The following is a 57,671-nucleotide window of genomic DNA, read 5'->3' on the forward strand; positions in this document are numbered from 1 at the left end:
GTTAGGTGATACCATCAAAATTTAGAGTCTCAATACATAGTAAGCAAGATCAAAAGCCGTCAGTTTTTGAAAAACATGAAAACTGACGACTTTTTTGAAAGGTATGAATAATTCAGGATTAATCCGTTTGATTCAACACATCAGGCACCGCCGCTTGGACCATCGTCACGACCTCCTGGCTGGTGCTGGCTGAGTTTAAGACCGTCTCAACGAGAGATTGGAGTTCCTTGGCGTTTAGCTGGCTGATCAGCTGTCGTGTCTTTAGGATCGACCCCGCGCCCATGGAAAACTCGTCTAAGCCCATCCCCAATAGCAGGGGCACCGCAATCGGGTCGCCGGCCATTTCACCGCACATCGCCACAGGAATCCCCGCCGCGTGACCGGCAGTGATGATCCGGTCGACCAACCGCAAAATCGCAGGATGGTACGGCTGGTACAGGTACCCCACGTCTTGGTTCGTGCGATCCGCGGCCATCGTGTAGCCAATCAGGTCGTTGGTCCCAATGCTCATGAAGTCGACCTCTTGGGCAAACCGGTCCGCCAGCATTGCCGCCGCGGGGACCTCGACCATCATGCCCACTTTCACTTTCCCCATGGGCACCTTGGCCGCGGTCAGTTTGGTCCGCTCATCATCATAAATGGCCTTGGCTTGGCGCAACTCGTCTAGCGTGGCAATCATTGGAAACATGATCCGCAGATTCCCAAAAGCCGAGGCCCGCAACAAGGCCCGTAACTGACTACGGAAGATGTTTTGGTGCGCCAAGCTCTGCCGAATCGCCCGGGCTCCCAAGAAGGGGTTGGCTTCCGGCTTTTGCTTCAGATACGGCAACGGCTTATCGCCCCCGATATCGAGCGTCCGAATCACCACCGGTCGCGGCGCTAAGGATTGAACGACCTGGCGATAAGCCACGAACTGTTCATCTTCCGTGGGGAGCTGATCGCTGTCCATGTAGAGAAACTCCGTGCGCATGAGGCCAATTGCCTCCGCCCCATTCTGTAAAATATTGGGGAGATCATTGACCGTGCCGACGTTAGCCGCCAACACCACCCCCATGCCATCTTGACTGGTCGTGGTGTGATGCCGCAACGTCGCGAGCCGTTTCATATTCGCGGTACGGTCCTGCATGGCTTGTTTAGCCATCGCCAGTTCCGGCTTGGTTGGTTCACTGATGACCGTGCCGCGCGAGCCGTTAACGATGACCGTCGCCCCCTCCTGTAACTCAGTCGTCGCCGATTGGGTCCCCACGACTGCGGGGATATTCAACGACCGCGCTAAGATCGATGAGTGGGACGTCCGACCACCCAGGTCCGTGACGAACCCCAGGATGTACTTGGCATCGACTGAAACCGTGTCGCTGGGAATCAAGTCATGGGTGACCACGACCACGGGTTCCTTCAGTAACGCCAGGTCAGGCAAGCGCACCCCGAGCAAATGGGCCGTGAGTCGCTTAGTCACGTCATGCAAATCACTGACACGTTCTTGCATGTACGTACTGGTCAGGGCCTTTAATTTGGTCTCGTAAGTCGCCGCTACACCGGCCAACGCCACTTCGGCATTGATGTGTTCGGTCTTGATCTGGGTTTCAATGGCCCCAATGAATTCCGGGTCCTGGAGCATCTCAATGTGGGCACTAAAAACCTGGGCACTATCAGCGCCCAGGTTTTTAGTTGCTCGAGTTTTAATCGTCTCGACTTCTGAGACGGCTGCTTCAAGGGCCTGATGGAATCGATTTAATTCGTAATCAAGATTAGTGATTGACCGTCTTTTAACGCGCAGGTCTGGTTCAACAAACCGGTAAACCCGGCCGCAAGCCACCCCATCACTGGCGGCAATTCCCTTGAGCATCGCTCTCATTAGTCAGATAAACCCTCTTTTTTCAACGTTTCAGCCACTGCCTTCATGGCATCTGCTTCATCGTCGCCGTCAGTCGTGATGGTGATGCTGGCGTTTTGGCCAACACCTAAGGACATAACGCCCATGATGGACTTCAAGTTAACGGACTTGTCTTGGTATTGTAAGCTAACTTCTGAGTTGAACTTGCTAGCAGCCTGTACTAATAACGTTGCTGGACGGGCGTGGATACCAGTTTCTGCAGTGACACGAAATTCGCGTTTTTCCATAATTGATCGATCTCCTTTAAGCTTAGGTTGATTTCTTGCCGAACGTGACTCACCTCGACCTTGCGCATGGGTCAAACAACCATTTTGTGAGTTACGCCTACCTTCTAAGAATATCAATCTCAACCCCAAATTACAAGCATTCATGAACCGCTTACATCAAATAATCATGATTCAGCGTCATTTTGACCGCCATCATCGTAACGGTAGATGAGCTTGCCCCCCTTGTGGGCTTGACCCACGACCCGTTTCCGGGTTTCAAAGGCCATGAAGGCTTTTTGAAAGGCGGGAAATTCTTCCGGGGTCACTTCAAATTCATCCAGTTCCTTATTCTTGAGCTGATTCATCAGCGCGGTAAAATCTTTTGCCAATTTTTTCTGCCTCCTCTTTAGCATCATCTGAAAATAGCCAACATGGGCTCAAGCGACCATCTGGACGTTCGTCGGCTGACCGCCCTCACTCCGCTGACCTAAGACTTCCAGTATACCCGGTTCTACCCGGTCATACCACTCTTTCATCTTAGCACCACTGAAAGGTGAAAGACGAAAATCAACTGGAACTATGATGGTCATGCGACTCATGGCGTCAAAAGTAGTCGTTTTCAGCCTCACAACACGACCTGGCTGCCTACCGTTCGCCAATTTTAGGTGTCAGAAAACCATTGTTATTGCAACCAACGCATTAATTGTAGGTTCAACTTCTAGTTAACACCGTTAGTAAGGTCGCCAACCCTTAAACCATTCAGCCGCAACGCTATCGGCTGCCCCAAGGTTGGTGGCCGTCCCAAAAAGTACCCCGTTTTGCAAGATTTGGCCGTTTTCAAGTGGTGATTTTAGCATTCTACCTAGGAGAGTGCTAGAATGAAAATGTTCGCTGGAGATGCCCCACTTTGCACCGCTTATGCCCCGAAACAAATTACTTGCACGGGGACGCGAACGCGGTATAATGTGGTCAATGGTCAAGAAAGGTCAAACCCTTTCGAACGGACCTGCGTGGGGAGCTCCCACGAGAATTCCAGGCAAGAAAGGAGACGACAAGATGCTATGTCAAAATTGCCACCGCAATGAAGCAACGATTCACCTGTACATGAGCGTGAACGGGCAGCGGCAACAAGTTGACCTATGCCAAAATTGTTACCAACTGCTTAAGCAGCAACAAAACGATTCTGGAAATGGAGGTGGCCGTATGGCACAAGATCCATTCGGCTTTGGCAACCTGGATGATATTTTCCGGGCAATGCAAGGCGGCAACGGCAATGAACAAGCTGACTACCGGCAATCCGGTGCGCAGCCTGGTCAACCGACCCAACCGACCGGCAACAACGGCGGTAAGGGCAATGGCCTACTCAGTCAGTACGGCTTGAACCTGACCCAGCTGGCAAAAGACGGTAAGGTTGATCCCGTCATTGGTCGGGACAAGGAGACGGCTCAAGTCATCGAAATTCTCAACCGCCGGACCAAGAACAACCCCGTTTTGATTGGGGAAGCCGGTGTTGGGAAGACGGCCGTCATCGAAGGCCTTGCGGAACGCATTGTTGAAGGCAACGTTCCTGAAAAATTAGCCAACAAGCAAATTATTCGGTTGGACGTGGTCTCTTTGGTTCAAGGAACCGGGATCCGCGGGCAATTTGAACAACGGATGCAACAACTGATGAAGGAAGTCCAGAGCAATCCGGACATCATCCTCTTCATTGACGAAATCCATGAAATCATGGGTGCCGGCAACGCTGAAGGTGGTATGGACGCAGGTAACGTCTTGAAGCCCGCTTTGGCACGGGGTGACTTCCAACTCATCGGGGCCACGACTTTAAATGAATACAGAGATATTGAAAAGGACCAAGCCCTCGCCCGGCGGTTCCAACCGGTCACGGTCGACGAACCGAGCGCTGATGAAGCCATCAAGATTTTACAAGGCATCCAAAAGAAGTACGAAGATTACCACCACGTTCACTACACGGATGACGCCATTGAGGCGGCCGTGCGGTTGTCCGATCGTTACATCCAAGACCGGTTCTTACCTGACAAGGCCATTGACCTGTTGGATGAAGCCGGCTCACGGAAGAATTTGACGATCAACGTGGCTGATCCTAAGGCCATTGATGAAAAGATCAAGAGTGCTGAGGACCAAAAGCAGGCCGCTTTGAAGCAGGAAGACTACGAAAAAGCCGCCTACTACCGTGATCAAGTCAACAAGTTAGAGAAATCTAAGGAAGACGCCAAGAACGCTGATCAAAACCAGTCGGCAACGGTCACCGTTAAAGACATGCAAGACATCGTCGAAGAAAAGACGTCTATCCCAGTTGGGGAACTGGCAGCCAAGGAACAACATCAACTGCAAAGCCTCCCAACAGATTTGGAAAAGCACGTCATCGGTCAAAACGAGGCCGTGGACAAGGTTGCCCGGGCCATTCGCCGGAACCGCATTGGGTTAAACGGCACGGGTCGGCCAATCGGGTCCTTCCTCTTCGTTGGTCCTACTGGTGTCGGGAAGACGGAATTAGCCAAGCAATTGGCCAACGAACTCTTCGGCTCCCAAGAGGCTATGATTCGCTTTGACATGTCTGAATACATGGAACCACATTCCATTTCTAAGTTGATCGGGTCACCACCTGGCTATGTCGGCTATGAAGAAGCTGGCCAATTGACGGAACAAGTTCGTCGCCACCCATACACCTTGGTTCTGCTGGACGAAATTGAAAAGGCCCACCCCGACGTCATGAATATGTTCTTACAAATTCTGGACGACGGTCGTCTGACCGATTCTCAAGGACGGACAGTTTCCTTCAAGGATACACTGATCATCATGACCAGTAACGCCGGGACCGGTGACGCCGAAGCCAACGTTGGGTTCGGGGCTGCCGCTGAAGGCAAGACGCACTCTGTTCTGGGTAACTTAACCAACTACTTCAAGCCAGAATTCTTAAACCGGTTTGACGATATCATCGAATTCAATGCCTTGAGCAAGGAAAACTTGATGCACATCGTTGACTTAATGATTGGTGACGTCAACCAGATGTTAGCCGCTCAAGGGCTGCACATCCACGTCACAGAACCAGTTGAGGAACAGCTTGTGACTAAGGGCTACAATCCAGCCATGGGGGCTCGGCCATTACGGCGGGTCATCCAAGAAGAGATTGAAGATCGGATTGCCGACTTCTACCTGGATCACGCGGACGTCAAGAATCTCGTAGCCAAGATCGAAGACGGTAAGATCGTCTTAGCTGCTGACAACGAAGCCAACCAGGCCGACGCTGCCGCATACAAGACGGACGATACCGATCCGAAATAAGCGTGATGAAACGGCAGCTGCCTGTGGGCGGTTGCCGTTTTTGTTTGCCTCTGACTTTGGTAGGAGCTGGCCGCCTTACTGTTCGCTAGAGATGCGTTGGAACGCTGAGGGCGGACGGGTCAGACCAGCCGCGCCCCTGTTCTCAACAATTTTTTTACCTGTCATGGAAGCGTTTTGCAATTAGGGTCTGCAATCGGGCTGCAGAATGCGGTATACTGGTTTTAACGAAACTTCTGGAGGTGAAAGGACATGGCTTTTTTTGACTGGTTACGGCGGGTGATCGAACCGGCGCGACCGCCGAAACATCGACCGCGGCACGCACAACGCCGGGCGGCCCCGGTGACGCCGCCTGACGCACCCGTGACGCCGCCGACCCCCCCGGCGCCTTTGACCCCCACGCCGCAACCCGTGTCCCCGACACCTCAGTCGACACCGGCAATGACCACCCAGCCGCCAGTTGCCGCCACCTTAGTGGTTCGGCTAGTCGATGACCAAGACCGACCGTTACAACCAGCACTGGTGCTTACCGGTCAGCTCCATCATACCGTGCGTTTTCGCTTTCCGGAGATCCCGGGGTATGCTTTACGCGACGTCCACGGCTTCACGCAGACCTATCTCAGCGAATACGGCCTGACGACTTTGGTCTACGTGCGCCACTGGGGCCAACCCATCATCAGCTACCTGGTGGATTACGATACCGGTCGGCTCTTACAGCTACCTTCGATTTTACGAGGACGCTTAGGAACGCCCTTTTCACTGACCCCACCGCCCGTGACCAACTACCACATTTTCCAGGCACAAGGTCAGCAACGTGGCACTTTTACCGACCAACCTGGCCAAGTGGTCTACTACTACCGGCGCGATTCCTGGCAAACGGTTCAGCGCGTTCATCAGTTTGTCTTCTTGCAAAGTGACCACCAAGTCTACGACGAACCCAACGGTCGGGCGTATGGCTACCAATTTCCAACCGACTCACTCTGGCGCCTGTTCATGGTCATCACTCTGACCAACGGCGATGAGTGGTACAACCTCGGTGGTGAACAGTGGCTCCGGGCCCAAGAGACCGTCCGCCGCGACCACCAATTCATTGACCTGCATTTGCCAGCACCTGCCAAATGGCACCCTCAAGCCTTTGCCCGCATCGGTACGGTGGATTACATCCCCCATCAAGCGGTGTCCATCTATCGTGAACCATACGGCGAAACGGCTGGCCAGCTGAAACACGGTGAAGCCTTGGATATCCGCGGTCGCGTCGTGGATGACCAGCAGCTGGTCTGGTACCAGATTGGCCCGGCTGCCTACATCAATGCGCGTTACGTACGGTTGGCGCCCATTGCTTACGCCTAACTGAAGGTTGGACCTAAAATTGGTGAAACCAGACGCCTGCGTCAGCCAGGGTTCCACCTGCTCTGGGGAACACCTCCAGTCTGAGAAGCGGTCTTCCGGTTCGCTTGAAAGCCTGGCAAAAATCGCCAGTCTCTCAAGTCGTCCCGCGCTGTAGGCTGAGACAAAACCTCAGCCAACACCGCCGACACAGCTGGCTCCACCCTGACTGCCTCCGGCAAGGTTGACGTCTATCAGCAGCACTGTGATAACCAAAGACTAGTCGTCAATGTAGCTACCACCTGGGATTAAGGCAACTGTCACTAGCATGCACTACCTTAGCCGAGAGTTCGCATTGTGAGGCTGAAAACAACTATTTTTGACGTCATGAGTCGCATGCTAACAATAGCTCCAGCTGATTTCCGTCTTTCAACTTTCAACACCTAAATCAACCCATACAAAAACGGTGTCTCCCACCTCGGGACGACACCGTTTTTTTTGATAACCGTTCACTTTGCTAGCCCTAGTCAGTTTCTACTAGCCAATTTTGCGTGTCACGCCGCTGCCAGCGCTTGGCAATTTCCAAGACCAGCGTCGGTAAGAACATCGCCGGAATCACGATCAGCCAAGCCACTGCTGGTAAGCTCACGAGGCCAAACATTCCCTGCAGGCCCGGTACCGTGGCAATCGCCAGGACCAAGGCAATCGCGAGTAACATGGAAACGTTCAGCGTCGGATTCCGCCGTAAACTTTGCCGTGTCAACGGTTGACGGTCCTTGATGGCGTAAATGTCGATCATCGACCCCACCGCCAGCACCAAGAAGACCATCGTCATGCCTAGTGTGGCTTGCCCATTAGATAAGCCGAAGCGTCCCAGCGCATAGATACCCAGCGTCAGTACGGTAAAGGTCACGGCCCGCACAGCCAAACGGCCACCGAGTCCCCGGGCAAACAGGCTTTCGTCGTTGGCCACCGGGGGTTGGGCCATGGCTTCTTTTTCGCCCGGCTCGCGGGAAATGTAGAAGCCTGGAATGCCGTCAGCTAGCACGTTGATCAATAGGAGCTGCTCCGCCAGTAACGGGGCGCCCCAGCCCATGAGCACGGCGCCGACCATCAGGAAGATTTGAGCGAAGTTGACCCCCACCAGAAATTCCACGGCCTTTAAGATGTTTTGGTACACCGTCCGGCCTTCACGCACCGCCGCAATGATCGTGGCAAAATTGTCGTCTGTCAAGACCATGTCGGCCGCCCCCTTGGAGACTTCCGTACCGGTGATACCCATCGCAATGCCCACGTCAGCCGCCTTTAGGGCCGGCGCATCGTTGACCCCGTCACCCGTCATCGCCACCGTCTTGCCGGCGCGTTGCCAGGCCTGGACGATGCGGATCTTGTCCGTCGGTGACACCCGAGCGTAGACCGCAATGTCGGCGATCTGGTCGTCGAGCTGGGCATCCGTCAGCGTCCGTAATTCGTCACCCGACATGACCAACTGTCCCGGCGTCAACAGGCCAATTTCCTTAGCAATGGCCTCGGCCGTCACCATGTGGTCTCCCGTGATCATGACGGGTTTGATCCCGGCACGTTTCGCCTCACGAATGGCCGGAATTACTTCTGGCCGCGGTGGGTCAATGATGCCGACCAGCCCCGCAAATTTCAGCCCTTGCGTCAGTTCCGCCCAGTCGTGCGTCTGCGTAGCTGGCATGACCCGGTAGCCCACCGATAGGACCCGCAAGGCTTGTTGGCCGAAACTGTCGTGCATGGCCTGTGCTTGGGCCAACTGACCCGTTTCCCAGGCAATTGGTAGTCGGTCAAAGGCCCCCTTCACGATGACCAACTGCTGGCCATCGGAGAGCCGGTGAATCGTCGCCATGGTCTTTTTGGTAGAGTCGAAAGGATCTTCGGCCAACCGAGGCGCTTGTTTTTCAAATGCTTGCCGGCTCCGGTCGTGTTGCTTGAGCCAACGCACGATGGCCAGTTCCGTGGGGTCACCCATCGTTTCTTCTTGACCATCAATCAGTTGGATCTCCGCATTAGTGGCCAATCCCAGGTAGCGCATCAGCTGCTCACCCGCCGGCGACAAGTCTTCGGCCGCCAAGGCATTTTGCGTGTTGGGGGTCCAGTAACGCGTGATGGTCATCTGGTTTTGCGTCAACGTCCCCGTCTTGTCGGAAGCAATCACGTCCACGCCGCCAATGGTTTCTACCGCATTGACCCGTCGCATGATGGCATTGCGCTTAGCCATGCGCTTCACGCCGTGGGCCAAACTAATGGTCACGATGATTGGCAACGTTTCCGGCACCGCCGCCACGGCCAGGGAAATCCCAATCATGAGGCTGTCGGCTAGGCCTTGATTTTGCATCCAAATGCTCAGGGCAAAAATCACCAGGCCGCCGAGCACGGCAAAGGCCGTCAGCCAACCGGATAGGCGGTTCAACCGCCCTTGGAGTGGCGTGGCCCGTTTCTTAGTCTTGTTCAACAGCCCCGCGATTTGGCCCAATTCTGTAGCCATTCCGGTCGTCACGACCTGGATGATTGCCGTCCCGCCCGTTACCGCCGTTCCGGAGAAGACCTGTTGTGTTTCTGCCGCAGCCGTGGGGTCCGTCAGTTTTTCCTTAGCCACCGGCACACTTTCCCCCGTCAAAACGGCTTCGTCGACGGTCAAATTGGTGCTCTGGAGCACAACCCCATCGGCCGGCACCTGGTCCCCCGCCTTTAAGAGCACCAGGTCACCTGGCACCACGTCTTTAGCGGGTAGTGTCTGCGCAATATCGTCCCGGCGCACCGTCGTCGTGGGTAGGCTCATGGATTGTAAGGCAGCCAAAGCCTTTTCCGCCGAGGCTTCTTGGTACAACCCAATGATCACGTTGATGACCAGGATGGACCCGATCACAATCGTCTTGGTCCAGCCGCCCCCTTGAAACAGGGCCATGTAACTGGCCAGCCCCACCGCAAACAGTAAAACCAATGAGGACACGTCGCTTAAATGCCGCACCACTTGCCGCCACAACGCCGGTTTCTTCGCAGCCACCAGTTGGTTCGCGCCAAACTGGTCCAGACGTTCCTGCGCCTGGCGAGCCGTCAAGCCCTGCTGCGCTGTTAAGTGAATTTTCGTCATCTCTTTTCTCTTCATGTTATTTTCCTCCGTTATATAAATGAGTCATCGTATTGATTACCGTATACTTATTATTACGAAAAGTTTTGTATAGAATTTGGGCAATTTGTGAAGATTTCTGGAGACTTGCAGAGGTCCATACCAAAAAGCGCTACCGTTCGGCCATCGTGGCTTCGCAGTAGCGCTAAATTTATTTGATTAAACGAGTTGTTCTTGGCGACACTGCCCGTACTGGCACCTTGCCGTTCACTGGCGGTAGTCATCACTTACTAAAGGATAACCGCAGCCAGTGACCACTAGTAGCAATTTGCGCCAACTTTCTGACAACGGTCTCCGGTTCACTTTGAAAGCTAGCCAAGCTTGGCCAGTCCATGCTGTTGGTTGAACCGAAATTTCCGCAACACTGTCATACAATTGGCCGGCCACAACAATCGTTTTGACCGCCACCACCGGAGCCGATAGTTCGGCAAGGCGGTCAGGCTTCACTATGCCGCAGGCGACGAGCCCCCACCATCAGTACTGACTACAGGTTCTTGTCCATGTTGAAGGTCAGGCGAGACAGCGTCAACCCCTTTTCAATCAGGTCGTTGGTCAGTTGCGTGGTGACCTTGCGCATGTCGGCGACGACTTGGTGATTTTGCTTCGTCAAGAAGGCCGTCAGCTCATCGCCGGACAAAGACTTGGCCTGTGCCAGTGTTTGTGCCACGTGAGCACGTAGGCTTTGCTTGGTCGCCGTGAGGTAGTCCGTGTCCTGTTCAATGAACTGAACGTAGTGGGATTCTACGATCATGGACAGCTTGCGGTACATCCAGTAAGCACTGACGTCATCCAAGTGGACCGGCGTTTGGCTGTATGAGGGATCAGTATCCGTGGCGTTAGCAAAGAACGGCACGTACGGACTGAAGGCTGGTACCCCGAAGTTCAACCAGAAAATGGCGGAGCTTTCGACGGGCACGTCGTTGCGTAATTGCAGCACGTGTGAGTTTTGCGTCCGGTTCATGGAAATTGGCCGGAATTTCAGCTTATCCGCGTCATCCCCAGGGCCTAACGGATCGTACTTGGTTTCATTGTAGTGGGAGCTCAAAATGTATTCGACGTCTTCCACGCTGATCTTGTGACTGGTCCGGCAAATGAAAGGCAGGTCACTGGATTGGGGATCCTGTTCGATTTCTGGATTGAGCACGTGTTGGCCGAACCAGACCCGTGGCGTGTTGTAGTGCCGGTCTTTTTCGTTGTCGGTCCCAAAGATGTGCCGGAAGTTCCAACCGTCTTGGTCCGGATTCAAGTGGTTGTCGGCCACGAATTCTTGAATGCCCTCGGAGAACATGAAGTTATCGGGATCATCAAAGCTGACCTGTTGGATGGCCACTTGGTTGGCGGTCACGGCATAGGCGTCATCGGGAATGCGTTGGGCAACCCAGTGATGGCCAGTGACGATTTCCATGTACCACACCTCATCGTGATCCGAGAAGAGCACGCCGTTACCTTCGGGTGAACCGTATTGCTTGATCAAATTGCCCAGGTAACGCACCCCATCACGTGCGGAGTTGATGTACGGCAGGACCATGGTCTGCAGTGAATCTTCGGCTAACCCATTTTCCACCAGAGGATCCAAGGCCAGCGGTGCGGGATTGCCGTAAACACTTTCGGTGGCACTCATGGCCACGTTCTTTTCGTTAAAGCCGCTTTCGGCATAGACCCCTTCCTTGTCGACTTCGACGTTAGGCGTTGCCAAGTAGCGGTAGCCGTCACTCGGAATCGGCGCGGTGAAGCCGTTTTGATTGGAGACCCAGGTCCGCTCCGGTTGGTCGTGTTCGGCCGGGTGAACGTAGAACCGTTGTGGGGTCAGGGGTAAGAAGGTGTCATCGTTTCTGGCGATGAGTGTGGAGCCATCGACCGTGGCGTCCTTGCCGACTAAGACGGACGTGCAAGCCGAGAGATGCTTTGCGAATTTCATAATTAGTGGTCACTCCTTAATTTTTTCTATGACTCATATTTTACCGCTTTTCCCTACGCAAGACTAGTTTCGGCCCGAATCCGCGTGCATGACAAAATGGTAACACTTTCAAAAAAATGTTGACATTTCAGATGAGTTGTCTAAAATAGAGTTGTATTCAATTGATAGGGATTTCACATAGACTAGCTTGTGAAGTACCCTTCAAAAATCTTGTTTTGGGAGGCACCATCATGAAAGTCACAGTTGTTGGTTGTACACATGCAGGCACCTTTGCCATTAAGCAGATCTTAGCGGAACACCCCGATGCAGAAGTTACCGTCTACGAAAAGAACGATAACATCTCCTTCTTATCCTGTGGGATTGCTTTGTATCTCGGTGGAAAGGTTGCGGACCCCCAAGGTTTATTCTATTCCAGTCCTGAAGAGCTCCAGAGTCTAGGTGCCAATGTCCAAATGAATCACAATGTCTTGGACATTGACCCTGACCAAAAGACGGTCACCGTTGAGGACCTGAACACCCATGAGCAAACGACGGCCGCTTACGACAAGCTGGTCATGACCTCTGGTTCTTGGCCGATTGTTCCCAAGATTCCGGGCATCGACGGCGACCACGTCAAGCTGTGCAAGAACTGGAACCACGCCCAAACATTAATTGAAGAAGCCAAATCAGCTAAGCACATCACTGTGATTGGTGCCGGCTACATTGGTGCTGAACTGGCTGAAGCTTACTCCACCACCGGCCACGACGTCACGTTGATCGACGCGATGGACCGCGTGATGCCGAAGTACTTTGACCCAGAATTCACGGACGTCATCGAACAAGACTACCGCGACAACAACGTCCAGTTAGCCTTAGGTGAGACTGTGCAAAGCTTCACCGATACAGGCGATGGGGTCACCATTAAGACGGATAAAGGCAGCTACGACACCAACCTGGCCATCTTATGCATCGGCTTCCGGCCAAACACGGGCCTCTTAAAGGGCAAGGTCGACATGGCCCAAAACGGCGCCATCATTACCGATGACTACATGCGCTCCTCTAACCCCGACATTTTCGCTGCCGGTGACAGTGCCGCCGTGCACTACAACCCAACGCACCAAAATGCCTACATTCCGCTGGCCACCAATGCCGTTCGTCAAGGCATCTTAGTGGGCAAGAACCTGGTCAAGCCAACCGTCAAGTACATGGGCACACAATCTTCTTCTGGGTTAGCCCTCTACGACCGGACCATCGTCTCAACTGGGTTGACCTTAGCCGCTGCTAAGCAACAAGGCATCAACGCTGAACAGGTTATCGTCAAGGACAACTACCGGCCAGAATTCATGCCAACGACCGAACCCGTCTTGATGTCACTGGTCTTCGACCCAGACAGTCGGCGGATCTTAGGTGGCGCATTGATGAGTCACTACGACGTTTCTCAATCCGCTAACACCCTATCCGTCTGCATCCAAAACGAAAACACGATCGATGATTTGGCCATGGTCGACATGCTCTTCCAGCCAAACTTCGACCGGCCGTTCAACTACTTGAACATCTTGGCCCAAGCGGCGCAAGCCAAGGTCGCTAAGCTCCAACCGGCTGACTAAGCGATTGGTCTCATGTGGTGGTTACCAGCCGCCTTACCGTTCGCTAGAGATGGGTTGGAACGCTGAGGGCGGACGGGCCGAGCCAAGGACCGGTCTCGTCGCCTCGCTTTGAGCCGAAGTACCCGTCTCAAAGTCGCCAGTTGAATCTTCGAGACCAGTATACTGATGCTACCCTCGCGGAAGACAGCTAGCACGACGTTTTAGCAGGCGGAACGCCTAGCTGACGCAGACAACTGATTTAGTCAACTTTTCAATGAACGCATTCATGCCAGTCAAAAAGGTTTCGTGCATCCCCTTCCGGATGGACGAAACCTTTTTAGCTTGCATTGGGACTGCCCCTTCACTAAGACCTAAGGGACATCGTTTAACAGCCACGTCACTGTACTGCTGTACTCACTGGCCAGTGCCGAACTGTTGACCTCGAGCAACAGGCCACTCTCGTCGTCCCAGTCATCGACCACATTGGTGACCACGTCTGCGTCTTGCGCCTCGCCTCGACTGATGGTGATGGGCGTCGTGCCAATCGGCGTCCGGTCGGTCCCTTCATGGTAGCTCAACGTCCCGGCCAGTGGTTGCCCGTCTTGATTGATAAACGGCGTACTGGTCACCTGGAGCGTCCATTTAGCCCCAGCCTCTCGGGTATCCAAGATTTCAACCTGCCAGTCCAACATCCGCTTGACCCGTTGGTGCGCGCCGGTCAGGGTAGTCTCTTCAAATGAGCTCCGGTCCGCGACCGTCTGGAACACTAACTGGCGACTAACGGTGATCGTAAATTTCACTTCATTGGACACGTTGCCGTAAGGATCCGACACGGTGGTGATCAGCGTGTTTTGACCGCTTTGGAGGTCGGCTGCCGCGACGGTCACGTCAAAGCGCCCACTCGATGGGTCATCGCCGGCGGTCATTTGAAAATCTGGTCGCCGCTTGCCATTCAAGGTGGTGTGGACCGTCATGTCCGCATTCGTCAGGTCGACCCCCTCCGGTACCACGACCAGCCCTTTCATGACCGCGTCTTCATTTGCTTCAAGCTGCACACTACTGCCAGACAACGAGGCCGCGTACAATTCTAGCGTCGGGTTCAAGGTAAATGCTGGCGTATCCGCGGTCACAACACCATTGACGGCACTGAAGGTACTGGCCGCCGAATCCACGGTGACGGGGGCCTTCAAATTATTCGCCGTTCCCGTCAGACTAATGGTCGCCGTCGCGTTGGTCGCGGACAGTGCTCGGGCCAACTTGACCGTGACCTGATTATCCGTCATCCCCGCCAAGTCGACCGTCGCCGTGCTCCCATCCGCATAGGTGATCTTTCCCGCGTCGACCGTCAGTTGGTCTGGAATTTGAAGGTGGGCCTGCACGTCTTGCCAGTCTTGCTTACCACTCAAATAAGCCAATTGATACTCCAGCTTAAACGCATCTTGCCCCTTGAGCCGATCACCGTCTTGAATGACCTGATTCGTCGTGGTATCCGTCAGCCGGGTGGTTGCCCGCGCATCGACCAAGCCAGGCACCTCTTCGATAACCACTAAGTTATTTTCGTAGCTATCGCCGGTGGCCCCGGTAAAGCCCCACCGGACCTGGCCGGTATTTTGCGGATCAATCTGGTTCAAGTCCAGCTTGGCGGTCGCCTGCATGCCGGATTGGGCCGTCCCCGACACCGGATCCTTGTCATCAAAGGTATACGTCATCTTCTGCGTGCTCGCCTGCCAATCCAGGCTTAAATGATGCCATGCGCCGTTAGCGAGCAGGGTGTAGTCCCCCTGCAACAGCCCCTCATGCGTTTGCGTCGCGTAGTAGCCCACACTGTAGATGGGCAGAAGCGTCGACGTCCGTACCATTTGGTAGCTACTCGTCGCGGCCGGATAATTATTCGCGATGTGCGGACCGGCAATGCCAACGTCAAAGGAGTCCGCATCCCCGGTATTGCCGTAGTTCGTCGAAGTGTTCAGGTGCGTGTCAAATTCCAACGCCCAACTATTTTGAATCGCCATGGTGGCCAACTTATCAGGCGTCGTTTGTTTCTTATCCGTGTCGACGCCCCAAACGCCCAAAGTCTCGCCGGACACGTTCTTGCCAAATGTCGGCGTAGCTGCTAAACCGTTTTCATCATTGTGCATCACAAAGGCCATGCCATCTGCCGCCTTCTTGCCGGTGTTCCCGAAGTACAGCCACATCGAAGCCGACTGATCTTTGGTCAAATCAAAAACATTGTCCGCCGTCGACCAGATCGCCCCAAATTGCTTTTTACCATTGTTGACCTTGGCCGCCTGCGTCCCTGTAACGGCGGGATTCGTCGTGCCAACAACCGCTGCTTGATTATTGCTGGTGGTGCCTGGGACAAAGATGTTATCGAGGGAGATGCCCTGCGGCGCGGTCCGCAATGCTTGATCATAATCCGCATCCGCTCGTCCCACGACACCGCCAATCAGCAAGACCCCCAAGCCAACGACCCACCCTAACCAATTCTTTCGTTTCATCGCAACCGCTCCTCTCTGTCCCCAAACGGTTGTGGGACTAAATCTCTATCTGCCATGACTATTTCGTTTATAGTGTAACAGAAATGGCTTTTCGCTGATAGTCCGAAGCGAATTTCGAAGAAAAGGCTTCGAAATTTGACTTTCATGGACCAAGATTGATTTAAGGCGCCCCACCCCATCCGCCGGAATCATCCCGCTGCCACCCGTAGGCACTGCTTTCTCGGCGGCCATTACACTCACTTTTCCAAAATCGCCCACACAAAAACCGCCGCAACGACTAGCTCCGAGGAGCAGCGTTGCGGCGGTTCAAAATGATTGGTTCTGCGATTACTCGTGGAGCCAATCATTTTTTTATTATTTGCCGGCCGTTCGATAGTCGTGCGCGCCAAAATACCGAAGCCCCGGCAAGGCCTGATTATCCAGCAACTGACTGACCGTCACTAGCTTGTAGCCCTTGGCCTTCAAGCGTTTAATGATGGTCGGCACCGCGACGACCGATAAGGAAGTTGGACCCATGATGTACGACTTAGCGGTCGTCTTCATCCTCTTCTTGTGGATCTTAAACGCCGATTAATCCTAATTAAAATAAGCGTGCTGACCATCGCCTTCATGGGATGTCAGCACACTTTTTACTTTATCCGCACCCACTCTTGATAGACGGCCGGTTGTAGTACCGCCGCCATAATCATGGTCGTGACGGTAGCCAATTCCGCCGGCGTATCCGCATACAAGCCGGCGCGAACCCCTTGGGCAAAGTGAAATACCGGTCGCGTGAGAAAGTACCGGTGGAAATTTAAGTCAACCGACCGCAATATCTGCCGTTCTACGCCCGTACGTAACAACCGCTGAATCTGTTGATTGGCTGGGTCGTTGGACTTCATCGACAATTTAGCCTTCAGCTGCCCATCATCCAGTAACAACTGAATCACCGTCACGAATTCCGGTTGGTCCAGCGCAAACCGATAGATTCCCTGAATACTGGCCGTAAGCTGATCAATCACCGCCATCTCTGTTTTTAATGACGCTGTAGCCGCCACGCTTTCTGCGTGAACCGCCAACCGAAAAACCGCCAGCAAGAGTGCCTGCTTATTTTTAAAATAAATATAGAGATTTGATTGCGGAATTCCCGCTTGCTTAGCAACTTTGGTGGTTGAAAATCCCGCCAATCCAACCGTAGCCAACACGTGAACCGCTGCCTGTAAAAGCCGATCGTACTTCTGCTCATCTTTAACCTTCATCTATTGCAACCTCCCCGTGTCTTTTTATTCAGTTTACCAGTTGACAAAGTATAAGTCTATCTCTTATAATGAACTCGCTTAAAAAGATAGACTTATACTTTATGAAAGAAGATCAGCACATGAAAATTATCTTAACTGGTTCGCTGGGCCACATTAGCCGTCCATTGGCGCAAAAATTAATTGCCACCGGTCACACCGTTACCGTCATTAGTCACAACGCCGCGCGAGCCGACGAAATCACCGCACTCGGCGCCACTCCAGCAATTGGTCGTATCGATGATCTGGACTTTCTGACCGCGACATTTACTGGGGCAGATGCTGTCTACCTTATGATTACCAATGCTACCGGCGGACAAGGTGACCTCTTTACAGCTGGAAAGCGTCAAGCCACCACCTACGCCAACGCCGTAAAAGCGGCTGGTGTCCAGCGCGTCGTTAATCTCAGCAGCGTCGGCGCCAACCTCGGTCCTGAAGTAGGGGCGCTACACATCTACAACGTGATTGAAGGGGTCTTGACCCAGGAGCTCCCAGGAGTCAACCTCACTTTTCTCCGACCAACCGGTATGTTCTACAATCTCTTCGGTAGTCTTCAGAGCATCAAGCGCGATCACGTCATTTATACCAACAACAGCTTAACCAAGCGTGGGTCATGGGTCGCTCCCGCTGACATTGTCCCCATTGCGACACAAGCACTAACTGCCCCACAACCTGGCGTGACTAGCCAATATATTGCCAGCGATGAGCGAAGTTATACCGAAATTGCTAGTATTTTAGGTCAGGCACTGGCGCTCCCCGACTTGAAGGCCGTTCAGATTGACGATGCCACCATGACCCGCAACCTAATTGCCGGTGGCATGCCAGCAGCCTTCACGACGCAGTATGTCAAAATGCTGGCTTACCAGCGGGAACATGATTTTTATGCCGACTATCGCGCACACCACCCTCAACTGGGACCAACTAAATTAACCGATTTTGCGGTAACCTTTGCCCAGGCTTATCGCCAAGCCTAGCTGATCACCGGCTAGGCCGTAACCAACGATCTTTCATCCCCAATCTAAAAAAAACCGCCGCAACGACCAGCTCCGAGGAGCAGCGTTGCGGCGGTTCAATTATCAGCTGAAGGTGAAAATAGAATTGACTCGTTGATTGTCGTAAAGACGGTGTTCTGACACTTAAAATTGGTGAAACCAGGCGCCTGCGTCAGCCAGGGTTCCACCTGATCTGGGGAACGCCTCCAGCCTGAGGAGCGGTCTTCCGGCTCGCTTGAAAGCCTGGCAAAAATCGCCAGGCTCTCAAGTCGTCCCGCGCTGTAGGCTGAGACAAAACCTCAGCCAACACCGCCGACACAGCTGGCTCCACCCTGGCTGCCTCCGGCAAGGTTGACGGCTGTCAGTAACACTGTGTTAATGACAGACCAGTGTCAATGGAACTAACGCCTGGGGCTAAGACGATAGTTACTAACATGTACCAGCGTAGCCGAGAGTTCGCCAAATATGGGTTCAGCCGTGGGAGTTGCCTTAGCGGCGCGGTTCATGCCGCTTAGGCAACTGGCGTCTTTGAGACGTGACTTGCGGCTCAAAGCGAGGCGTCGAGACCGCCCTTTGGCTCGACCCGTCCGCCCCAGCGTTCCAACCCATATTTGGTGAACGGTAGGCGACCAGTTCACATTATGTGGCTGTAAACGACTATTTTGAGAGTCGCATGATAACAACTGTTTCAGCTGATTTTCATCTTTCAACCAATTATCCTTACAGTTTAGACGTCAATTCGACATCCGGGTACTTGTCCTTGAACCAACGTTCAGCGAACTGGTTTTCAAACAAGAACAGCGGCTCGCCGTGATTGTCCTTGACCAACAGGTTCCGGGATGAGGACATCCGTTCATCCAGTTGATCCGGATTGATCCAACGGGCGGTCTTCTTGCCCATCGGTTCCATGACAACTTCGGAATTGTATTCGTTTTGCATCCGGAATTGGAAGACTTCAAATTGCAGTTGCCCCACGGCTCCCAAAATGTAGTCGCCCGTCGAATACGACGTGTACAGTTGGACGGCCCCTTCTTGGACCAGTTGGTTGATCCCCTTGTGGAACGACTTTTGCTTCATGACGTTCTTTGCGGAGACCCGCACAAAGAGTTCCGGGGTAAATTGCGGCAATTTTTCAAATTTAATCTTGTTCTTCCCGGTGTAAATGGCATCGCCGATCTGGAAGTTCCCGGTATCGTACAGCCCGATAATGTCGCCGGCCACGGCCGTTTCCACGTTTTCGCGGGTGTCGGCCATGAATTCGGTCACGTTAGATAACCGTAGCTTCTTACCGGTCCGTTCCTGGATGACGTCCATACCCCGGTCGAATTCACCCGAGCAGATCCGGACAAAGGCGATCCGGTCACGGTGATGCGGGTTCATGTTGGCCTGAATCTTGAAGACGAACCCAGAGAATTCGGGATCAGTCGGGGCCACATCGGTATCCTCTTCGGTGTGGTGACTCGCCGGTTTCGGTGCGTATTCCAGGTACGTTTCCAAGAAGGTCTTGACCCCAAAGTCGGCCAAGGCAGACCCGAAGAAGACCGGCGTTTGGTCCCCACTGGCGATTTTTGCTTCGTCAAATTGGTTCCCGGCCTCACTGATCAATGCCATGTTGTCCTTGGCGTCTTGGTACCAGCCGTCTTCTTCCAAGGCGTTGGGTTCAGCCAATTCACCGTCATCTTTTAACGGCAAATACTGATGAGCGTCATCGTCTGGCCGGAACAAAGCCACACGGTGGTGGTAACGGTCATACAGACCCTTCAGTTCCTTACCCATCCCAATCGGCCAGTTCATCGGATAACCTTCGATGCCCAAGACATCTTCCAGTTCGGCGATCAGGTCCATGGGGTCCCGGCCATCCCGGTCGAGCTTGTTCATGAACGTGAAAATGGGAATGCCCCGCATCTTACAGATCTTGAACAGCTTCTTGGTCTGGGGTTCGATCCCCTTGGCGGAGTCAATGACCATGACTGCGGAGTCCACCGCCATCAACGTCCGGTAAGTATCTTCGGAGAAATCTTCATGTCCAGGGGTATCCAAGATGTTGATGCGCTTGCCCTGGTAGTCAAATTGCATCACGGAACTGGTCACGGAAATGCCCCGCTTTTGTTCAATTTCCATCCAGTCAGACTTGGCGAAGTTGCCACTCTTTCTGGCCTTAACGGTACCGGCCTCGCGGACCACGCCCCCGAATAACAGCAGCTGTTCGGTGATCGTCGTCTTCCCAGCATCGGGGTGAGAGATGATGGCAAACGTTCGGCGCTTGTTCACCGCTGACGCTAAAGTTTTTTCACTCATATTTTTTCCTCACAAATTTTTTTATTTTCTCTATTTAGAGTCTCATTTAAGTTTAAAGGTCACAGCTAGTAATTTTAACACATTTAGCGGGTGGTTGAAAGCTATCGACCGCCGACGGACCGCTTCTGACTTAGACAATTGTCCACCCCCGTCACGGTTTTTCGAGTCGATTCGCCGGTGCCGGGGATTTCGTGGTATGATAAGACAATGACCTTTAATCTTTAGAAACGGGTGAAATTATGTCGGCGTCTACTGAAGCCTTACTCATTGAAATCGTCTTTGGCGTGGGGGCCCTGGTGGTACTGGGCGGCCTCGCGGGATTACTCATCGCGCGGGCCAAGCACCAACCTTTACGCCCCACCATGTCCGTCATCCTTTGCGGGGCGGGCTTGGCGGTGATTGCCCTTCTGCTCAACAATCTGTTATTTCGGTCCTATGACCACGTCCAATTAAAAAAGAATCAATATTACGAGGTTACCAGTCTGACCGCTAACATGAAGCAGTCCCTGGCTAGCAGCCGCACGGCCAATCAACCGGTCAGCCCCCAGGCCAAAAAGGCCAGCAAGAATGTCACGTATCTGGTCAAGAACCTCAAGCAGCCGCACCACGCGCTCACCTTGGCTAAAGCGGCACAGCACCAGCTCACCTCGGTCAAGCACCCCGACGTTCAGCTGGTCCGGCGCAACTATCGCGTCATCTTACGCACGTACTTCAAGCAGACCGGCATTACGACGGAGCAGGTCGACCAATTGACCGCCCACGCTTACCGGCAAGCCACTAGCTACCAACGTTAGTGATGGTTGTGGATAGCGACATAGATGGGGCTGGCCACCTTACCGTTCGCCAAATATGGGTTGGAACGCGGTGGGCGGACCGGACCGAGCCTGAGAAACGGTCTCGGCCTCGCTTTGAGCCGAAGTTCACGTCTCAAAGACGCCAGTTCTCTAAGCGCCGTGAACCTTGGCGCTAAGAGAACTCCCACGGCTGAACCCATATTTGGCGAACTCCCGGCTACAAGCGTGCTAATCATCAACGGCGACCTAATCCCAGGCGGTGACTAACCTGACAGCTGGTCATTAACGCTTAGCTAATGCCAGGTTATCAATCGTCGGTTAACCACCGACTCCGACTGACACAGACTACACCACATGGAAGATGAAGCATTTCGTCGTCACCATCTCCGCAGTCCGACTCATCGCGACAACTCATAACAAACAATTAAAAACTGCAGGTTCCCACGTCAGCGTGAGCACCTGCAGTTTTTGTTATTTTAAAATTGACTTTCCGATGCTTAAAGAACTGGCGTCTTTGAAACGTGTTCTTCGGCTCAAAGCGAGGCGGCGAGACCGCCTCTTGGCTCGGCCCGTCCGCCCTCAGCGTTCCAACTCATCTCTAGCGAACGGTAAGGCGGCCAGCTCCGCATAGTCTCGTCAGCCAGCTTAAACGTTCTTTTCAATCTGTTGGACCACGTAGTTGACGATCTTCAAGGAACTCAGCCCGTCGTCGATGGCACAGAAGCGTCGGTAGAAGTCCATGAACTTCTGGTCGCCGCTCATGTCTGGTGTCTGGAGCTTTTCGCCGATCATGTCCAACAATTGCGTTTCATTATGGGCAATCTCACCCGGCAAGTCCTTTTCGTAGTCAAGGTAAAAGCCCCGGAGTTCGTCCTTGTACATGTGGTAATCGTACGGGTAGAACAGAATCGGCCGCTTCAGGTAAGCGAAATCAAAGAAGACGGACGAGTAGTCGGTGATCAACATGTCAGAGATCAGGTACAGCTCGGAGATGTCTGGATGGTTGGACAGGTCAAAGACGACCCCTTCGTAGCCACTGATGTCCAGCGCGTTAGAAATCAAATAGTGCATCCGCAGCACTAAGACCGCGTCTTTACCAAATTTCTCGCGGAAATCATCCAGTGAAAATGGCAGTTCGAAGGTGTACTTACCCTTTTCAGCGAACTGGTTGTCCCGGTAAGTCGGCGCGTACAAGACGACCTTCTTGTCCAGTGGAATCCCTAGCCGTTGCTTCAAGGCAACCACATCTTCGGGCGTACTGTTGATCAGTTCGTCGTTTCGGGGGTACCCGACCTTTAAGATCTGGTTGTTAAAGCCAAAGGCCGACCGGAAGATCCGCGTAGAATAGTCGTTGGGCGAAACCAACGCATCCCAGCGGTTGGCTTCCCGAACGAAGTTGGCGTGGTACTTGGCCGTCGTGGTGCCAGGCATCGACACGTTTTCAATGTCCAAGCCCAACTTCTTCAACGGCGTCCCGTGCCAAGTCTGGATGTAAGTCACGTAATTGGGCTTACGGACCCAGGCCGGGAAGCGCGCATTACTGATCCAGAAGCTGGCCTTTTCCAGCGTCCGCACCCACTTGGCCGTCCGCCGCACGACAAACGGGATTTGATTTTCCCGGCAGAACTTCTTTTGCGACTTGTCAATCGACCAGACGAAGTTAAACCCAGGGTACAGTTGCACGAACAAGCGATAAATGGCGTACGGCGAATCACTGACTTGCCGCCCACCAAAGCTTTCGAAGATCAGGGTTGGCTGCTCAAATGGCCGGTGACCGCGCTTGAATAACCGCCGCATGTAGGCCAGGTTGACCTTGTCCATCAACAGGGACAGTAACTTGGTCGCCCCACCGATTTTGCTAGGCACGTGGGCCAAGCGTTGGGGCAAGGTTGGCGCCGCCATTTCCTGAATTCGAATCCCATTGTCAAAGCGCTTTTGCACCAAGATCAAGCGGTGGTTCGGGGTAATGGCTTGGGTGACCTGCCCGGCTAATGACTTGGCCAAGACGACCCGTTGTTCCAGGTCTGTGCCCGCTACCGTGGAGCGGATGAAGAGCTGTTGGGTGCTGTCTTGGGGCAAATCAGACAACGGAATAGCGCCCGTGAACAGGCCGTGCAGGTTCATGTGGGTGATGGGCCACTCCGCGGAACTATCCTGCTTTTCGTTCTTCAAGACTAATCGCTGGTTCTCGATGGCTTGGCCGTTGAGGCGGCTGCGCCCGATGACCTGGAGCTGGTCGTCTTGTAAGTTGATGGCACTAATGGTGAATTCAGTTTCGGACTGTTGGGTGTGCAGGTTGAACAACGCCATCCCCTCAGCATCACTGTTGACCTGGTAAAAACTGGTCAACGTCAATTGGTGCCGGTCACTGAGGTATTCACTTTCGACTTGGATCAAGCCGCGAGTGTTCTGTTGCCGAATATTTAAGTATAGTTCCCAACTGAACTCGCTTTGTTCCGACGCCGGGATCTGCAGGTCCGCCGCATTGAGACGAATCCGCACGATCTCCGCACTGACGACCTTGCTGATGGGCACGGTCAACGACGCCTTGGTGGTTTTTTCCAAGAAGGTGACCGCTAAATCATCGAACGGTTCCGGCACGTCGATCAGTTCGAGTTCGAGTTCTTGTAAATTCTTTTTATGATGTAATCCAGATAAAATCGCACGCACGATGGAAAAACTCCTTAGTAATTAAAAATCAGCTGGTTCGGCATTTGCGGTGAAATGGCGGCGTTAATCGCCAGGTCGACGTACAACCGCGTCTCCGGCGTCAACAGGTGGCTCAAGACCGCTTGGTAAAAGGTATACAGGTCATCAAACCGTCGGTAGTTCGAGTAGGCCAATACGCCGTAGTACGTCTCTGCGGCCGAGACGATTGAGGTGTGATCCACGGTAGCGGCCTCGGCCTTGTTTCGTTGGCGCTTAGTCATGTTGGCCAGCGCCGCGTTTTGCTTGGCATCCGCGAATTCCGTGGCCATCATGGCCGACGCATTGCTCAGGTTGAAGACGTGGTTGATGGGCCGTTCATGCCGCACGAAGCGTAGAACCGCTTCTCCCTTGGCGTTTAAGACGTAGCTGGTCTGGGCGACCTCATCCGTGATTTTTTCAATGCCGACGACCTGACCGTCCAAGCCGTAAGTGTCGATCTGCACCAACTGATCGGCGTGATACTGCCGCAAGACCATCGGTGAGTCATCGTCTAATTGCCGTAATTCGGCGACCAGGTGACCGGCGTCCAAATACCGCTTGACCTGTTCTTCGTTGTCGGCGAATAGCCGCTCATCAAAGGTCGTCAGCGTGGGCGTGTTACGCTCGCCACTGGTCAATTTTAAGCCTTGCTCATCGCGATACAGGTCGGCTAAGGTGACCAGGTTCACATCACTGACGCCCGGGTTCTTGCGGGCCAAGCGATTTAAAAAGGTCCGCACTTTCCAGGTCGCCTCAAAGTCCACCAGCGCGACTAACACGCTGACTGCCACGTCTTGTTTGACCGCTTGCAATAATTGCTGGGTAAAATTGGGCTTATGCATCCCGTTTAAGGACGTTACTAAAAAAATAATTTGTTGCATTCCTCTGCCTCCGTCTGCGCTCTAATAAGAAAAAATCCCTAGTCAACGACTAAGGATTTTCACCAACACTACTCTTTTTCCTTCCAGTCTTCTTCGTCTGATAGGCCTAAGTCGTGCTTGATTTTAGTCGTGGAAATGCCTTCCGTCCGTGGTAAGTAAACCACTTCACAGTAGTCCTTCAAGAAGTCAAACTTGCCTTTCCAGTCGTCACCCATGACGAAGATATCAATATCATTATCTTGGACGTCGCGAATCTTTTGGTCCCAAGAGGTTTCTGGAATGACGTGATCCACGTACTTAATGGCTTCGAGGATGTACTTACGGTCTTCATAAGACGTGTAAGCCCGCTTGCCCTTTTCGGCGTTGAATTCATCAGAAGACACGCACACTGTCAAATCGTCACCCAAGGCTTTCGCCCGCTTCAATAACCGAATGTGACCCTTATGTAATAGGTCAAACGTCCCGTACGTAATTACTTTTTTCATGTAGACTCTCCTACTTTATCTGGTTAATTTCCCCGCCGCAGTCTGCAGGGGGCACAAAAAAATTCCAATAACAATCTAAATAGTAGCATATTCAGCGGTCACGTCAACTTCAAACCGCAAACGTTACGCAATTCTTGAGAATTTTGACACCCTAAAGTGCGGATTTCTTACTGTGATCCAGCTGCCAAATACTGTAAAGATACTGAACAATCGTCTTGACCACGGCGTATAGCGGAATCGCCAGAATCATCCCCAGTAGCCCCGCGATATTTCCTGCTGCCAATAAAATAATGATAATCGTCAGTGGATGGATCTGTAAGCTCTTGCCAATGATGTTGGGGTACACCAGGTTGCCGTCGATCTGTTGGACCACCACGACCACGATGATAACGTATAGCACCAGGCTGGTACTGCTGGTGAAGGCCACGATCAAAGCCGGTAGAATACCGATGTACGGACCCACGTAAGGAATCAAGTTGCAGATACCGGCGAACAGCCCCAGCAACAACGCGTATTTCTCCCCGACCAGGAAATAGCCGATGGCCGTGAAGCTGCCGACAAACAGGCATTCAATGATCTGACCACCCACGTAACGGGCAATCGTCTGGTTCATCCGGCCGAGCAATTCAGCAATCTGGTCGCCGTGCTTTTCGGGCAACCAGCTGCGAATGGCCGGCATGAACTTATCACCATCCTTGAGCATGTAAAACAGCATGACAGGCACTGTAACGGCCGTGACGGTCACGGTGGTCACTGTCCCGATGATGGAGCCAATGCCCGTGGTCAGGCCGCTCATGAAGCCCTGGGCGTACTTGGCGAAGGCGGACTGGAGTTGACTGAGGTATTTGGTAAAATCCACATCCTTAAAGGCCGGCTGATTGATAAACTTACTCAACACTGCCTCGCTCGACTTGGCAAACCCCGGGATGTTGCCAATCAAATTGGTAATCTGCGTGGCCAGCCGCGGAATCAGCCACATACCACCGGCCACCAAGACCAACACCAGCAACAAGAAGACCAGTGCCACGGCTCCGGTGCGGTTGAGATGAAATTTCCGCCAACGCACCTTTTCTAGCACCTTGACCAAGGGGTTCAACAGGTAAAACAACACCCCAGACAACAGGAGCGGTGCGAAGATTGTCGACAGAAAGACCCCAATTGGGGAGAACAGAAAGCTAATTTGCGTACAGACCCAGATCAATGCGGCCACGATCAACAATTCTAATGACCAAAAGAGGAGTCGTGAGTTGGCGACCCATTTCATGGCGGACGCTCCCTTCGTTTTCACCAGCCACCCGGCCGGTCTGATTTTTAGAAAAAAGGAGCGAGCCACGAAATGGACTTGCTCCTGGTGGTACGGAAGACAACTCTTACTGATCATTCGAGCGTCGAAGTAACTCCTGATAACGTTGGTACCAGAGATCGACGTAGGCTTGGGAAAAAGGCCCCTTATGATGATTAATCCAATCGACCAGGGTCAACACGTTGGCCTTCAAGATCCGATCGGTTGCCTCACCATACTGCCACCGCTGACTGAAATCTTCATACTCGTCAACGTCGAGCAGGCGTTTCTCACCATCCGGAAAAACCTTCACGTCGAGATCATAATCAATGTATTTGAGCGCTTCTTTATCCAAAACGTACGGGGATGCCAGGTTACAGTAATACGACACCCCGTTGTCCCGAATCATCGCAACAATGTTAAACCAATAATGCTTGTGAAAATAAACGATTGCGGGCTCACGAGTCACCCACCGCCGCCCATCGTCTTCGGTGACCAAGGTGTGGTCATTGACGCCGATGAGGGCGTTTTCGCTTGTTTTGAGTACCATAGTGTCGCGCCAAGTTCGATGCAAACTTCCGTCGTGCTTGTAGCTTTTGATCGTAATGAAGTCGCCTTCCTTAGGTCCTCTAGCTTCGCGCGTCATGTCTAAACCCTACTTTCTAAGTAACGGGTAACTATAAAAATTCACTCAATATTATACCAGATTACGCCTCCCTTGAATAGGTTCAGACCGATTCTCCTGAACAAATTCCTTCTGGTGGGCGGCTATCGTCCGGTGAATTTTACTTGGTGTTGAAGATTGCCCAGTAAATTTACTAGCTGCGCAAATCATCATTTTCCGCGTTAAAACTTTTCCAATAGCCCCCAACCCCGACTTGCCAAATTCCACAATCAAGTTCACTATTGAGTTAAAAATTTTAGAAAATCGAGGTAACTTCTTATGGCACAAGCTCCCCTCAGCTCCTTTGAACCCCTGATTCCCCAAGTCGCCGAACTTTTGGCGGATGATCCTAAATTAACGGCCTTCTTTAACGACCTCACCGTGGGCTACCAACGTGAATGGGCCCGCTACATTTTCGGCGCCAAGGCCGACGCGACCAAGCAACGTCACATCGCCGACATGCGCCAGATTTTAGCGGCTGGATACAAGTCCAAGCGGGCTTACGGCAGTCGGCCCAAAGACTAAGTGGTTGGTGGCGACGGGGGTTATACTGGCCGCCTTACCGTTCGTTAGAGATGGGTTGGAACGCTGAGGGCGGACCAGCCGAACCAAAGTACGGTCCCGGCTTCGCTTTGAGCCGAAAAACACGTCTCAAAGACACCAGTTTACTAAGGCGGCAAGCCGCCAAGTTAACTCCCACGGCTGAGCCATATTCAGCGAGCTCTCGGCTCCGGTGGTGGTTGCCAGCCACTTAGTCTTGGCATCTGTTGGCCCCGCAACATCGCACATGCCCTGGCTGCTGGTCAGTCCCTCTTTTCATAAAAATTTATCGCACCAAAGCACTCGTTAAGACAAACAAAACACGCCTAGTTACTAGCAAATCAAGTCGCTAGTAGCTGAGCGTGTTTTTTTAAACTTCTACAAATGAATTAACCGAAATCGACATCTTGCCACCCAAGTACCTGCACCGCTGGTTTGCGCTACCGTCGCCGGAGGGGGCCAGGGATGGCGCCCGCTGTGACGAGGTTCTTAGGTCGAATGGTATTTTTCGGCCTTAAAACCTGGGACGACTTTGGAGACTTGCGCTTTTAGCAAGGCTTCAAAGCGAGCCGGAAGACCGCCCCTCAGGCTGGAGGCGGTCCCCATAGCAGGCAGAATCCCTGGCCCCCGCAGGCAAACTGTGCGCAAGCCTGCGTGCTAGTTCTTGAGCTGGCCGGATTCGAGGAGGTTCCAGATCTGAATAGCCGGCGTTTGTGCCAACTGGTTGGCCCGGTAGTAGTTCGTCAAAAGCACCACCGCGTCTTGGCCATCCTTGCTGATCAGCGCCGTTGCCTCATACCCGTAAGCCAACCCGTGCACGCGAATGTACCCGGGGTAAACGTACGCGCCCCCGCCGTACATCGAATTGGACCCCGGCGCCAGTAAGACGTTGACGTCGCTTTGCGGATACAATTTTCCTAACAACATGTTGCGCTCACCCACATATAGGTCGTGGGCGGACATGTAGACCTGGCCCGTTCCGAACTGGTAGAGCATGGACGCCCGCGATTCTGGATATTCCGAATCGTAATTGGTGCCCACGTCGGCCTCATTGTTATTTTGATACCCCTGCGAGTAGGCCTTGCGGTGGGCCATATTGAAGACAAAGCCCGTGTGGTGCAGGCCCCACGGCTCAATGATGTTTTCCGTGAAGTACTGCCGGTAGCTTTCCCCGGTGACCTGTTGGATGATGCCCGCCAGCAACATGAAGTTGACCGGTGAGTAGTTCCATTTGCCAATGGTGGCCGGCTGACTGATGATGTGGTGCAAGATGAATTTGATCATCCCGTCTTCCGAATGCAGGGTGTCCGGAAAGGCCTCCAACGTCAGCCCACTCTTCATGTCCAGCATGTCACGCAAGGTGATGCGCTGTGACCCCTTGATCTGCGGATAGTACTTCGCCAACGGGTCCGTCAGCGACAGCCGTTGTGCCGCCGCCAACTTCATGATCAGTCCCGCCGTAAAGGACTTCTGCACGGACGCCAGTTGATAAACGCTGTTGATACCATTTTTCTTTTGCTCATTGGCCTGCGCGTAGCCAAAGCCTTGCTCATACATAGTCTTGCCCGAACGCACCACCAGCGCCGTGCCTACGAAGCGATTGGCGCGTAAAATGGCGTCGATCTGCCGCGTCGCCGCGGTCACCTTGGGCTTGACCGTCTTTTTCTTGGCCGGCTTCTTGGCCTTGGACTTGGGTTTAGGCTTCGGTTTCACCACCGAACTGCTTGTGGCGGCCGGTTCCGCATGACTCTGTGTTTGCCCGTTAAACCACCAAGCCAAGCCGCCCCCAATACCCAGGACCATCCCCAACGACACCAGAATACCCAACGTCCGTTTCCGCATGACAACTCCCCCTTACTCTTTTGCGTTGCTATTCGGCCGATTCCCCTAAATCAGCCAGCCACTGACTAATATCGTCGAGCTGAAACCCCTTGCGATACAACGCCTGCTTGGTCTTATATTTACGCTCTGACGGACTCAAGGCGCGGTACCGCCGCCACAGCTTCTCGCCCTGCTTGACCAATAAGTCGTGTTGCTGGTCAAGGTCAGGGGTCAAGTCCAATGTGGCGATCATCTGCCCGGCCTCGTCGTTGTTAAACCCACGTGAAATCAAGCCTTGACGAATCTTCTGCTGCTGGGTCCCAAAGGCCTGGCGGTGGTAGCGCTTCGCCAATTTCTCCGCCACGGCCGTCCCCACGGTCAGGCGTTCTTCTGGCGTGTACAACACCAGCGCGTCGTCGATCAGCTTTTCCCCCACACCCTTTTGGCGCAAATGCTGGCGAATCACCCGCGGGCCCTTATCTCCCGTGTGCATCATCGTCCGCACGTAGCTGGCGGCGTAGTGGGCATCGTCCACCAGGTTGAGCTCCCGCAATTTCTGAAACGTCAGGTCAATCGTTTCTTCTGGGATTTCCAGCTCGACCAGCTTGTCGTGAATCTCCTTTTCGGTCCGCAGCTGATTGGACAGGTAGTCCAACGCGCGGTTGTACGCCTTGGCAACATTGTCTGCGTCCACCAGCTGGCTCTCCAGTTCCTTGGTGACCTCCATGCCCTTGTACAGGCGAAAGTCAATCAGCACACTCTCACTGACGGGAAACGCATAAGCGCCGTCAACGTATACGTTATAACGGCCGCTATTTTTCTTCTGGGCCTCAATCATGGTAATGACGGCCATTACTGTCACATCCTTCGTTCAAAATACCAGTCATCCTTAACTGTCTGGCACCATTTTACCAGTTCTCCTGGGGGTGTGGGAAGCAGAGTGCCAGATTTGTTAGTCAATCATCTTTTCGCGCGGTACACGGTTATTTCCCCCAACCGTTCCTAGTCACCGCCACGGCAACCTGCTATAATTAACGACAAACACGGGTTTAACCTAAGGAGTGAAACGAAATGGTATCAGCACAAGTAGTCTTTGCCACTATCACCGGCAACAATGAAGACGTGGCCGACATTGTCACGGAAAAATTAGAGGACCTCGGTTGTCAGGTCAAGGAAACGGAAATCTCACAGACCGACGCCGCCGAATTCGAAAACGTCGACATCTGTGTGGTCTGCGCTTACACCTACGACGAGGGCTCGCTGCCCGATGAAGGCATGGACTTTTACGAGGACTTGCAAGACTTAGATCTCACCGGCAAAGTCTATGGCGTGGCCGGGTCCGGCGACACCTTCTACGGCGAATACTACAACACCACCGTCGATCATTTCGAAACTACCTTCCAGCAAACGGGCGCGACCCGGGGTGCGGCACCGGTCAAAATCAACCTAGCCCCCGACCAAGCGGCCATCGACCAGCTGGACGCCATGGCCCAACAACTCGTCGACACCTACCATCAGGCGCACGCTTAACTGAGGGCTGGCTGACGGGGGTTTGCGTTTTGCTGTCCGCCTTACCGTTCGCTAGAGATGAGTTGGAACGCTGAGGGCGCCGCGTCGAGCCACAGGGCGGTCTCGACACTCAAGTTGGAGCCGATAGAGCGCGTCTCCAACTTGCCAGTTCCCTAAGCGCCATGGACCGCGCCGCTAAGGGAACTCCCACAGCTGAACTCATCTCTAGCGAACTTTCGGCTACGATAATGCTTGTCAGCAGCGCTAGTTAAGGGCCGCGTGACCTGTGGTTGGATGGCTGCGTTGTTAACTGTGGCTGGTTTTTCTCACCGCTAATCATGGGTCCATAAAGGATTATGGCGTCAACGTCTTAATCCTGCCAGCGCATCTGATAAGCCCTCCTCAAAAACAATAACACCATAACAAAACAGACCAGGCGAATTTGTCGTCTGGTCTGTTTTTGCGTTCACCCCACCTTCGGCCCAATCGGCTTACTTAGGGGATTTATTTTTTAAGCGATACTTGCGATACTTCAAGAGATTGGGAATCGCTAGTGCCTTTTGTTCCTCGATGGCGCCGACAATCAGCTCCTGGATGGCCGCGTTCAAGACAGCCCCGAACATCAGAATCAGGCCGGTGAAGTCTAGCCAAAACATCAAGAAGATGAATGTTCCAATGGTTTTGTAGCTGTCAATGTTGTGGGCAAAGTATTTCACATAGATGGAGAACGCTTGCGATAACAGTAACCAGCCGACCGTGGCAACCAGGGCTCCCGGCCACACGAACCGCCATTTTAATTTGGCATTGGGCACGAAATAAAAGAGAATCATCAGCACCACAAAGACCACGAAGAACGTCAGTGGCCATTTCAAGGCATTCACGTACGCTAGAATGGCGTTGGGCAAATGCAAAAGTGGCGTTAATTTTTCCAAAACGATTTGGCCGAAACTGAAGAAGATCATTAGTGCAAACAGAAACGCGATCAGCACGACCATCCAAATGAAGGCCACCACCCGGTTGACGAAGGCATTTTGATTCTTCGCCACGCCATAAGCCCGGTTGACGGTGCGCTGAAACGCCGCGACCGCCCGGGATGACGACCAGATGGAAACGATAACCCCGATGGATAAGACGCCGCCACTCCGATTATTCAGGAAGGAGTGAATGATGGGCTCTAACATGTCAAAGATACTCTCGGGGACCATCGGCTCGATGCTGTCCAGCACCGTACTGGTTTGGATGTTCAAATAAGGTAAAATACTGGCCAGAACCAGTAGGGCTGGAAACAAGGACAGCAGGGTATAATACGCCAAGACCACGGCCGAGTCGGACACGTTGGCCATGGTATAGTGCTTGGTAATGGTCATGTAGATACGCTTGAGCTGCGCACCCCGCTTACGCCACTGAGTGGTCACGGTCGGTTGGCTCCCTTCTTTGGTTTAATTTGATTTAGTTCCGTTGGCAACGTGGTAAACGCTGCCGCCTACGACTGCCAGGGGTTCCGCCTGATTTGGGGAACGCCTACAGACTGAGAAGCGGTCTTTCGGCTCGCTTGAAAGCCTAGCAAAGTTCGCTAGTCTCTCAAGTCGTCCCGCCCAATCAGATTGACACAGCCCGTCACGGATCACCGCGTCAACTAAGCGGCCTGTAACGGATCACCACAACCGTAGCCGATAGTCGCCCACCGCGTACCGATCTCGAATTGGATGCACGGTACGGTGGCTCTTACCCCCTCAATGCAGGGACCGTTAAAATGACCCGTAATCCTCGGCGAACTTGAGCGTTCCAATCATCTTTTCCAGCGTCTTGCGGCTGAAGCGGACCCGTTTGGCTTGGCGGAAGGACTCGATGAACGTCTTTAAATCCTCGTAATTGGCCACCGCCGTGCAGTTGTAAGCGTCGTGGGCGTTGAGCTTGGTCTTGTTACCCACGACTAAGGAATTGCTCCGGTCATAACGGTCGTAATAATTATAATAAACTAACGGCTTCACGAAGTCGATGATCCGATCGTTTTTATTTTCCAATTGCTTGTGCATCGTGATTTCACTGTTGATGTAACGCACCAGCAACTTGGAGGACAGTTCCGCTTGCGTGGCCGGGTTACTGATCCCCGTGTGTAGCGTGATGGACCGTTGTCCGCGGCCCTCCTGTTCCAGACTCATGGTGTACCCCTGCGTCAGGGATTCATTTTCTTCCGATAAATTCGGCAAGAAAAAGCGGTCCAGCCGGTTGGTCAGGGCCTTAGCCGTGTCCTTTTCTCGGTTGCCCAGGTTGACGCCGGAAAAGTCATCCAGACTCGACGAGAAGATTTCTTCGGAGAGGTCATGGAAGATCATCCCCCGCCAATACTTGCTTTCCACGTTGATGACGCCAAAGGACGTGACCAACAGGTTATCGATCTGCATGACGCGCCAGGAGTCCCCGTCGTTCATTTCCTGCGTGACCGGATTCTTGACCTTGTTGGCGAAATGCACGTTGCGCAAAATTTTATAATCGAAGCGTTCGTTGTGTTTGCGCGCGGCCAAATGAATGTCGCGCATGATTTCTGATAATTGTTCTGTGGTCTTAATTTCGGCCCGGTCGTATGCCGTCTCAGCCATTCGCATTGCCCCCATTAATCGCTGCTTCAATGGCAGCTAAAATTCGTTCTGACGCGTGCCCATCCCCGTAAGGATTCTTGGCCTGCGCCATTTGGTCGTACGCCGCCTGGTCCGTCAGTAGCGTTTCCATGGCTGCTGTGACCTTGGCAGGATCGGTGCCGACCAACTTCAATGTGCCGTTCGTGACCCCTTCCGGCCGCTCCGTGGTGTCTCGTAGGACCAAGACCGGCTTGTTTAGGGAAGGCGCCTCTTCTTGCACCCCACCCGAGTCGGTCATGATGAAATAACTGCGGGCGGACAGGTTGTGAAAATCAACTACATCCAGTGGGTCGATCAAGTGAATTCGGTCCATGCCACTCAATTCCTCGCGAGCCGCGGCTTGAACCACCGGACTCAAATGCACGGGATAGACCAGTTCAATGTCCGGATGGTCAGCGACCACCTGACGCACGGCCTTGAAGACCGCGTGCATCGGTGCGCCTTGATTCTCCCGCCGGTGCATGGTCATCAAGATCATGCGGTGGCCCGGTTTGACCTGATCCAAGACGGCGTGATGGTAGTTGGCGTCAACCGTTTGCTTCAAGGCGTCGATGGCCGTGTTCCCGGTCACGGAGATGTGGTCGTCAGGATGGGCCTGCTTCAAGAGATTTTGCCGCGATAGTTCGGTCGGCGCAAAGTACAGGTCGCTCAAAATGTCCGTCAGTTGCCGGTTCATTTCTTCCGGATACGGTGAGTACTTGTTCCAGGTCCGCAAACCAGCCTCCACGTGGCCCAGCATGGTTTGATGGTAAAAGGCACTGATGCTGGCCGCAAAGGTCGTGGTCGTGTCGCCGTGGACCAGCACGATATCCGGCTGCGCCTCATCGAGGACCGTATCCAGCTTGGTCAAGACCCGAGTGGTGATGTCGCTCAGCGTCTGACGGGGTTGCATAATATTTAAATCGTAATCAGGCGTGATTTTAAAGATTTCAAGAACCTGATCGAGCATCTCGCGGTGCTGCGCGGTCACCACTGTGATTGGGGTGAACTCAGCGGGACGTTGTTGCATGGCCAAGATAATTGGGGCCATTTTAATCGCTTCTGGACGGGTACCAAACACCGTCATGACTTTGATTGGTTTTGTCACTATTTTCCCTCCAAATGGTGTTGATTAGGTCAATTATAGCAGATGCCACCCGCCCATGTTATTAATTCCCGTTTTTCTGCGTAAATGCTACACTGTAGCCATACCTTACCGTAGACACTGGCGTTGACTGGCCGCCTGCCGTTCGTCAAAGGTGGGATTGGCACGCAGCGGCGCCATCTGGATTGCTCCTCCAGACGTGGGCGCCAGTTGATTTAGGCACCGGATTAGCCCAATGTCATCGCTTTGCCCTGACCCTTCCGTGGCTGACTTATCCTTGTCGTCAACTTTTAAGCCAAATGTCATGGTCAGCCCCAAATATTTGAGGTAAGATAGTATCGTTGTGTGAAAGGAATGTCTAAACATGAAAAAGATTAGTCTGGTCGTTCCTTGCTATAATGAGGAGGAGTCAATTCCATTATTTTACCGAACTGTTAGCAAGGTGATCGACGCAATGAACACCCCCACGCCGACGGTCACGCCGGAATACATTTTCGTAGACGATGGGTCGACTGACCACACCCTCAAGGAAATGAAGGAGCTCCACCAAAGTTACCCCGAGACCGTCCATTACCGGTCGTTCTCCCGGAATTTTGGGAAGGAATCCGCACTGGCTGCGGGGTTACAAGCCACGACCGGGGACGTGGTCGCCGTTATGGATGTCGATTTACAAGATCCACCGGAGTTGTTACCCAAGATGTTTGCGCTCATCGAAAACGACGGTTACGACTGCGTGGGCACGATTCAAAAAGAACGGCGCGGGCAAAGTAAGTTGCGGGCCTTTCTGTCCAGCAGCTTTTACCGCGTCATCAATAAGATCTCGGACGTGCGCATCGAACCGAACGCGCGTGATTACCGATTGATGACCCGCCAATTTGTTGATACCGTGCTCTCTTTACCCGAATTCAACCGGTTTTCCAAGGGTATCTTCAGTTGGGTAGGCTTTAAGACCACCTATCTGACCTACGAAAGCCAGCCCCGGGCCGCCGGGACCACGCATTGGAATCTGCGCCAGCTGTTTGCCTACTCCATTGAAGGCATCATTGATTTCTCCAATGCCCCGTTGCGATTAGCCACCTGGGTCGGCAGTATTTCCTTTATCTTGTCGATTTTTGGTTTACTGTTCGTCATCATCCGGGCACTGACCGTTGGCGGTGCCGTCGCCGGCTGGCCATCTCTGGTCGCCATCTTGCTGTTCATCGGTGGGATTCAATTGTTCTGCCTGGGAATCCTCGGGCAGTACATCAATAAGATTTATCTGGAAACAAAACACCGGCCGAAATACATCGTCCGGGAAGAAAAATAAGTTTGCTGGGACCTGGCACGTGTTGCCAGGTCTTTTTTTGCTATTCTCCAGAACATGACCCATCCTGGGGCGACTCGCGGCATTGGGTTTAGTTACTGACCGCTTCATGTTGCGAACTGGCCGCCTACCGTTCGCCAAATATGGGTTGGAACGCTGGGGCGGACGGGTCGAGCCAGCTGGGTCGGCGGTGTAGGCTGAGGTTTCTTCTCAGCCCACAGCGCGGGACGACTTGAGAGACTGGCGAATTTTGCCAGGCTTTCAAGCGAGCCGGAAGACCGCCCCTCAGGCTGGAGGTGTTTCCCAGAGCAGGTCCCACCCTAGCCTGACGCAGGCGCCTGATTTCACCTATTTTAGGTGTCGGAACACCGCCGTTTCCGGCAGTCAACCTGTCAAGTCTACTTCCAGTTTCAAACACAAAAATGACCCGCCTCCCCTAAGGGCACGGGCCACACATATTTCAAAAATTAGTGAATAATGGCGTTCATCAGTAAGACCATCAACAGCCCCACCACGGAGATAACCGTTTCCAGTGTCGTCCAGACTTGGAACGTTTGCTTAACGCTCAAGTCAAAGTACTCGGAGAACATCCAGAAACCGGCATCGTTGACGTGAGAAGCGGCCAAAGAACCGGCCCCAATAGCCAAGGCAATCATGACCGGATCAGCGCCCAGTGAATGCATCAATGGCGTGATCAGCCCGGAGGCCGTCATCCCGGAAACCGTGGCGGAACCCAAGGAGACCCGTAGGATGACGGTAATCAGCCAAGCCAACAGGATTGGTGAGAACGTAGAGTTCATCATCAATTGTTGCACAGCCTTACCGACCCCACCGTCGATCAGCACTTGCTTGAAGGCTGAGCCCCCAGCAATCACCATCAGTAACATGGCGATCGACTTGATGGCGTCTTCCAGCGTCCCACTGATTTCCTTCATCGAACGACCGCGATGGAAACCCATGGACCAAATGGCAAACAGCAAGGCCACGACCATGGCGATGACAGGATTCCCCAGCATCGTGATGACCGCATCCAGACCATGCGGATTCTTCGGCGCCGTTCCGCCGTTGACCACCATTTGATAAACCGTTGCCAAAATCATGAAGACTACGGGGAACAGTGACGTGAAGACGGACAGACCGAAGCCTGGCGTTTCCTTCAAGTCAAATTCCTTCACTTCCCCGAAGGCAGGCAAGGAACTCTTGATGACAAATAAATCTGGATTAAACCGGCGAATCACACGCGTCCAAATTGGACCAGCGACGATCACACAGGGAATGGCCACGATGATCCCGACCATTAACATTTCCCCAACGTTGGCACCTAAAGCCGTCGCAACGGCGGTTGGTGATGGTTGTGGGGGTAAGAACCCTTGTGTCGCCGACAACGCGGCCGCCATTGAGATTCCCAAGTAGAGGAATGGCACTTCGGCTTCCAGCGCAACCGCAAAGACGATTGGCGTAACCAAGACCAGCCCCACTTCAAATAACAGAGAAATCCCAATCAGGAAGGACGCGACCACGATGGCAACCTGGAGTCGTTTCTTCCCAAAAATTCTAATCAACGTCCGGGCGATTCGGTAAGAACCCCCGGCATCAGACACTAACCGACCAATCATGGCACCGAATCCAAAAACGATAATCAGTTCGCCCATCGAGCTCCCGATACCGTTTTTAATGGAATCCGCAATATTTGCCGGGTTCATGCCTAAACCGAGCGCTACCAAAATAGACGTAGCGATCAGTGAAACGAAGGTGTTTAACTTTACTCGAATGATCAAGAAGAGCAAAAGTAAAATACCCAATAACAAAATCACGAACTGCATATTTCTCTCTCTTTTCTTATGCTCGATTCTGATGAATTCAGCCTGCCGTAGCCAAATTCGATCTTGTCGCATAAGAATCATTGTATGAAAAATTTTTTCAACTTGCAAGAGGCAATCTGAATATTATTTACAGTTTGCTTGTGAAAACAGCTGTGAAAACGCTATCTGACAATCATTACCGAAATTGGAGAATATTTCGCCATGTAGGCTGCCTGACTCCCAAAATATTTCCGCACGCCGGTCTTGGACAACGAGCCGACGACTAACAGGTCGGGCTCAACTTCGGGGATGATCTGCTTGACGATGGTTTCACCAGGGTCGCCCTCACCGATGATGATTTTGACCTTGGTAATCCCAAAGCGTTGTGCCAGGTTCTCGTAAGCTTCCAAATGCTTTTGCAAATCGGCCCGTTGGCCGTGCACATAGTCCTTGCTGAGCGCTTGGTAAATGTTCATGTTGTCCGATTCCAAGACGGAACAGATGACCAACTCGGCATTGTCGAATTTGGCGCGGTTCATCGCGTAACGAAAGGCCAATTGCGCATCCGGTGAGTCATCGACCCCCACTAAGATTCGGGTAAATTTCTTCGGATTCATTGATCCAGCATTGTCCATTGAAAACTCCTCCTCACTTTTTCGTAACCACATTCATTATAGCCGAAAACGATTCCATTGGGGAGGTGAATGCATGAAAAAAGCGAGAGTGGGCCCAAAAGCGATTAGCCGGCGAGCATTAAGACTGGCGGACTTGGCCAGGCTCTCAAGCGAACCGGAAGACCGCCCCTCAGGCTGGAGGTGTTCCCCAGAGCAGGCCCCACCCTAGCCTGACGCAGGCGCCTGGTTTCATCAATTTTAGATGTCAAAACACTACTGTTACGGTAATCAGCGCGTTAATTTCACTTTCAACCTTCAGTTATCAAGTTTAAGCGGAACCGGAGCTGCCTTTTGGCGCAAGTTTCAGCCATTTAAAGTTTCGTGAAGGTCGGTTCCCAGAGCAAGCCCACTCTAGACGCAAGCCCCTGGTTTCACCAACTTTACTCGAATTTGCATTTTGACCAGACACGGTCCGTTTTCTAACCACGAAAAAAGTCGCTTCAAATCAACGATTCAAAGCGACTCCAGATGTTTACGATTTAACGTCAATGGCCCCACCCGGACTCGAACCGGGATCATTCGCTTAGGAGGCGAGTGCCCTATCCAGTTGTGCTATAGGGCCAAATAAAAGATCCGCTTATCATTCTCACACGGATCTCGAAAATTGTAAAGGACTAGTTCTGCGCGTCGCGGTCCCGCCACTTCTTGCGCATCCCCTTGTTCTTAGTGTGGCGGTTCTTGTGCTTCTTTTTCTTGCTGGGGTTCGGCTTCTCCGCCTTGGCCGTTGCCTTGACGCTCGCCTGGGTCCCCGACTTAGGCGCTGCCGTAGCAGCCGGTTGGGCCTTAGTCGTTGCGGTGGTCGTCGTGCGCACCGCCTTAGCCGTTTCGTTGGCCTTGACCGTCGCCGCCGTGGGCCGTTCGGTCGTCAATTCACGGCCACTGAAGTAAAGCGGCACCAGGTCATAGTCCGTGTCCTTGAGCAGGCGTTTCAAATCCCGCAGGTCATGGTCGTCGCCGAGACTGATCACTTGTCCTGGTTCGCCCATCCGGCCGGTCCGCCCGACCCGGTGGACGTATTCGTTGACCTTATCGGGTAAGTCATAGTTGATGACGGCCGGCAACTTGGGAATATCCAACCCCCGCGCCGCCACGTCCGTCGTTAGCAGCAACCGGATCCGCCCCTGCCGGAAGTCTTGAAGTGCCTTTTCCCGTTGGACTTGCCGCAGGTCACTGGTCAAGCCCGCTGCGGACACGTGGTCGTGGTAAAAGCGCGTCGCCGTCTTCCGCAAAGTGCTGGACTGCTTGAAGAAGACCAGCGCCCGGAAATTAGGCATGGCCAGCAACCGTTTTAGCATCTGGTCACGCTTGTTCATCCCCACTTGCAGCAAGCCGTGGCGCACTACCCCTTGCGTCTTGTCCTGCTCACGAACATCGATGCGTTCGACCGTTTGGCCAAACCATTTATCCAGCTCGTGAAGAATCGGCGTGTCGGTGGCGGAGAAGAAGCCCAACTGAACATCAGCCGGCGTGGACTGGGCAATCTCGCGCACCGTGTCCAACGTGTCGCCCGTCAATAAGTCATCGGCTTCATCGACGATCAGCATGGAGACCAAGTGTAACTTGAGCTTGCGGTCATTGACCAGATTCAAGACTCGCCCCGGGGTGCCGACCACAATTTCCGGCCGCTTCTTCAGGCGTTCGGTTTGGCGTTTGACATTGGCACCCCCGGTCAAAGCGACCACCTTGAGATCCAACAACTTGCCCCAATCGCGCATGACGCGACTGGTTTGAATGGCCAGCTCCTGGGACGGTTCCAATACGATCAGCTGGGTGCCATCGCCGGGGAGAAGATTGGCTAAGGCCGGCAGCGTGAAGGCCACGGTCTTACCGGAGCCAGTCGGGGCCAACCCCAAGACGTTTTGGTCACCGACCATGGCATCGTACACCGCCGTTTGAATAGCGGTTGGTGCCTGGTAACCGAGTTCTGTAAAATGTTTTTCAAATTGTTTTAACATGCTGTTTCCTTTCTAGTCGTTCTCATCAGCTGGGAAACGCAGGTTAGCGCTCACTCGCAGGCTGTAAAGCACTTGGTTCACGGTCAGACTCCACTGTAGCCAACGCTGGTAGTCTGCTTGGTTCTGTGGGTCATCCGGGGCCAACAACACCCGCGCGAAGTCTTGGACCTCTGGCAACATCGGGTTGGCTAGGTCCGGTGCACTCAGGTCTTGCACGACACCGGAAGCCGCGTGTTCCTCGACGTGGGTCAGCTCACCGGCGCTATCCAGCGCAATGGTTTCCTTCAGACCGTAGATTTCAGAAATTGCGGTCGAATTGCTGGTCTTGCCAAAGGACACGGTCACGTCAAAGCCTGGGTACCGCAACATGGCAACCCCTTTGCCGTCCGCGCCGGTCGCAATCAGCGTCGGGTAGTACTGGACGTGTTCCGGTTGGCCAAACAAGGCAATCGCCAAGTAGATCGGATAGACGCCCAGATCCTGCAACGCACCTCCGGAGAACTGGCGGCTGAAGACGTTGGGCACTTCGCCATCCAAGACCAGGTCGTAGCGCGACGAGTACTTCATGTAGGTCAGCGATGCCCCCTGGATCAGTGGCAGGCCCAACAAGGCCTTTTCCAAGGCGTGGAAGTTGGGCGTATGCACGTGGCGCGCCGCCTCAAAGAACTTCACTTGGGGATGTTGCGCCAAGGCTGCTTGAATGGCCACCATTTCTTGGCGATTGCTGAAAGCCGGCTTTTCCACCACGATGTCAATATCGTGGTCGATGGCGGCCATGGCTTGCTTGAAATGCAGGCTGTTGGGCGAGGCGATATACACGACGTCCAGTTGGGCCTGAGTCAACATATCTTCATAATTGGTATAGCTAGCTTGGGCGTGATTTTTAGTAGCAAATGCCTCCGCCGTATCCTGATGCCGCGAGTACACCCCGGCCAATTCGTACTGACCACTGAGGGCCAAGGCTTCGACCAGCTGTTGGGTAATCCAGTTGGTGCCGACCGTTCCCATGCGAATCATATAAATCCCTCCAAATTGTTTCGTTACCTATTTAATATTTAACGTCAAAAATTCACTAGACCACTTTTAGAGTACCACACTTCTGTGCACAATCGGTCATCCGTGTTCGTCCCGGTCGTCACCGCTCCCCGATTTTGAAATTTGATATAGCTAAACCGAAACCACCACTAAGCGGGGCAATCCTTATTTTACCAGGCACCTTCCCTGGGCGATAGCCAGAGAATTAATTTTCCCCAAAATCCAGGGGAAATATTGCGGCTTTTCCGGTTAAAAATGTTATATTTAAAGGAGAAACTAATTCAAGGGAGGGATTACCGGTGAAAGGTCGAGACATCGCCTTATTTGGAATTTCACTGGTTGCCGGATTGACTGGCGGCTTTTCGTTGCGCAAAAAGAAAGACCCACAACCAAGCACGTCGCCACTCTTCTACGTTGGGACGTGGCAGTTCATTGACCCCCACAACCAGCGGCGCCACCGGTTAGAAATTAGTCCTAATCTTGACGTGCAAATCGATGACCACCAACTACAGGTCCGCGTTCAAGACCTCAATGAACAACAACTGACATTTCAGGATAAGTTCGGCTATCATCTGACGATTCACGCCAATGAACGTCAACCAATTTCCTTTTTCGATGAAGCCGACGACTGCACCTACGCCATGCAGCCGCTGACGGCTAAGCCAGACCACCCTAACGAAAACTAACGTGTTTAGAGTGGGACGAAAGGCGATTAGCTGGCGAGCATTAAGGCTGATAACCAAATAATCCCGATCTTGGATTGTTTGGTTATCAGGTTTAAGCGGAACCGGCTGCCTTTTGGCGCACGTTTCAGCTAGATAAAGGTGAAGTGAAAGAGCCTGGGGATTTTGTCCCAGGCTCATTTTTTGTCTATTACGTTAATCATTTAAAACGTCTGAGAAGCGCCCTTCCGCCATCGTAGCACGCTTTAATCGTTGCACGAACACCAAGGCGTTTTCGATATCCGGCTTGATCTTTAAAACTTGGTCCGCGCACGCTTGTTGCGAGAGGAGTTGCTGTTTCACCTGCTTTTCGGCAATGAAATCCATCACGGCCTGACTTTCTGCCGCTGACAGACGGGCCGTTAAGAGGACTAACGCCACCGATTCCAAATGCGCACGGTCGGCTAATTGATTCAACACCGTGATCATCAATTCCTCGTGATCAAAGATATTAGCCGCCATGTTAACACCTTCTCTCAACTAATTGGCCGCGAACTTCTGCCAAGCGTGCTGGTTGCCGTTGAACACGGAGCGCACAACGGGTAGACTCTGACCATTTTGGGTGACACTGCCCTCCGTGTCATACGCGATCAGCTTGACCTGAGCGCTGTGTCCGGCTAATTTGCCACCGGTGACCCAATAATCTTGTGCGGGTAAGACCGGCTGAACGAATTGCGTCAACACCTGTTGTGTCGCTAAGATAATCACACCCTGATGATACCATTCGAGCTCACTGACCAGTTTCTTCAGTTTTTGGCCTTGCTTGGCCATATCGACATTACTACTATTATATTTACCATAGTAGTTCACGGCCACCATGATTGGGAGTGTCCCCGTATTTTGCCCGACCGTCGTGTGAAAATGCCGGTACTGGCGGTTGGCAGACGTGGTAAAGCTAAACGTGTGGGCAACGCCGACCTTGACGCTGGCCCCCTGAGAACGAGAATAGTTATCGCTGAAGTCGTCATCGGTGTACGTGGCTCCTGAAGTGGCTTGCAAATACACGAACTGAACGTGTTTAGCCAACTGCTGATAGTCCAGGTAACCACTGTCCTGATTGACTGTCACACCGCGAATCGGATAATTGGCCAACTGCCGTTTTTGGTGGGCCTGCCACTGTGTCCAACCAAAACCCGCGATAAGCGCCACGACAATCAGTCCCAACAAGACCCACCACCGGCGATGGTGCCGACGATGAAACGTATTCTCATAGATGGGTTGAACCTCACGTCGCTTCACCGTCACTCACCACTTCTCCTCAGTCTGTAGAATATCATCTATTATACCATGCCTATCCCCTAAAAAAGCTTAAAGAAAAATGAGCCACCAAGCAATTTGGGGGCTCATCTATTTTACGGAAATAGTTGTCTATTATACAGTCGGTACTGGCCGCCTTACCGTTCGCTAGAGATGAGTTGGAACGCTGAGGGCGTCGGTCCGAGCCATAGAGCGGTCTCGGGCCTCAACTTGGAGCCGATAGACCGCGTCTCCAAGTTGCCAGTTCCCTAAGCGCCGTGGCCCGTGCCGCTAAGGGAACTCCCACAGCTGAGCTCATCTCTAGCGAACTATCGGCTACAATGGCCGTTGTCAACTACCTTTGTCAATTGGCTACTGCCGACCAAATCGCCATCATACTGGTTACAACAATCTAAACACATAGTTTCTGAACCTGCGAATTTTGCCGGAGGCAGCCAGGGTGGAGCCAGCTGTGTCGGCGGTGTTACCTGGCGTTGTTTGCCAGGTCATAGCGCGGGACGACTTGAGAGACTGGCGGTCCTTGCCAGGCTTTCAAGCGAACCGGAAGACCGCTCCTCAGTCTGGAGGTGTTCCCCATAGCAGGTGGAACCCTGGCTGACGCAGGCGCCTGGTTTCACCAATCTTAGGTGTCGGAACACCGTCGCTACGCCAATCCGCGCGTTAATTTTACTTTTAACCTTTAATTATCTATTGTACAGTTGGTGCTGACCGCCTTACCGTTCATGGCGGGTCTGTTCGATGACGTCGCGCACCTTGGTCAGCGTTTGGTCCGTTCGCGACGAGATGCGCAAGACCGTCATCATAAACAGGCTGTCCAGAATCGCCAGCTGTGAAATCAAGGAGTACATCCCCTCCGAACGGTAATTGACCTCGTCCGTTAGTGATAGGAAGGAAACGTCGGCGGCCTGAGCGAGCGGCGAGCCACTGTAGCTGGTGATGGCAATGATGGTGACACCATTTTTGTTTAGCTCATCGGCAATGTTTAGCGTCTCGTGATTCCGTCCCGAGTGAGAAATAATGATGGCACAGTCGTCTTGGCCGAGCTTGGCCGCCTGCATCAGTTGAATATCATAATCCGGATAAAACGCCACGTTGAGTGAGGTTCGTAAAAACTTATGGTAGCCATCCAAAGCCGCAATCGATGACCCGCCGAGCCCAAAGAACGTCACGGACTTGGCGTGAATCAATTTCAAGACGGCTCGCGCCAACTCGTGTTCACTCAGCGCCTCATTGGTCGCTTCTAAGGAATGAATCGTGTAGCGAAAGGTCTTGTTGGCAATGGTCGACAGCGAATCGCCCTCATCGAGTTCAGGAAATGAACTAACTTGCGGAGCGTCTTCAATCGCCATATGGGCCAATGCCATGGTAAACTCACGATAGTTGGCATAATCCATGCGTTTGACGAACCGCGAAATCGTGGCCGTGGAAACACCGGTCGCACTCGACAGTTCTTTGATGGTCATCTCACTGACGACTCCCGGATTGTCCAATGCGAGCTGGGCAACTTTCTTTTCCGTCCGGGATAATTGATCATAGGTGCCCCGGATCTTGCCAATCGTTGAACGCGCGATGGTTGCCGCCCCCTTTCTAGCAGCCTTTTGCTGCGTTATTTCACTTTTTGTAAACATTTTACATCAAAAGCCTTGAAAAGTGAAACTTTTTTACATATAATAGCGTTGTCAGAAAAATTTCGCATCATGCAAAGGAGATTAATTTCATGAAACTCGGATTAATTGGTTTAGGTAAGATGGGTCTTAGTCTTGCAGAAAACGCTATGGATCACAACCACGAAATCGTCGGTTATGATTTAAACAAAGATTTTGTTGACAAGGCAGTTGCTGCAGGTGCTGAAGGCGCCGATAGCTTAGAAGATATGGTTGCTAAGTTACCTTCACCTAAGATTGTTTGGGTCATGGTTCCAGCCGGCAAGCCAACCGATTCCACGATTGAATCATTAAGCACGTTGCTGGGTAAGGGCGACATCTTAATTGATGGTGGGAACTCTTACTACAAGGATTCTCTTCGTCACAACGACCTCTTAAAGGCCAAAGGCATCGACTTCTTTGACTGTGGGACTTCAGGTGGTATGGAAGGCGCACGTTCACACGGTAACTTCATGATCGGTGGGGACAACAAGGAAGCCTTCGAAACGCTTCGTCCATTATACGAAGATATCTCTGAAAAAGACGGCTACCTTTACACCGGTCGTGCCGCTTCAGGTCACTACTTGAAGATGGTCCACAACGGGATCGAATACGGTGAAATGCAAGCCATCGCCGAAGGTTTTGAAGTGCTTGAAGCTTCTGACTTCGACTACGACAACGAAGCCGTTGCCAAGGTTTGGAGCCACGGTTCTGTTATCCGCGGCTGGCTCATGGAATTGGCCGAAGAACAATTTGCCAAGGATCCTGAACTTGAAAAGATCGCTGGCCGCATGCACGCTTCTGGTGAAGGTCAATGGACTGTTCAAGAAGGTTTGGACAGCCACGTCCCAACGCCAGTTATCGCTTTGGCCTTAATGATGCGTTACCGTTCTATGCAAGATGACACCTTCACTGGTAAAGTGGTTTCTGCTTTACGTAACGGTTTTGGTGGCCACGCCATGGACAAGGCTGGCAAATAACACTTTTTAATTAGCGACACGAAAGGAAGAGCTCTATGGACTACATGATTGGGGTCGATATTGGTACTACCAGTGTCAAGACCGTACTTTATGATACTGCGGGTCAGATGCAAGGTTATTCAAACAACCTTTATCCCCTCTATCAAGATGTGCCCGACATGGCCGAAGAAGATCCAGATGAGATTTTCTCCGCAATGATCGATGGGTTAACCACGGTAATGCGCAAGGCAGATTTGAAGAATGGCAAGATTCAAGGTGTCTCCTTCTCCGCTGCCATGCACAGTCTGATTCTGTTAGATGAAGACCACAAACCGCTGACCCGAGCAATTACTTGGGCTGATAACCGTGCGGTGAAGTACGCGGATGAATTACGTGAAAACGGTGTGGGTAAGCAACTTTACGAAAAGACCGGGACACCAATTCACCCAATGACGCCACTTAGCAAATTAATCTGGTTACGCAATGACCAACCTGACTTGTTCAAGCAAGCCCGCTGGTTCGTCGGAATCAAGGAATACGTTTTATACCGTCTGTTCGGCGTACTCCAAGAAGACTACTCGATTGCCAATGCCACTGGTCTGTTCAACATCTTTAAGATGGACTGGGACGACCAAGCCTTAGAAGTTGCCGGGATTACCCGTGACCAATTACCAAAATTGGTCGACACAACTGACCGAATCACTGGCATGAACGCAGATTACGCCGGTGTGATTGGTATGGACCCACAAACTCCCTTTATCATGGGTGCTTCCGATGGTCCCCTCGCCAACTTAGGGGTTAACGCCATTAAGCCAGGCGTGGTCGCTGTGACCATCGGGACTTCTGGTGCCGTTCGGGTCGTTACCGACAAGCCGAAGATCGACCCTAAAGGCCGGGTCTTCTGTTACTACCTGTGCAAAGACCACTGGGTAGTCGGCGGTCCTGTTAACAACGGGGGGATCGTCTTCCGTTGGGTTCGTGATCAACTCTTCGCACCTGAAAAGCTGACCGCTGAACAAATGGGCGTTGACTCTTACGACCTCTTAACCGAAATTGCCGCTAAGGTGCCAGCTGGTTCCGACGGCCTGATCTTCCACCCATTCTTAGGTGGCGAACGGGCCCCTATCTGGGACGCTAACGCCCGCGGTTCATTCTTCGGTTTGACGCGGACCCACTCACGGGCTCACATGGTGCGGGCAGCCCTCGAAGGGATTGTCTACAACCTGTACACCGTGATGTTGGCCCTCGAAGAAGTCGTTGGCAAGCCAACTAGCATTCAAGCAACTGGTGGTTTCGCCCGTTCAGAACTCTGGCGCCAAATGTTGGCGGACATCTTTGAACAAGACGTCACGATTCCAGAAAGTCCTGAAGGGACAGCGCTGGGTGCTTCTACGCTCGGGATGTACGCGTTAGGTCTGATTGATGATCTCTCCGTTGTGAAGAACTTCATCGGGGTCGCTAACGTCCACCACCCGAACCCAGAAACCTACGATGCTTACCGTGCCTTGGTTCCGATTTACATTCGCCTGAGTCGGCAATTACAATCAGAATACAAGAACATCGCTGAGTATCAACGGACCCACGTCCACGCAAAGGCGAAAAAATAAGTTAGCCGGTTTAGTTTTTTCTGAAACTAAATAAAAAATTTAATTTTTCGCGAGCAAATTGTGTACAAACCACACTTAGTCTAGTACAATGTGTGTACAAAGTATTGAGAAGCCAACGCTTTCACGTTGGCTTTTCAAAATTAACTATATGAAAGGGCTTACTTCCTATGGAACTTCTAGCTTTACTTATCGGGGTCATCTTCCTATTGGTCCTCATTATTCGGTTCAAGATCAATACGTTCGTTTCCCTGATTCTCACTTCTGTCCTAACAGCCATGCTGTTGGGCATGAACCTCACCAAGATCGCCACGACGATTGAATCTGGGATTGGGAGCCAACTGGGTGAACTTTCCTTAGTCTTCGGTTTCGGGGCCATGCTGGGTCGGTTAGTTGCCGACGCCGGTGGGGCTTATGTGATTGCCACCACGCTGATCGACAAATTCGGTAAGAAACGCCTTCAATTAGCTATTATGCTTGCTTCCTTTATTCTTGGGATCGCGTTATTCTTCGAAGTCGGAATGGTTCTGTTAATTCCTATCGTCTTTGCCATCGCCGTTGAAGCTGATGTGCCAATCCTGTACTTAGGGATTTCCATGGCAGCCGCTTTGTCTGTTACCCACGGGTTCTTACCACCTCACCCGGCCCCAGTTGCCATTGCGCAAGTCTTGGGCGCCAATGATGGTAAGGTCCTCCTGTTCGGTTTAGTGGTCGCGATTCCAGCCGCCATTGTTGCCGGACCACTGTTTACGAAGTTGGCCCAAAAATTTGCCCCAACTGCCTTTCAACAAAAAGGGAACTTGTCTTCCTTGGGTGAAGTCAAGACCTTCAAGCCTTCTGAAGCCCCTAGCTTCGGCTTATCCGTCTTAACTTCCCTCTTCCCTGTTATCTTGATGGCCATCACGACCATTTACAAGATGACGGTCGACGGTGGGGCTACTCCTACCAAGAACGCCACCATGTTGGACCAAATCGTGGCCCTGATTGGTGACCCAGCCATCGCCATGTTAATTTCCCTGATGGTTGCTATGTTTACCATGGGTTGGGGTCGGAAGCGTAAGACCGCTGACATCATGGCTACTTTGGAAAATGCCGTTAAGTCAATCGCCATGCTGCTGTTAGTTATCGGTGGTGGTGGGGCCTTCAAGCAAGTCCTCATCGACGGTGGTGTTGGTAAAGAAGTTGCCAAACTCTTTATCGATTCCAACATGTCCCCACTGATCTTAGGTTGGTTAGTCGCTGTGGTTCTGCGGGTGGCTTTAGGTTCTGCCACGGTTTCCGCATTGACCGCTGCCGGGATTGTTGCCCCATTGATGGCGCAATCCGGTGTTGACCCAGCCTTGATGGTGCTGGCCATTGGTGCCGGTTCCTTAGCCGCTTCTCACGTGAACGATGCCGGTTTCTGGATGTTCCGGGAATACTTCGATTTGACGGTTAAGCAAACGCTGAGTATCTGGACCGTGCTGGAAACTGTGATTTCCATCGTGGGTATCCTGATTGTTCTGCTGTTGAACATGGCATTCCACTAGAATTTTTCTGACAATTAATTCGAGCATCATCTCGTCCGCTGCCCAGTTCTGGGTGGCGGATTTTTTTGGCAGCATAAGTTATCCTGGCCGCCTACCGTTCACCCTCCACTTCCCCCATCACGCAACATCAACTTGTGTACCAAGAACTAACATGGTTCAACAGCCTCCCTCACCTATCACCCATTAACCGCTAAACGACTCAGGGTCAAAACTAACGCATCCCTTACGCACTAAATTGTACCCAATCTAATTCTCAGGGAAATTTCACGCTCCCCACCAACATCACCCAAAAATCCGTGCTATAATAGTTGAATCAGTCATTTGAGAGAAGAGAGGCGTCAAGAGTTTGGCAAAAGAGTTACGCCGAGAAATCGGCACGTTTACCGCCCTGGCCACCGTCATGGGAACCGTGATCGGCGGCGGGGTATTCTTTAAGACTGCTAGTGTCGTGGCCGCTAACCATTCGGCCAATATGACGCTGGTGGCTTGGATTCTCGGGGGAGTGTTGACCATCTGTGCTGGTCTGACCAGTGCCGAGCTGGCCGCCGCAATCCCGCGCACTGGAGGCGCCATGCGCTACCTGGAATATGCTTACGGCAAGCCCGTGGGCTTCTTGATGGGGTGGGCGCAATTATTGGTCTACTACCCCGCCAATATCGCGGCTCTGTCGATCATTTTTGGGACACAGTGGGTCGCCCTATTTCACCTCAGCAGCAGTTGGCAACTCCCGGTGGCCATCATTTGTGGCCTGAGTATTACGGGACTGAACTTCTTGGGCGCCAAGGTGGGCGGTTCCGTGCAGTCGGTGGCCTTGGTCTTTAAATTGATCCCCATCATCGTCATTGTCGGTATCGGCCTCTTTGCGCCGGCCAACGACCCGATTCAGTGGTGGCCCATTACCACCGGTGACCACCTCAACTGGGGCACCGCCTTTAGTTCCAGCCTGTTGGCAACGATGTTTGCCTATGACGGCTGGATCAGCATTGGAAACATTGCCGGCGAAATGAAACACCCCGAACGCGACCTACCGCGGGCTATCGTCATTGGGTTGGCGGGTATCACCATCATTTACACGTTGGTCAACCTGGTCTTCTTGAAGACCTTGCCCATCGACCTGATTGCCGGTAATCAAAATGCCGCGGCCGATGCCTCCATGAAATTGTTCGGGCAATTTGGCGGTAAATTGGTCACGATTGGTATCCTCATCTCCGTCTACGGTGCCATCAACGGCTACACGTTGACCGGGATGCGGGTCCCCTTCGCCATGGCCGCAGAGGACAGCCTGCCATTTTCCAAATACTTCCGGCGCTTATCTCGGCGGACCTACGTCCCCTACTTTGCGGGAACCGTTCAGTTTATCATCGCCCTCATCATGATGCTGATGGGCAGCTTTGACCTTCTGACGGACATGTTGGTCTTTGTTATGTGGTGCTTTAACTGTCTAATTTTCATTGCCGTGTTCAAACTACGGCGGACAGAACCCGAACTGGCGCGGCCGTATCGCGTACCCGGGTTCCCCGTGATTCCGTTGATTGCCTTATTAGGTGGCCTCTTCATCCTGGTTACCACCCTGGTCACCGAAACTGGCTTGGCCGTAACGGGGCTAGCACTGACCTTGATTGGGCTACCCGTCTACTACTGGCACCAACACCATCCGACTGTGGAGTAATCACGATTTATCCACGCTGGTCGCCTGCCGTTGTGTAAAATTCATAACCCAAAAATCCTCCTACCCGGCTTAAACCGAGCAAGAGGATTTTTATTTATAGTTCATAACTGAAGCCCGAAAGACGAAAATCAGCTGGAACCATTATTATCATGCGACTCATAACGTTAAAAATATTCGTTCTCAGCCTCGCAATGCGAACTCTCAGCTAAGTAAGGTATGCCAGTCGCCCAACCCAACCCCCAGATGATAGCTACATTGACGACTGCTATTTAATTAACACAGTGTTGCTGATAGCCATCAATTTGCCGGAGGCAGCCAGGGTGGAGCCAGCTGTGTCGACGGTGTTGGCTGAGGTTTTGTCTCAGCCTACAGCGTGGGACGACTTGGGAGACTGGCGGTCTTTGCCAGGCTTTCAAGCGAACCGGAAGACCGCTTCTCAGGCTGGAGGTGTTCCCCATAGCAGGTGGAACCCTGGCTGACGCAGGCGCCTGGTTTCGCCAATATTAGGCTCACCTTTTAGTAATGTAATGGCGTCGGCAACGGTGGGAGGTCGGGGAATAGCTGGCGCAGGCGGGCGTTGGGGTCCGCCACGTGCGTCTCGCGGTCCTCTAGCACCTGGGTCACCCCATCGAAGGTGAACATCAATAGGTCGGCGCCATTTTCATCGCGGACCTGGTAGAATTGCACGCCGGCTTGCAGGGCCGTCAAGATGAACCGCTGCGCCTGGTCGCTCAACTGGGCGAGTTGCGGCAACAAGGCCGGGGCGCTGATGCGGTCGTGGTACCATTTGCGGGCAACGGCCTGACCGAATTTCATCAGACTGCCCTGTTCCACGTGCGCTAGCAACTTGGCCGCCGGCGTCAACTCTGGGTGCATCAAAACCTCTTCTAAGTCATCGATGATTTCCCACTGTTCCGTGTGCGTCGCCAGCGCTTCGGCCATCTGCCGCATTTCCGCAAAGATGCGCGACCCTTCTGCTTGATAGGCAGTCGGGGTCAACGGGTCTTCTAACGCCACGGCTTGGTTTTTAGCCCGTGCTTCGGTCAGGGCGGTGGCTAAATCCGCTGGTTCGGGTTGCGTCAACAGGTACAGCATGAAGATCTTCAAGAAATACAGCATGTGCCGGCTGACCCCGTTGGGCGTGAACGGCGTGTTGTCGAAATCGCGCAGCTCCAGGTAGCGGATACCGCCCGTTTGAAAGTCATGGGCGTTAGCCTGTCCCTTGAGCCGTACGGGGCCGTAAAACTCGTGAGCCGAGAAGTAGGTCCCATCGTCTATAAACTGCTGGAGCTGGCTCAAATGGGCCTTTAACGAGGTGTAGGTCACCTGTTCCTTGGCAAAATTGACGAAACCAAAGCGACTGTTGCGAATGCTGCGGACCGGGCGCTGTAATTCTGGGGGCATTGGATCAAAGAATCCCTTTTCCGCCAACGGACTAGCGCCAAATAGATAGGTCAACAACCACTGGTAGCGCACGAAGTTTTGGGCGATGCGGAAGTACAGGGCATTCTTAAAGGCTATCAGTGACGGAAATTCTTGGGTGTAGTGACTGTATAGCCGGTGTACCACGGGATCCGGCAAGCTGTAGTTCACGTGCACGCCAGTCAAACAGCCGTGTTGTAGGCCGTATTTTTGGATTAAATGTTCGCGGTAGGGCCGAATCGCGGGGCGGTCAAAGTGATCGGCAATAAATTGCAGGTCGGTCGCGTCCATGACCGGCGGCATGCTCAGCGGCCAGATACGGTCATCGCCTTCTAGCGACCGATACGCCACCGTTTGCAAGGTATCCAGCTGGTCCAAGGTCCCGCCGATATTGGGGTTGGGATCCGTGATGACCTCCAACTGACTTTCCGTAAAGTCCGTTTGTAAATACGGGTGAAAGGTCCGTGACCCCAGCTGACTGGGATGCGGACGGCGGCTCAACCGGCCGTGCTGGTCGATGCGCTGCTCCTCGATTTCCAAGCCAACCAAACTGTGATAAAGCTGTTCCGAAAGGTTTTCTTCGCGAATAACCGTTAATAAGTTGTCCAGCATGACGGTAACATCCCCTAACTGTCAAGATGAGTGTGACAAGCGCTAAAGGTCGTCAGTCGACAAGCACTGGGCATTCTCCCGGTCGCGGCCACGACCGACTCGCTTCCAATCTCTAGTTAACCTAAAGTGTAAACAATATTGGCCCCCGTGTCACTGATATTTCACCAGTTTTTCAAAAAATATTTAGTGACTGTCTTATCCGTTTAAATCGGTCCGCCTACCGTTACGTGAAACTCTAGGTTGGAACCCCCTTATCTTATCAATTGCACAAACCAGTGCCTGCGGCTGCCAGGGATTCCGTCTGCTATGGGGGGCGCCTCCAGCCCAAGTACAGGCTTCCGGTTCGCTTTGAAGCCGGGCACAAACCGCCAGTCTCCAAAGTCGCCCCGCGCTGTAGGCTGAGACAAAACCTCAGCCAACACCGCCGACCCAGATGGGGCCATCCCTGGCCTCCTCCGGCAAGATTGTGCGTTGTCCGAAACATTGGATTAACCTAACTTTGCACTTGATGTACCAGCTATGAATGGCCCATCGGTTAAGACTAGTGCTCTAAATGGATCAACGCCAGATTCTACCCACAGTGCCAAAAAAACAGTTAGCGTTTATCGCTGGCCTTATCAATCTTTCTTGACACTTACTACGTATAGCCCTGACCATACCAACCCAAAAAGACCAGCCAGGCGCAAAACCCAGTTGGTCTTTTTTGGAGATGAAGCCAACGATTCGACTACCGAACCGTTTCGTGAATCAGCGTGATTGGTTCAGCTGAATCACTGATTTCAATGTTATCGTAGAGCATCTGCTTGATGTCATCGACGTTTTCTCGGTTACTGTAGATGGTCAATAAGGTGTCGCCAGCCTTGACTGCGTCGCCGACCTTCTTGTTCATCATGATACCAACCGCGTAGTCCAACTTGTCGTCAGCCTTTTGCCGGCCACCACCGAGTAACATCCCGGCGATACCCATTTCATCGGCTTCGACCTTGCTAACGACCCCGTCCGTCTTGGCTGGCAGTGGGATCTTGTATTTGGCTTGTGGCATGATTTCTGGATGATCGATGACGTTCCGGTCGCCGCCTTGAGCCGCAATCATGTCACCGAATTTCTTCAGTGCGGAACCGTCTTCGATGGTCTTTTCACACATTGCCCGGGCCGTCTTCAAATCGTCGGCCTTACCGGACATGACGACCATGTGAGAACCTAAGGTCAAGACTAAGTCCGTGATGTCAGCGGGTGCTTGGCCCTTCAGTAAGTCGATGGATTCCTTGATTTCCAAGGCGTTCCCAATGGCGTTCCCCAATGGTTGGTTCATGTCGGAAATGATGGCCATGCAGTTCATGCCGACCCCTTTACCGATGCCAACTAAGGCTTTGGCCAATTCACGGGAATCATCCAGCGTCTTCATGAAGGCGCCGGCCCCGGTCTTGACGTCGATCACTAAGGCGTCGGTCCCGGAAGCAATCTTCTTACTCATGATGGAGCTGGCAATCAATGGAATGGAGTCCACCGTGTCGGTCACGTCACGCAAGGCGTAGATCTTCTTGTCGGCGGGGGCAATGTTCCCGGTAGCGCCGACAATGGCTAAGCCTTCATTTTTAACTTGCTTCTTGAAGTCGTCTTCACTAATTTCAACTTGATAACCTGGAATCGCTTCCAATTTATCCAAGGTGCCACCCGTGTGACCCAGCCCCCGGCCAGAGATCATTGGCACGGGAATGCCCAGTGCGGCCACGATTGGGGCCAACGGAATACTGGTCTTGTCCCCAACACCACCGGTCGAGTGCTTGTCGACCTTGACGCCAGGAATGCTGGATAAGTCCAAATGGTCCCCGGACTTCATCATGGCCATGGTCAATTCAGACCGTTCGGCGTCCGTCATGTCGTTGAAGTACGTTGCCATTAAGAAGGCACTGGTTTGGTAATCTGGAATTTCACCGGAAACGACACCGTCAACGAAGGTTTGAATTTCTTCCTTGGTTAATTCGCCACCGTTACGTTTCTTATCAATAATGTCTACCATTCTCATGTTTCAGCCACTCCATTTCTAATTGGCCACCGCATTGGGTGACACTTTCAGTAGTTGTGCTGCTGCGTGTTGATCGATAATCAGACAATTCGGATAGCCGCCTAACAAGGCCGCCTTGACGGCCGGGACTTTCGCATCCCCCGCGGCCACCAGAATCGAGTGTTCCTTTTGCTTTAAGCTTGCCAAATTGATGCCGATGGTCCGCTCATTCAGCTGCGGATCGACGATTTCACCATTTTCGTCAATGTACCGGGAGAAAATGTCCCCCACCGCATGGGCCTGCAGCGCGGCCTTTTCGGGTTCGCGCAAATACCCTAGCTGAAAGACTAACGCGTTATTGCGGACGGTGCCGACCGAGTAAATGGCAATGTTGGCCTTTTCACCCAGCTCGAGGAGGTACTGAATGTGCCGTTCCTTCTCCACCAATTCCTTAGTTTGTTGGTGGTCGAAGATAACCGGCAACGGTAAGTACTGGGGCACGGCGTGAAAAGCGTTGGCAAAGGCGTCAATGCTTTCATAAGCGTACGTGTGCTCCGTGGAATAACTCACGCTCCCTTTGAGCTGAATCACCTCAACACCGGTTAACGTGTCCGGTGCCAAGTTAGACCCAATGGCATAAATGGTCTTCCCCCAACCAATCCCGATGACGTCGTGTTCCTGCACGATGTCCTCGAGGTAGCGGGCCGCGTACGACCCAACGGTATTCAACAATTCCGCGTTGGCGGTCAACTGAGTCGGAACCACGTGAACCTCAACGTGATAGGCCGCGGTCAACGCCTGTTCCAGCGTTTGCACGTCCTGCACGGGGTCCACGATCTGAATCCGCACCAATCCTTGTTCACGAGCAAATTGCAGGAGGCGGGAGACGGTCGGCCGCGAGATGCCCAGCTGTTGGGCAATCTGGCTTTGACTCTGGTCAGCTTGATAATACATTTTCGCAACGGTCAACCCTTGCGCTAATCGCTGTTCCGTCGTCTCTGTCATCCCGATTCCTCCTTGTAATTATTTTTTATTGCTTGCCGCCTGCGTCAGTCAGAGGTTCCACCTGCTATGGGGAACGCTTCCAGCCATAAGGCGGGCTTCCAGCTCGCTTTGAAGCCTGGCTTAACCCGCCAGTCTCCAAAGTCGTCCCACGCAGTAACCTGGCACAAAACGCCAGCTAACTGCGTCGACACAGCTGGCTCCACCTCTGACTGTCTCCGGCTAAGATTGCCACCCGTCTCAAGCAAATGACTTATCGGGCCGGAATCACAACGGCAAGCGTCAATCTGGTTCACTTTCAGAAAACGGGTGCGACTCGTGTCCGCACCCGCTAGTGGTTAACCTTTAACGGCTGTGTCTAACGCAACCTTGATCATGTCGTTGAAGGACTTTTCGCGTTCCTCAGGTGTCGTGGATTCACCGGTAATCAAGTGGTTACTGATGGTCAAGACGGATAAGGCGCGAACATGGTACTTCGCTGCCAACATGAAGAGAGCTGTGGATTCCATTTCAGTAGCAATCACACCGTAATCAACCAGCTTTTGCCGGTCCATTTCGTCGTTGTAGAACCGGTCTTCGGCCAAGACGTTGCCGACCCGAACCGGAATGTTCAGGTCTTGGGCTACGTGGTAAGCCGTGTCCAGCAAGCCAAAGTCACTAATTGGCGCGTAGTAGATGCCTGGGCCAAAGGTGTTTTGGATGATGGAAGAATCGGTCGTGGCCGCTTGGGCCAACACCACGTCACGCACGTGTACATCGGGGCTCATCCCACCGGACGTCCCCACCCGGAATAAGGTCTTTGCACCGTAGTCTCTGATCAGTTCGTTAGCGTAAATGGAAATTGAAGGAATCCCCATCCCCGTCCCTTGAACGGAAATGCGCTTGCCCTTGTAAGTCCCGGTATAACCGAAGCAATTCCGGACCTTGTTGTAGCAAACTGGGTTTTCTAAGAAGGTTTCAGCAATGTACTTTGCCCGTAATGGGTCACCTGGCATCAAAACAGTATCAGCAATGTCGCCCTTTTTCGCTTCAATATGGTTACTCATGATTAGTTCCTCCTAAAATGGTTGTTCACTATTTCAAGTCTGCTAAGAAACTGTGGCCTTCATCGTTGCCAGCCACGCCAAAGTTGTCGAGCACAGTTGCCCCAAAGTCAGCAAATGGTGACCGTACGCCTAAGCTCCCACCTTGCTTGAAGCTTGGTGAGTAGACCAGCAAAGGCACTTGTTCACGGGTGTGATCGGAACCCTTGAAGGTTGGATCGTTCCCGTGATCGGCGGTGATCATCAACAGGTCATCGTCATGCATGTTGTCTAAGACCGTGCCCAGGCGTTTGTCGAAGTCCATCAGGGCTTGACCGAAGCCTTCAGGGTTGCGGCGGTGACCGTACATGGCATCAAAGTCGACCAGGTTGATGAAGCAAAAGCCGGTAAAGTCTTCGGCCATGACGTGATCGACGTGGTCCATCCCGTCCATGTTGCTTTCATTGTGGTAGCCTTCGTCAATCCCGTGACCGGAGAAGATGTCGTTGGTCTTCCCAACTGCGACCACGTGCACACCCGCTTTTTGCAGGCGATCCAAGTCGGTCTCACCGGTTGGTTCCAACGTGAAGTCCCGCCGGTTAGCGGTCCGGGTAAAGTGTTGTGCGTCTGGTCCCACGTAAGGC

45 protein-coding genes and 1 tRNA gene (1 of these 46 running past the window's edge) are annotated in these 57,671 nt (G+C 52.8%); 13 read left to right on the forward strand and 33 right to left on the reverse strand.

From position 1 onward, the window contains the following. Positions 1-118 precede the first annotated feature (118 nt). From ptsP to EGT51_RS07580, 3 genes are all read right to left on the reverse strand, one after another. The gene (gene ptsP, locus EGT51_RS07570) at positions 119-1,855 is read right to left on the reverse strand and encodes a phosphoenolpyruvate--protein phosphotransferase (protein ID WP_135368117.1); all 1,737 of its coding nucleotides are present in this window, start codon (positions 1,853-1,855) and stop codon (positions 119-121) included. After that, entirely contained in the window at positions 1,855-2,121 is a 267-nt protein-coding gene (locus tag EGT51_RS07575) for a phosphocarrier protein HPr (protein ID WP_125574792.1), read from the reverse strand. Before EGT51_RS07575 ends, ptsP begins: the two co-directional genes overlap by 1 nt. 164 nt (positions 2,122-2,285) lie before the next feature. Then, positions 2,286-2,489 carry a hypothetical protein gene (locus EGT51_RS07580; protein WP_225428698.1) on the reverse strand — a complete coding sequence of 68 codons (204 nt, stop codon included), beginning with the start codon at positions 2,487-2,489 and terminating at the stop codon, positions 2,286-2,288. 667 nt (positions 2,490-3,156) lie between these two features. Here EGT51_RS07580 and EGT51_RS07585 point away from each other — a divergent pair. Further along, entirely contained in the window at positions 3,157-5,406 is a 2,250-nt protein-coding gene (locus EGT51_RS07585; RefSeq protein ID WP_135368118.1) for an ATP-dependent Clp protease ATP-binding subunit, read from the forward strand. A 249-nt stretch (positions 5,407-5,655) separates the two neighbouring features. Beyond that, entirely contained in the window at positions 5,656-6,753 is a 1,098-nt protein-coding gene (locus EGT51_RS07590; RefSeq protein ID WP_135368119.1) for a MucBP domain-containing protein, read from the forward strand. A gap of 499 nt (positions 6,754-7,252) precedes the next feature. Here EGT51_RS07590 and EGT51_RS07595 read toward each other — a convergent pair whose 3' ends face one another. Next, positions 7,253-9,859, reverse strand: coding sequence for a cation-translocating P-type ATPase (locus EGT51_RS07595; protein ID WP_135368120.1), 2,607 nt, complete (start codon positions 9,857-9,859; stop codon positions 7,253-7,255). A gap of 505 nt (positions 9,860-10,364) precedes the next feature. Beyond that, positions 10,365-11,798, reverse strand: coding sequence for a C69 family dipeptidase (locus tag EGT51_RS07600; protein ID WP_135368121.1), 1,434 nt, complete (start codon positions 11,796-11,798; stop codon positions 10,365-10,367). 230 nt (positions 11,799-12,028) lie between these two features. Here EGT51_RS07600 and EGT51_RS07605 point away from each other — a divergent pair, with 230 nt between their 5' ends. Beyond that, entirely contained in the window at positions 12,029-13,384 is a 1,356-nt protein-coding gene (locus EGT51_RS07605) for an FAD-dependent oxidoreductase (protein WP_135368122.1), read from the forward strand. Between the two features lie 350 nt (positions 13,385-13,734). Here the strand turns inward: EGT51_RS07605 and EGT51_RS07610 are convergent, their stop codons facing one another. The 3 genes from EGT51_RS07610 to EGT51_RS07620 all read right to left on the reverse strand — a co-directional run bounded on the left by EGT51_RS07610 (position 13,735) and on the right by EGT51_RS07620 (position 17,099). Beyond that, a complete protein-coding gene (locus tag EGT51_RS07610; protein ID WP_135368123.1) occupies positions 13,735-15,861 on the reverse strand; it encodes a lectin-like domain-containing protein in 2,127 nt (708 codons plus the stop codon). Positions 15,862-16,215: 354 nt separating this feature from the next. After that, entirely contained in the window at positions 16,216-16,404 is a 189-nt protein-coding gene (locus EGT51_RS07615) for a hypothetical protein (RefSeq protein WP_225428699.1), read from the reverse strand. Between the two features lie 86 nt (positions 16,405-16,490). Continuing rightward, positions 16,491-17,099, reverse strand: coding sequence for a TetR/AcrR family transcriptional regulator (locus EGT51_RS07620; RefSeq protein ID WP_135368124.1), 609 nt, complete (start codon positions 17,097-17,099; stop codon positions 16,491-16,493). Positions 17,100-17,218: 119 nt separating this feature from the next. On the opposite strand from EGT51_RS07620, the gene EGT51_RS07625 reads away from it, so the two are divergent. Then, positions 17,219-18,109 (forward strand): SDR family oxidoreductase, encoded by an 891-nt coding sequence (locus tag EGT51_RS07625; protein WP_135368125.1) that lies wholly within the window; start codon positions 17,219-17,221, stop codon positions 18,107-18,109. Positions 18,110-18,847: 738 nt separating this feature from the next. On the opposite strand, the gene EGT51_RS07630 is transcribed toward EGT51_RS07625, so the two are convergent. Then, positions 18,848-20,425 (reverse strand): peptide chain release factor 3, encoded by a 1,578-nt coding sequence (locus EGT51_RS07630; RefSeq protein ID WP_135368126.1) that lies wholly within the window; start codon positions 20,423-20,425, stop codon positions 18,848-18,850. Between the two features lie 239 nt (positions 20,426-20,664). Between EGT51_RS07630 and EGT51_RS07635 the strand changes: the two genes are divergently transcribed. After that, complete coding sequence (locus EGT51_RS07635) at positions 20,665-21,219, forward strand: hypothetical protein (RefSeq protein ID WP_135368127.1); 555 nt, start codon at positions 20,665-20,667, stop codon at positions 21,217-21,219. A 645-nt stretch (positions 21,220-21,864) separates the two neighbouring features. Here EGT51_RS07635 and EGT51_RS07640 read toward each other — a convergent pair. The 5 genes from EGT51_RS07640 to ntdP form a co-directional block, all read right to left on the reverse strand. After that, a complete protein-coding gene (locus EGT51_RS07640; RefSeq protein WP_135368128.1) occupies positions 21,865-23,889 on the reverse strand; it encodes a CDP-glycerol glycerophosphotransferase family protein in 2,025 nt (674 codons plus the stop codon). Positions 23,890-23,903: 14 nt separating this feature from the next. Next, on the reverse strand, positions 23,904-24,788 hold the full coding sequence (locus EGT51_RS07645) for a hypothetical protein (RefSeq protein WP_135368129.1): 885 nt from the start codon (positions 24,786-24,788) through the stop codon (positions 23,904-23,906). Positions 24,789-24,856: 68 nt separating this feature from the next. Next, a complete protein-coding gene (gene tagD / locus EGT51_RS07650) occupies positions 24,857-25,273 on the reverse strand; it encodes a glycerol-3-phosphate cytidylyltransferase (protein WP_125574803.1) in 417 nt (138 codons plus the stop codon). 151 nt (positions 25,274-25,424) lie between these two features. Then, positions 25,425-26,537 (reverse strand): AI-2E family transporter, encoded by a 1,113-nt coding sequence (locus tag EGT51_RS07655; RefSeq protein ID WP_135368130.1) that lies wholly within the window; start codon positions 26,535-26,537, stop codon positions 25,425-25,427. A gap of 106 nt (positions 26,538-26,643) precedes the next feature. After that, entirely contained in the window at positions 26,644-27,201 is a 558-nt protein-coding gene (ntdP, locus tag EGT51_RS07660; RefSeq protein ID WP_125574805.1) for a nucleoside tri-diphosphate phosphatase, read from the reverse strand. 297 nt (positions 27,202-27,498) lie between these two features. Between ntdP and EGT51_RS07665 the strand changes: the two genes are divergently transcribed. Continuing rightward, positions 27,499-27,744, forward strand: a complete 246-nt coding sequence (locus tag EGT51_RS07665) for a YdeI/OmpD-associated family protein (protein ID WP_135368131.1) — start codon at positions 27,499-27,501, stop codon at positions 27,742-27,744. A gap of 672 nt (positions 27,745-28,416) precedes the next feature. Here the strand turns inward: EGT51_RS07665 and EGT51_RS07670 are convergent. Continuing rightward, the gene (locus EGT51_RS07670) at positions 28,417-29,601 is read right to left on the reverse strand and encodes a serine hydrolase domain-containing protein (protein WP_135368132.1); all 1,185 of its coding nucleotides are present in this window, start codon (positions 29,599-29,601) and stop codon (positions 28,417-28,419) included. Between the two features lie 28 nt (positions 29,602-29,629). Further along, positions 29,630-30,433: a recombination regulator RecX gene (gene recX, locus EGT51_RS07675; protein WP_135368133.1), complete on the reverse strand. Its 804-nt coding sequence runs from the start codon at positions 30,431-30,433 to the stop codon at positions 29,630-29,632. Positions 30,434-30,651: 218 nt separating this feature from the next. On the opposite strand from recX, the gene EGT51_RS07680 reads away from it, so the two are divergent. After that, positions 30,652-31,110, forward strand: a complete 459-nt coding sequence (locus EGT51_RS07680) for a flavodoxin (protein ID WP_135368134.1) — start codon at positions 30,652-30,654, stop codon at positions 31,108-31,110. Positions 31,111-31,580: 470 nt separating this feature from the next. On the opposite strand, the gene EGT51_RS07685 is transcribed toward EGT51_RS07680, so the two are convergent. The 4 genes from EGT51_RS07685 to EGT51_RS07700 form a co-directional block, all read right to left on the reverse strand. Next, on the reverse strand, positions 31,581-32,504 hold the full coding sequence (locus EGT51_RS07685) for a YihY/virulence factor BrkB family protein (protein WP_135368135.1): 924 nt from the start codon (positions 32,502-32,504) through the stop codon (positions 31,581-31,583). Positions 32,505-32,837: 333 nt separating this feature from the next. Further along, the gene (locus tag EGT51_RS07690) at positions 32,838-33,689 is read right to left on the reverse strand and encodes a nuclease-related domain-containing protein (protein WP_135368136.1); all 852 of its coding nucleotides are present in this window, start codon (positions 33,687-33,689) and stop codon (positions 32,838-32,840) included. After that, positions 33,682-34,815: a non-hydrolyzing UDP-N-acetylglucosamine 2-epimerase gene (gene wecB, locus EGT51_RS07695; RefSeq protein ID WP_135368137.1), complete on the reverse strand. Its 1,134-nt coding sequence runs from the start codon at positions 34,813-34,815 to the stop codon at positions 33,682-33,684. The genes EGT51_RS07690 and wecB overlap by 8 nt, the downstream gene beginning before the upstream one ends. Positions 34,816-34,920: 105 nt before the next feature. Then, positions 34,921-35,118 (reverse strand): hypothetical protein, encoded by a 198-nt coding sequence (locus tag EGT51_RS07700; protein WP_135368138.1) that lies wholly within the window; start codon positions 35,116-35,118, stop codon positions 34,921-34,923. 58 nt (positions 35,119-35,176) lie between these two features. Between EGT51_RS07700 and EGT51_RS07705 the strand changes: the two genes are divergently transcribed. Then, complete coding sequence (locus EGT51_RS07705; RefSeq protein ID WP_135368139.1) at positions 35,177-36,118, forward strand: glycosyltransferase family 2 protein; 942 nt, start codon at positions 35,177-35,179, stop codon at positions 36,116-36,118. 464 nt (positions 36,119-36,582) lie between these two features. Here EGT51_RS07705 and EGT51_RS07710 read toward each other — a convergent pair whose 3' ends face one another. From EGT51_RS07710 to EGT51_RS07730, 5 genes are all read right to left on the reverse strand, one after another. Beyond that, a complete protein-coding gene (locus EGT51_RS07710; protein ID WP_135368140.1) occupies positions 36,583-37,938 on the reverse strand; it encodes a gluconate:H+ symporter in 1,356 nt (451 codons plus the stop codon). Between the two features lie 161 nt (positions 37,939-38,099). Further along, the gene (locus EGT51_RS07715) at positions 38,100-38,552 is read right to left on the reverse strand and encodes a universal stress protein (protein ID WP_135368141.1); all 453 of its coding nucleotides are present in this window, start codon (positions 38,550-38,552) and stop codon (positions 38,100-38,102) included. A 528-nt stretch (positions 38,553-39,080) separates the two neighbouring features. Beyond that, positions 39,081-39,153, reverse strand: a tRNA-Arg gene (locus tag EGT51_RS07720). Positions 39,154-39,205: 52 nt separating this feature from the next. Beyond that, complete coding sequence (locus tag EGT51_RS07725) at positions 39,206-40,546, reverse strand: DEAD/DEAH box helicase (RefSeq protein WP_135368142.1); 1,341 nt, start codon at positions 40,544-40,546, stop codon at positions 39,206-39,208. Between the two features lie 12 nt (positions 40,547-40,558). Continuing rightward, on the reverse strand, positions 40,559-41,563 hold the full coding sequence (locus EGT51_RS07730) for a Gfo/Idh/MocA family protein (RefSeq protein ID WP_135368143.1): 1,005 nt from the start codon (positions 41,561-41,563) through the stop codon (positions 40,559-40,561). A 317-nt stretch (positions 41,564-41,880) separates the two neighbouring features. Here EGT51_RS07730 and EGT51_RS07735 point away from each other — a divergent pair, with 317 nt between their 5' ends. After that, a complete protein-coding gene (locus EGT51_RS07735) occupies positions 41,881-42,267 on the forward strand; it encodes a DUF4828 domain-containing protein (protein WP_135368144.1) in 387 nt (128 codons plus the stop codon). A 192-nt stretch (positions 42,268-42,459) separates the two neighbouring features. On the opposite strand, the gene EGT51_RS07740 is transcribed toward EGT51_RS07735, so the two are convergent. The 3 genes from EGT51_RS07740 to EGT51_RS07750 all read right to left on the reverse strand — a co-directional run bounded on the left by EGT51_RS07740 (position 42,460) and on the right by EGT51_RS07750 (position 45,188). Next, entirely contained in the window at positions 42,460-42,765 is a 306-nt protein-coding gene (locus EGT51_RS07740) for a hypothetical protein (protein ID WP_135368145.1), read from the reverse strand. Between the two features lie 18 nt (positions 42,766-42,783). Beyond that, a complete protein-coding gene (locus tag EGT51_RS07745; protein WP_225428700.1) occupies positions 42,784-43,548 on the reverse strand; it encodes a GH25 family lysozyme in 765 nt (254 codons plus the stop codon). Between the two features lie 725 nt (positions 43,549-44,273). Further along, positions 44,274-45,188 carry a MurR/RpiR family transcriptional regulator gene (locus EGT51_RS07750; protein WP_135368146.1) on the reverse strand — a complete coding sequence of 305 codons (915 nt, stop codon included), beginning with the start codon at positions 45,186-45,188 and terminating at the stop codon, positions 44,274-44,276. An 89-nt stretch (positions 45,189-45,277) separates the two neighbouring features. Here EGT51_RS07750 and gnd point away from each other — a divergent pair, with 89 nt between their 5' ends. The 4 genes from gnd to EGT51_RS07770 all read left to right on the forward strand — a co-directional run bounded on the left by gnd (position 45,278) and on the right by EGT51_RS07770 (position 50,964). Then, the gene (gene gnd, locus EGT51_RS07755; protein WP_135368147.1) at positions 45,278-46,183 is read left to right on the forward strand and encodes a phosphogluconate dehydrogenase (NAD(+)-dependent, decarboxylating); all 906 of its coding nucleotides are present in this window, start codon (positions 45,278-45,280) and stop codon (positions 46,181-46,183) included. Positions 46,184-46,218: 35 nt separating this feature from the next. After that, positions 46,219-47,769 carry a gluconokinase gene (gene gntK, locus EGT51_RS07760; RefSeq protein WP_135368148.1) on the forward strand — a complete coding sequence of 517 codons (1,551 nt, stop codon included), beginning with the start codon at positions 46,219-46,221 and terminating at the stop codon, positions 47,767-47,769. A 167-nt stretch (positions 47,770-47,936) separates the two neighbouring features. Further along, positions 47,937-49,295 (forward strand): gluconate:H+ symporter, encoded by a 1,359-nt coding sequence (locus EGT51_RS07765; RefSeq protein ID WP_135368149.1) that lies wholly within the window; start codon positions 47,937-47,939, stop codon positions 49,293-49,295. A 346-nt stretch (positions 49,296-49,641) separates the two neighbouring features. Beyond that, the gene (locus tag EGT51_RS07770; RefSeq protein WP_135368150.1) at positions 49,642-50,964 is read left to right on the forward strand and encodes an APC family permease; all 1,323 of its coding nucleotides are present in this window, start codon (positions 49,642-49,644) and stop codon (positions 50,962-50,964) included. Positions 50,965-51,480: 516 nt separating this feature from the next. On the opposite strand, the gene EGT51_RS07775 is transcribed toward EGT51_RS07770, so the two are convergent. The 5 genes from EGT51_RS07775 to EGT51_RS07795 form a co-directional block, all read right to left on the reverse strand. Further along, positions 51,481-52,998, reverse strand: coding sequence for a gamma-glutamylcysteine synthetase (locus EGT51_RS07775; protein ID WP_135368151.1), 1,518 nt, complete (start codon positions 52,996-52,998; stop codon positions 51,481-51,483). A 727-nt stretch (positions 52,999-53,725) separates the two neighbouring features. Next, positions 53,726-55,024, reverse strand: coding sequence for a pyrimidine-nucleoside phosphorylase (locus EGT51_RS07780; RefSeq protein ID WP_135368152.1), 1,299 nt, complete (start codon positions 55,022-55,024; stop codon positions 53,726-53,728). An 18-nt stretch (positions 55,025-55,042) separates the two neighbouring features. Beyond that, positions 55,043-56,008 (reverse strand): sugar-binding transcriptional regulator, encoded by a 966-nt coding sequence (locus tag EGT51_RS07785; RefSeq protein ID WP_135368153.1) that lies wholly within the window; start codon positions 56,006-56,008, stop codon positions 55,043-55,045. Between the two features lie 335 nt (positions 56,009-56,343). Beyond that, entirely contained in the window at positions 56,344-57,051 is a 708-nt protein-coding gene (gene deoD, locus EGT51_RS07790; RefSeq protein ID WP_125574828.1) for a purine-nucleoside phosphorylase, read from the reverse strand. A 28-nt stretch (positions 57,052-57,079) separates the two neighbouring features. Beyond that, positions 57,080-57,671: the 3' portion of a phosphopentomutase gene (locus tag EGT51_RS07795; protein WP_135368154.1), read on the reverse strand. Its footprint extends 596 nt past the window's final position; 592 of the gene's 1,188 nt are visible here — the last part of the coding sequence; the start codon falls outside the window, past its right edge — the gene reads right to left on this strand; it ends in the stop codon at positions 57,080-57,082.

Origin of the sequence: Levilactobacillus suantsaiihabitans (assembly GCF_004745505.1) — a bacterium.
GTDB classification, from domain to species: Bacteria; Bacillota; Bacilli; order Lactobacillales; family Lactobacillaceae; genus Levilactobacillus; species Levilactobacillus suantsaiihabitans.

Coding starts and splice junctions, on each gene's coding strand:
- ptsP (WP_135368117.1), bottom strand. CDS start 1,855: ATGAGAGCGATGCTCAAGGGAATTGCCGCCAGTGATGGGGTGGCTTGC.
- EGT51_RS07575 (WP_125574792.1), bottom strand. CDS start 2,121: ATGGAAAAACGCGAATTTCGTGTCACTGCAGAAACTGGTATCCACGCC.
- EGT51_RS07585 (WP_135368118.1), top strand. CDS start 3,157: ATGCTATGTCAAAATTGCCACCGCAATGAAGCAACGATTCACCTGTAC.
- EGT51_RS07590 (WP_135368119.1), top strand. CDS start 5,656: ATGGCTTTTTTTGACTGGTTACGGCGGGTGATCGAACCGGCGCGACCG.
- EGT51_RS07595 (WP_135368120.1), bottom strand. CDS start 9,859: ATGAAGAGAAAAGAGATGACGAAAATTCACTTAACAGCGCAGCAGGGC.
- EGT51_RS07600 (WP_135368121.1), bottom strand. CDS start 11,798: ATGAAATTCGCAAAGCATCTCTCGGCTTGCACGTCCGTCTTAGTCGGC.
- EGT51_RS07605 (WP_135368122.1), top strand. CDS start 12,029: ATGAAAGTCACAGTTGTTGGTTGTACACATGCAGGCACCTTTGCCATT.
- EGT51_RS07610 (WP_135368123.1), bottom strand. CDS start 15,861: ATGAAACGAAAGAATTGGTTAGGGTGGGTCGTTGGCTTGGGGGTCTTG.
- EGT51_RS07615 (WP_225428699.1), bottom strand. CDS start 16,404: ATGAAGACGACCGCTAAGTCGTACATCATGGGTCCAACTTCCTTATCG.
- EGT51_RS07620 (WP_135368124.1), bottom strand. CDS start 17,099: ATGAAGGTTAAAGATGAGCAGAAGTACGATCGGCTTTTACAGGCAGCG.
- EGT51_RS07625 (WP_135368125.1), top strand. CDS start 17,219: ATGAAAATTATCTTAACTGGTTCGCTGGGCCACATTAGCCGTCCATTG.
- EGT51_RS07630 (WP_135368126.1), bottom strand. CDS start 20,425: ATGAGTGAAAAAACTTTAGCGTCAGCGGTGAACAAGCGCCGAACGTTT.
- EGT51_RS07635 (WP_135368127.1), top strand. CDS start 20,665: ATGTCGGCGTCTACTGAAGCCTTACTCATTGAAATCGTCTTTGGCGTG.
- EGT51_RS07645 (WP_135368129.1), bottom strand. CDS start 24,788: ATGCAACAAATTATTTTTTTAGTAACGTCCTTAAACGGGATGCATAAG.
- tagD (WP_125574803.1), bottom strand. CDS start 25,273: ATGAAAAAAGTAATTACGTACGGGACGTTTGACCTATTACATAAGGGT.
- EGT51_RS07655 (WP_135368130.1), bottom strand. CDS start 26,537: ATGAAATGGGTCGCCAACTCACGACTCCTCTTTTGGTCATTAGAATTG.
- ntdP (WP_125574805.1), bottom strand. CDS start 27,201: ATGACGCGCGAAGCTAGAGGACCTAAGGAAGGCGACTTCATTACGATC.
- EGT51_RS07665 (WP_135368131.1), top strand. CDS start 27,499: ATGGCACAAGCTCCCCTCAGCTCCTTTGAACCCCTGATTCCCCAAGTC.
- EGT51_RS07670 (WP_135368132.1), bottom strand. CDS start 29,601: ATGCGGAAACGGACGTTGGGTATTCTGGTGTCGTTGGGGATGGTCCTG.
- recX (WP_135368133.1), bottom strand. CDS start 30,433: ATGGCCGTCATTACCATGATTGAGGCCCAGAAGAAAAATAGCGGCCGT.
- EGT51_RS07680 (WP_135368134.1), top strand. CDS start 30,652: ATGGTATCAGCACAAGTAGTCTTTGCCACTATCACCGGCAACAATGAA.
- EGT51_RS07690 (WP_135368136.1), bottom strand. CDS start 33,689: ATGGCTGAGACGGCATACGACCGGGCCGAAATTAAGACCACAGAACAA.
- EGT51_RS07700 (WP_135368138.1), bottom strand. CDS start 35,118: ATGACATTTGGCTTAAAAGTTGACGACAAGGATAAGTCAGCCACGGAA.
- EGT51_RS07705 (WP_135368139.1), top strand. CDS start 35,177: ATGAAAAAGATTAGTCTGGTCGTTCCTTGCTATAATGAGGAGGAGTCA.
- EGT51_RS07710 (WP_135368140.1), bottom strand. CDS start 37,938: ATGCAGTTCGTGATTTTGTTATTGGGTATTTTACTTTTGCTCTTCTTG.
- EGT51_RS07715 (WP_135368141.1), bottom strand. CDS start 38,552: ATGGACAATGCTGGATCAATGAATCCGAAGAAATTTACCCGAATCTTA.
- EGT51_RS07725 (WP_135368142.1), bottom strand. CDS start 40,546: ATGTTAAAACAATTTGAAAAACATTTTACAGAACTCGGTTACCAGGCA.
- EGT51_RS07730 (WP_135368143.1), bottom strand. CDS start 41,563: ATGATTCGCATGGGAACGGTCGGCACCAACTGGATTACCCAACAGCTG.
- EGT51_RS07740 (WP_135368145.1), bottom strand. CDS start 42,765: ATGGCGGCTAATATCTTTGATCACGAGGAATTGATGATCACGGTGTTG.
- EGT51_RS07750 (WP_135368146.1), bottom strand. CDS start 45,188: ATGTTTACAAAAAGTGAAATAACGCAGCAAAAGGCTGCTAGAAAGGGG.
- gnd (WP_135368147.1), top strand. CDS start 45,278: ATGAAACTCGGATTAATTGGTTTAGGTAAGATGGGTCTTAGTCTTGCA.
- gntK (WP_135368148.1), top strand. CDS start 46,219: ATGGACTACATGATTGGGGTCGATATTGGTACTACCAGTGTCAAGACC.
- EGT51_RS07765 (WP_135368149.1), top strand. CDS start 47,937: ATGGAACTTCTAGCTTTACTTATCGGGGTCATCTTCCTATTGGTCCTC.
- EGT51_RS07775 (WP_135368151.1), bottom strand. CDS start 52,998: ATGCTGGACAACTTATTAACGGTTATTCGCGAAGAAAACCTTTCGGAA.
- EGT51_RS07780 (WP_135368152.1), bottom strand. CDS start 55,024: ATGAGAATGGTAGACATTATTGATAAGAAACGTAACGGTGGCGAATTA.
- EGT51_RS07785 (WP_135368153.1), bottom strand. CDS start 56,008: ATGACAGAGACGACGGAACAGCGATTAGCGCAAGGGTTGACCGTTGCG.
- deoD (WP_125574828.1), bottom strand. CDS start 57,051: ATGAGTAACCATATTGAAGCGAAAAAGGGCGACATTGCTGATACTGTT.